Annotated in this window: 56 protein-coding genes; 49 read left to right on the top strand and 7 right to left on the bottom strand. The window is 27.6% G+C overall.

Going from position 1 to position 57,671, the window contains the following annotated elements; translation table 11 throughout:
* The coding region (locus tag G534_RS0102195) for a transposase (protein ID WP_027347661.1) at positions 1–261 on the bottom strand (261 nt) is incomplete at its 3' end.
* 119 nt (positions 262–380) lie between these two features.
* On the bottom strand, positions 381–848 hold the full coding sequence (locus G534_RS0102200; RefSeq protein ID WP_027347662.1) for a PTS sugar transporter subunit IIA: 468 nt from the start codon (positions 846–848) through the stop codon (positions 381–383).
* A 191-nt stretch (positions 849–1,039) separates the two neighbouring features.
* Between G534_RS0102200 and G534_RS0102205 the strand changes: the two genes are divergently transcribed.
* The 8 genes from G534_RS0102205 to G534_RS0102240 are packed head-to-tail and all read left to right on the top strand — an operon-like array spanning position 1,040 to position 8,200.
* Positions 1,040–1,285, top strand: coding sequence for an RNA-binding S4 domain-containing protein (locus tag G534_RS0102205; RefSeq protein ID WP_027347663.1), 246 nt, complete (start codon positions 1,040–1,042; stop codon positions 1,283–1,285).
* Positions 1,286–1,289: 4 nt separating this feature from the next.
* A complete protein-coding gene (locus G534_RS08340) occupies positions 1,290–1,685 on the top strand; it encodes an FtsB family cell division protein (protein ID WP_051177387.1) in 396 nt (131 codons plus the stop codon).
* A 30-nt stretch (positions 1,686–1,715) separates the two neighbouring features.
* On the top strand, positions 1,716–2,990 hold the full coding sequence (tilS, locus tag G534_RS0102215) for a tRNA lysidine(34) synthetase TilS (protein WP_027347664.1): 1,275 nt from the start codon (positions 1,716–1,718) through the stop codon (positions 2,988–2,990).
* Positions 2,983–4,911 carry an ATP-dependent zinc metalloprotease FtsH gene (ftsH, locus tag G534_RS0102220; RefSeq protein WP_027347665.1) on the top strand — a complete coding sequence of 643 codons (1,929 nt, stop codon included), beginning with the start codon at positions 2,983–2,985 and terminating at the stop codon, positions 4,909–4,911. The genes tilS and ftsH overlap by 8 nt, the downstream gene beginning before the upstream one ends.
* A 1-nt stretch (position 4,912) precedes the next feature.
* Positions 4,913–5,428: a DUF5673 domain-containing protein gene (locus G534_RS0102225; RefSeq protein WP_027347666.1), complete on the top strand. Its 516-nt coding sequence runs from the start codon at positions 4,913–4,915 to the stop codon at positions 5,426–5,428.
* Positions 5,429–5,476: 48 nt separating this feature from the next.
* Positions 5,477–6,055, top strand: a complete 579-nt coding sequence (locus tag G534_RS0102230; RefSeq protein ID WP_034595873.1) for an ECF transporter S component — start codon at positions 5,477–5,479, stop codon at positions 6,053–6,055.
* A complete protein-coding gene (locus G534_RS0102235) occupies positions 6,052–6,849 on the top strand; it encodes a type III pantothenate kinase (RefSeq protein ID WP_027347668.1) in 798 nt (265 codons plus the stop codon). The genes G534_RS0102230 and G534_RS0102235 overlap by 4 nt, the downstream gene beginning before the upstream one ends.
* Positions 6,836–8,200 carry an MATE family efflux transporter gene (locus G534_RS0102240; RefSeq protein WP_034595874.1) on the top strand — a complete coding sequence of 455 codons (1,365 nt, stop codon included), beginning with the start codon at positions 6,836–6,838 and terminating at the stop codon, positions 8,198–8,200. The genes G534_RS0102235 and G534_RS0102240 overlap by 14 nt, the downstream gene beginning before the upstream one ends.
* 72 nt (positions 8,201–8,272) lie before the next feature.
* On the opposite strand, the gene G534_RS08345 is transcribed toward G534_RS0102240, so the two are convergent.
* From G534_RS08345 to G534_RS0102255, 3 genes are all read right to left on the bottom strand, one after another.
* Positions 8,273–9,601 carry a sensor histidine kinase gene (locus tag G534_RS08345; RefSeq protein ID WP_051177388.1) on the bottom strand — a complete coding sequence of 443 codons (1,329 nt, stop codon included), beginning with the start codon at positions 9,599–9,601 and terminating at the stop codon, positions 8,273–8,275.
* Positions 9,591–10,283 (bottom strand): response regulator transcription factor, encoded by a 693-nt coding sequence (locus G534_RS0102250; RefSeq protein WP_027347670.1) that lies wholly within the window; start codon positions 10,281–10,283, stop codon positions 9,591–9,593. The genes G534_RS08345 and G534_RS0102250 overlap by 11 nt, the downstream gene beginning before the upstream one ends.
* A 108-nt stretch (positions 10,284–10,391) precedes the next feature.
* Positions 10,392–13,433 (bottom strand): transglycosylase domain-containing protein, encoded by a 3,042-nt coding sequence (locus tag G534_RS0102255; RefSeq protein ID WP_027347671.1) that lies wholly within the window; start codon positions 13,431–13,433, stop codon positions 10,392–10,394.
* Positions 13,434–13,545: 112 nt separating this feature from the next.
* Between G534_RS0102255 and hflX the strand changes: the two genes are divergently transcribed.
* The 37 genes from hflX (at position 13,546) to G534_RS0102440 (ending at position 52,272) form a co-directional block, all read left to right on the top strand.
* A complete protein-coding gene (gene hflX / locus G534_RS0102260) occupies positions 13,546–14,805 on the top strand; it encodes a GTPase HflX (protein ID WP_027347672.1) in 1,260 nt (419 codons plus the stop codon).
* Between the two features lie 24 nt (positions 14,806–14,829).
* Positions 14,830–15,477, top strand: coding sequence for a YigZ family protein (locus G534_RS0102265; RefSeq protein ID WP_027347673.1), 648 nt, complete (start codon positions 14,830–14,832; stop codon positions 15,475–15,477).
* Positions 15,478–15,487: 10 nt separating this feature from the next.
* The gene (locus G534_RS0102270) at positions 15,488–16,159 is read left to right on the top strand and encodes a TIGR01906 family membrane protein (protein WP_027347674.1); all 672 of its coding nucleotides are present in this window, start codon (positions 15,488–15,490) and stop codon (positions 16,157–16,159) included.
* Between the two features lie 10 nt (positions 16,160–16,169).
* Positions 16,170–16,949 (top strand): prolipoprotein diacylglyceryl transferase, encoded by a 780-nt coding sequence (gene lgt / locus G534_RS0102275; RefSeq protein ID WP_027347675.1) that lies wholly within the window; start codon positions 16,170–16,172, stop codon positions 16,947–16,949.
* A 287-nt stretch (positions 16,950–17,236) separates the two neighbouring features.
* Positions 17,237–17,668, top strand: a complete 432-nt coding sequence (mraZ, locus tag G534_RS0102280) for a division/cell wall cluster transcriptional repressor MraZ (RefSeq protein ID WP_027347676.1) — start codon at positions 17,237–17,239, stop codon at positions 17,666–17,668.
* A 21-nt stretch (positions 17,669–17,689) separates the two neighbouring features.
* Positions 17,690–18,625, top strand: coding sequence for a 16S rRNA (cytosine(1402)-N(4))-methyltransferase RsmH (gene rsmH, locus G534_RS0102285; protein ID WP_027347677.1), 936 nt, complete (start codon positions 17,690–17,692; stop codon positions 18,623–18,625).
* 8 nt (positions 18,626–18,633) lie between these two features.
* Positions 18,634–19,080, top strand: a complete 447-nt coding sequence (locus G534_RS0102290; protein WP_027347678.1) for a hypothetical protein — start codon at positions 18,634–18,636, stop codon at positions 19,078–19,080.
* A 9-nt stretch (positions 19,081–19,089) separates the two neighbouring features.
* On the top strand, positions 19,090–21,342 hold the full coding sequence (locus tag G534_RS0102295; protein WP_027347679.1) for a peptidoglycan D,D-transpeptidase FtsI family protein: 2,253 nt from the start codon (positions 19,090–19,092) through the stop codon (positions 21,340–21,342).
* A gap of 1 nt (position 21,343) precedes the next feature.
* On the top strand, positions 21,344–22,291 hold the full coding sequence (gene mraY, locus G534_RS0102300; RefSeq protein WP_027347680.1) for a phospho-N-acetylmuramoyl-pentapeptide-transferase: 948 nt from the start codon (positions 21,344–21,346) through the stop codon (positions 22,289–22,291).
* Positions 22,292–22,299: 8 nt separating this feature from the next.
* Positions 22,300–23,643, top strand: a complete 1,344-nt coding sequence (murD, locus tag G534_RS0102305) for a UDP-N-acetylmuramoyl-L-alanine--D-glutamate ligase (protein ID WP_027347681.1) — start codon at positions 22,300–22,302, stop codon at positions 23,641–23,643.
* Positions 23,618–24,814: an FtsW/RodA/SpoVE family cell cycle protein gene (locus G534_RS0102310; protein WP_027347682.1), complete on the top strand. Its 1,197-nt coding sequence runs from the start codon at positions 23,618–23,620 to the stop codon at positions 24,812–24,814. Before murD ends, G534_RS0102310 begins: the two co-directional genes overlap by 26 nt.
* Before the next feature lie 93 nt (positions 24,815–24,907).
* Positions 24,908–25,951, top strand: coding sequence for a cell division protein FtsZ (gene ftsZ, locus G534_RS07695; protein ID WP_034595876.1), 1,044 nt, complete (start codon positions 24,908–24,910; stop codon positions 25,949–25,951).
* Between the two features lie 18 nt (positions 25,952–25,969).
* The gene (nrdR, locus tag G534_RS0102320; protein WP_027347683.1) at positions 25,970–26,419 is read left to right on the top strand and encodes a transcriptional regulator NrdR; all 450 of its coding nucleotides are present in this window, start codon (positions 25,970–25,972) and stop codon (positions 26,417–26,419) included.
* A 57-nt stretch (positions 26,420–26,476) separates the two neighbouring features.
* Entirely contained in the window at positions 26,477–27,817 is a 1,341-nt protein-coding gene (locus tag G534_RS0102325; protein WP_034595877.1) for a replication-associated recombination protein A, read from the top strand.
* Positions 27,807–29,198, top strand: coding sequence for an asparagine--tRNA ligase (gene asnS / locus G534_RS0102330; RefSeq protein ID WP_027347685.1), 1,392 nt, complete (start codon positions 27,807–27,809; stop codon positions 29,196–29,198). The genes G534_RS0102325 and asnS overlap by 11 nt, the downstream gene beginning before the upstream one ends.
* Positions 29,199–29,209: 11 nt before the next feature.
* Positions 29,210–30,778 (top strand): glucosyltransferase domain-containing protein, encoded by a 1,569-nt coding sequence (locus tag G534_RS0102335; RefSeq protein ID WP_027347686.1) that lies wholly within the window; start codon positions 29,210–29,212, stop codon positions 30,776–30,778.
* A gap of 21 nt (positions 30,779–30,799) precedes the next feature.
* Complete coding sequence (locus G534_RS0102340; RefSeq protein WP_027347687.1) at positions 30,800–31,681, top strand: TraX family protein; 882 nt, start codon at positions 30,800–30,802, stop codon at positions 31,679–31,681.
* Between the two features lie 374 nt (positions 31,682–32,055).
* Complete coding sequence (locus G534_RS07700) at positions 32,056–33,171, top strand: DNA cytosine methyltransferase (protein WP_084510001.1); 1,116 nt, start codon at positions 32,056–32,058, stop codon at positions 33,169–33,171.
* A 12-nt stretch (positions 33,172–33,183) separates the two neighbouring features.
* Positions 33,184–34,032, top strand: coding sequence for an Eco47II family restriction endonuclease (locus tag G534_RS07705; RefSeq protein ID WP_034595878.1), 849 nt, complete (start codon positions 33,184–33,186; stop codon positions 34,030–34,032).
* A 107-nt stretch (positions 34,033–34,139) separates the two neighbouring features.
* Entirely contained in the window at positions 34,140–36,557 is a 2,418-nt protein-coding gene (leuS, locus tag G534_RS0102355) for a leucine--tRNA ligase (protein WP_027347688.1), read from the top strand.
* Positions 36,558–36,719: 162 nt separating this feature from the next.
* Positions 36,720–37,037: a hypothetical protein gene (locus G534_RS0102360; protein ID WP_027347689.1), complete on the top strand. Its 318-nt coding sequence runs from the start codon at positions 36,720–36,722 to the stop codon at positions 37,035–37,037.
* Between the two features lie 43 nt (positions 37,038–37,080).
* Complete coding sequence (locus tag G534_RS0102365; protein ID WP_027347690.1) at positions 37,081–39,597, top strand: ABC transporter permease subunit; 2,517 nt, start codon at positions 37,081–37,083, stop codon at positions 39,595–39,597.
* Between the two features lie 8 nt (positions 39,598–39,605).
* Positions 39,606–40,508 (top strand): ABC transporter ATP-binding protein, encoded by a 903-nt coding sequence (locus tag G534_RS07710; RefSeq protein ID WP_051177389.1) that lies wholly within the window; start codon positions 39,606–39,608, stop codon positions 40,506–40,508.
* A 130-nt stretch (positions 40,509–40,638) separates the two neighbouring features.
* The gene (locus G534_RS0102375; protein ID WP_027347691.1) at positions 40,639–40,824 is read left to right on the top strand and encodes a hypothetical protein; all 186 of its coding nucleotides are present in this window, start codon (positions 40,639–40,641) and stop codon (positions 40,822–40,824) included.
* Between the two features lie 280 nt (positions 40,825–41,104).
* Positions 41,105–41,491, top strand: coding sequence for an RrF2 family transcriptional regulator (locus G534_RS0102380; RefSeq protein WP_027347692.1), 387 nt, complete (start codon positions 41,105–41,107; stop codon positions 41,489–41,491).
* A 13-nt stretch (positions 41,492–41,504) separates the two neighbouring features.
* Positions 41,505–44,099 (top strand): alanine--tRNA ligase, encoded by a 2,595-nt coding sequence (gene alaS / locus G534_RS0102385; protein WP_027347693.1) that lies wholly within the window; start codon positions 41,505–41,507, stop codon positions 44,097–44,099.
* Between the two features lie 9 nt (positions 44,100–44,108).
* Positions 44,109–44,375, top strand: coding sequence for an IreB family regulatory phosphoprotein (locus tag G534_RS0102390; protein ID WP_027347694.1), 267 nt, complete (start codon positions 44,109–44,111; stop codon positions 44,373–44,375).
* Between the two features lie 48 nt (positions 44,376–44,423).
* On the top strand, positions 44,424–44,834 hold the full coding sequence (gene ruvX / locus G534_RS0102395; protein WP_027347695.1) for a Holliday junction resolvase RuvX: 411 nt from the start codon (positions 44,424–44,426) through the stop codon (positions 44,832–44,834).
* A 3-nt stretch (positions 44,835–44,837) separates the two neighbouring features.
* On the top strand, positions 44,838–45,104 hold the full coding sequence (locus G534_RS0102400; RefSeq protein ID WP_027347696.1) for a DUF1292 domain-containing protein: 267 nt from the start codon (positions 44,838–44,840) through the stop codon (positions 45,102–45,104).
* Positions 45,105–45,115: 11 nt separating this feature from the next.
* Entirely contained in the window at positions 45,116–46,801 is a 1,686-nt protein-coding gene (locus tag G534_RS0102405; protein ID WP_027347697.1) for a ribonuclease J, read from the top strand.
* Positions 46,802–46,818: 17 nt separating this feature from the next.
* Entirely contained in the window at positions 46,819–47,721 is a 903-nt protein-coding gene (locus G534_RS0102410; protein ID WP_027347698.1) for a YitT family protein, read from the top strand.
* Entirely contained in the window at positions 47,684–48,523 is an 840-nt protein-coding gene (locus tag G534_RS0102415) for a CvfB family protein (RefSeq protein WP_027347699.1), read from the top strand. Before G534_RS0102410 ends, G534_RS0102415 begins: the two co-directional genes overlap by 38 nt.
* 8 nt (positions 48,524–48,531) lie before the next feature.
* Positions 48,532–49,272, top strand: a complete 741-nt coding sequence (locus G534_RS0102420; protein WP_027347700.1) for a peptidylprolyl isomerase — start codon at positions 48,532–48,534, stop codon at positions 49,270–49,272.
* The gene (locus tag G534_RS0102425) at positions 49,272–50,714 is read left to right on the top strand and encodes an aminoacyl-histidine dipeptidase (protein ID WP_027347701.1); all 1,443 of its coding nucleotides are present in this window, start codon (positions 49,272–49,274) and stop codon (positions 50,712–50,714) included. The genes G534_RS0102420 and G534_RS0102425 overlap by 1 nt, the downstream gene beginning before the upstream one ends.
* Before the next feature lie 49 nt (positions 50,715–50,763).
* Positions 50,764–51,273, top strand: a complete 510-nt coding sequence (locus tag G534_RS08350; protein ID WP_051177390.1) for a DUF1292 domain-containing protein — start codon at positions 50,764–50,766, stop codon at positions 51,271–51,273.
* Between the two features lie 43 nt (positions 51,274–51,316).
* Entirely contained in the window at positions 51,317–51,733 is a 417-nt protein-coding gene (locus G534_RS0102435; RefSeq protein WP_027347702.1) for a P-loop NTPase family protein, read from the top strand.
* Positions 51,733–52,272 (top strand): DUF6648 family protein, encoded by a 540-nt coding sequence (locus G534_RS0102440; protein ID WP_027347703.1) that lies wholly within the window; start codon positions 51,733–51,735, stop codon positions 52,270–52,272. The genes G534_RS0102435 and G534_RS0102440 overlap by 1 nt, the downstream gene beginning before the upstream one ends.
* A gap of 45 nt (positions 52,273–52,317) precedes the next feature.
* Here G534_RS0102440 and G534_RS0102445 read toward each other — a convergent pair whose 3' ends face one another.
* Complete coding sequence (locus tag G534_RS0102445; protein ID WP_027347704.1) at positions 52,318–52,689, bottom strand: MltG/YceG/YrrL family protein; 372 nt, start codon at positions 52,687–52,689, stop codon at positions 52,318–52,320.
* 79 nt (positions 52,690–52,768) lie between these two features.
* Here G534_RS0102445 and G534_RS0102450 point away from each other — a divergent pair, with 79 nt between their 5' ends.
* The 4 genes from G534_RS0102450 to G534_RS0102465 are packed head-to-tail and all read left to right on the top strand — an operon-like array spanning position 52,769 to position 57,309.
* A complete protein-coding gene (locus G534_RS0102450) occupies positions 52,769–53,701 on the top strand; it encodes an RluA family pseudouridine synthase (protein WP_027347705.1) in 933 nt (310 codons plus the stop codon).
* Positions 53,701–54,396 carry a response regulator transcription factor gene (locus G534_RS0102455; protein ID WP_027347706.1) on the top strand — a complete coding sequence of 232 codons (696 nt, stop codon included), beginning with the start codon at positions 53,701–53,703 and terminating at the stop codon, positions 54,394–54,396. Before G534_RS0102450 ends, G534_RS0102455 begins: the two co-directional genes overlap by 1 nt.
* Positions 54,384–55,814, top strand: a complete 1,431-nt coding sequence (locus G534_RS0102460; RefSeq protein WP_034595879.1) for a sensor histidine kinase — start codon at positions 54,384–54,386, stop codon at positions 55,812–55,814. The genes G534_RS0102455 and G534_RS0102460 overlap by 13 nt, the downstream gene beginning before the upstream one ends.
* The gene (locus G534_RS0102465; RefSeq protein WP_027347708.1) at positions 55,801–57,309 is read left to right on the top strand and encodes a hypothetical protein; all 1,509 of its coding nucleotides are present in this window, start codon (positions 55,801–55,803) and stop codon (positions 57,307–57,309) included. The genes G534_RS0102460 and G534_RS0102465 overlap by 14 nt, the downstream gene beginning before the upstream one ends.
* 131 nt (positions 57,310–57,440) lie before the next feature.
* On the opposite strand, the gene rpmB is transcribed toward G534_RS0102465, so the two are convergent.
* Positions 57,441–57,653: a 50S ribosomal protein L28 gene (rpmB, locus tag G534_RS0102470; RefSeq protein ID WP_027347709.1), complete on the bottom strand. Its 213-nt coding sequence runs from the start codon at positions 57,651–57,653 to the stop codon at positions 57,441–57,443.
* Between the last annotated feature and the right edge of the window lie 18 nt (positions 57,654–57,671).

A 57,671-nucleotide genomic window follows, 5' to 3' on the forward strand; every position in this document is an offset into this window, starting at 1 on the left:
TGGTATATTAAGATCTATATTTCCATATGAAGATTTAACAGTCTTTTTACTTGATCCATTTCTAGTGTTTAGTGATAATGGAGCTTGTCCATATTCATAGTCTAGATGCTCATCAAGTTCAGATTTAAGCATTTGTTCTATTGCATCACCTAAAAGGTCTTTAAGTGCATTTTGTAAATCCTGAGCAGTTTCTGGTTGATATTCTTCTAGTAACATTTTAGTTATTTTATTTAGTCTTGTTTCTGGTCTTTTTCTTGGCATAAAAATTCCTCCTAATTAGTTTTTCTTTACCCTAATCAGGAGGTTTCTATACACAAAATTTTACACAGTCTCATAATAAAAGGAGCTGATATCAGCTCCTTTTATTATTTTTAGTCTAATTATTTCTTAACTGTCATTATTTCATCTTGACCAGCAACTACATTTCCGCTTTGTTTTTCAAAAGATTTGAATTCATCACTATTTGTTATAACAATAGCTGTATCAGTTTCAAAACCTTTTTCTTTAATGAAGTCAATATCAAATTCTACAAGCTTATCGCCTACACTAACTTTATCTCCTTCATTTACGAATGCAGTAAAACCTTCACCTTTTAATTCAACTGTATCCATACCAATATGAATTAATATTTCTAGTCCTTTTGATTCAATACCAATAGCATGTTTTGTATGAAATACTTGAACAATCTTTCCTTCTACTGGTGAAAGTAAAACTCCATCAGTTGGTTCTATTGCAACACCATCACCAAGGAATTTTTGTGCAAAAGTTATATCATTTACTTCAGTAATATCTTTTAATTTTCCTGTCAATGGTGCAATTAATTTATATTTCTTTCCAAATAAACTCATATGCCCTCCTAATAATTTATATTTATAGTTTATCACATTTATCGTATATTATAAACATTGTATTTAATAAAAAGTAATCTTGTTACTATAATTTAATTGTTTCATAGTGTAAGATATTTTTATTTGATTTAATATATAAATTAGAAATATTTATATATTAAATTATGTTATAATATTCTAATGGAGGGAGTATGAGAATAGATAAATTTTTAAAAAACTCTAGAATAATAAAAAGAAGAACAGTTGCTAAAATCGCATGTGAAAATGAAAGAGTTAAAATCAATTCAATTATTGCAAAGCCAGGGACTGAAGTTAAAATTGGAGATATTGTAGAAATACAATTTGGTGATAAAATTGTAAAATTTGAAGTATTATCTTTAAAAGAAAATACAAACAAAAGCAATGCAGACGAGTTGTTTAGGGTAGTTGAAGGTTAATTTTATGGACAACAAACAAGCGAAGAGAAGAATTGAAAAGAACAGACGAAAAAAAAGAACAAATAGAAGATTAAACATTCTATTTTTAGTTTCAACAATTATTACTGTTTTTTTAATGTTTACATTTATTGGACAAAGAATAAAAATTGCCAATTTAAATAAAGAATCAAAACTTTTAAAAGTAGAACAAGAAAATTTAGAAAAACAAATTGATGATTTAGTAAAAGAAATAAAAGAAGTAAATTCACTGGAATATATTGAAAAGAAAGCAAGACAAGAACTTGGAATGATTAAAAAAGATGAAAATATATATGTAAATCCTGATGATACAGATGAAGAAACAAAAGAAGAAACTTCTGATGAATCAGAGAAAGAGACAGATGAAGAATCTTCTAATTAAGTAGATAAAAATTGGTAATAGTGAGGAAATATGCTAATCAAAGAAAAACACTATGATATCTTAAAAAATAAAAAAGTATTGGTTGCAGTTTCAGGTGGCGTAGATTCTATGGTTTTAATCTATGATTTGATAAAATTAAAAAAAGTATTAAACATAGATATAGAAATAGCACACTTTGATCATTTGACAAGAGATGGTGAATCAACAAAAGATAAATTATTTGTTGAAAATTTTGCTAAAGCTAATAATTTAATATTTCATACAAAAGCATATTCAATGTATGAATATAAAGATAATCATGATGTTTCAATTGAAGAGGCAGGAAGATTACTTAGGATGGAATTATTTGAAAGTATAATTTCAGATAAATCCAACTATATTTTATTATTTGCTCATAATCTTGATGATAATGTTGAAACCGTAATAATGCGAATAATTAGAGGTACGGGACTAACAGGTCTTGAAGGTATAAAAGAATATGAGAAAAAAAGAAATTATGAAATATTAAGACCTTTATTAGATGTTACTAAGGAAGAAATAATTAATTATGCAGAAGAAAATAATATAGAATTCCGACAAGATCATACTAATTTTGAAAATATATATACTAGAAATAAAATTAGAAATGAGTTAATTCCTTTAATCAAGAGAGAATATAATAGTAATATTTATGATGCTATTTCTAAATTATCAAGTTTTTCAATATTAAATAATGAATTTGTAGAAGATAAGATTGATAATATTATTAATCAAATTTCTAAACAAGAAAATAATTATATAATCATGGATTCAAACAAGTTAAAACAATATAATGATTATGAAAAAACTATGATAATTAGAAATGTAATAGATAGACTACATAATAATTACAATTTTACTAATTCACATTATGATGAAATATTAAAAATTATAAAATCTGAAAAAGGTGTAGATTTAACAATAAATGGCATTGTTTTTTATAATTCTTTTAATAATTTTATTATAAGAAAAATAATGAAAAATGATTTAGATAAAGAGATTATTGTAAATAAAGATAGTAAAATAAAAGTTAATAATTATATTATAGATATTAAATCTGATAATAAAGAAGTGATTATTAGGAAGAGAAAAAATGGAGATAGAATTAAAGTAAAGAATTCAATTAAGAAAGTAAAAGATTTTCTCATAGATAATAAAGTTGATAAATATGAAAGAGATTATATTCCTATAGTTGAAATAGATAATGAAATTAAATTTATTGGGAATATATATAAATCTGGTTTTGATAATAAAGAAATAATAATTGAAAGGATAGCTAATGAATAAAAAAAGACAGAGTTTTATGCCATTATTATCGACTGTTTTGATGTTTGTGATAATAGTAAGCATATTTAGTAGAATATTTGATACCACAAATAATATTAGTGTTAATGAATTGCTAAAATTTTTAAGTTCGGACAATGTAACAGATGTTACAACCCAAGGTAATAAAGTAGAAATTATTACAAAAGATAAGCAAAGATATACCACTGTATTACCAGAAGAATTTCAAAGAAATTTTTATAAAGACTATTTAGAAAATAAAGTTGAAAATAATTCAATCAATTACAAAGGTATTGAACAAAGCGAAAGTAATTATATAATACAATTTTTACCGTCATTAATAATGCTTGCAGGTATGGGATTTATATTTTATATGCTTTTAGCAAAAGGTGCTAATACAAATAATCAAGCTATGAAATTTGGAAAAAGTAGAGCGAGCTTACATTTGGATAAAAACAATTCTATTACATTTAAGGATGTAGCAGGACTTAAAGAAGAAAAAGAAGAAATGACAGAGCTTGTAGATTTCTTGAAAAATCCTAAAAGATATGTTGAACAGGGAGCAAGAATCCCTAAAGGGGTATTATTAGTAGGGTCTCCTGGTACAGGTAAGACTTTTATTTCAAAAGCAGTAGCTGGAGAGGCGAAAGTACCTTTTTATAGCATATCAGGATCTGATTTTGTAGAGATGTTTGTAGGGGTTGGTGCTTCAAGAGTAAGGGATATGTTCCAAGAAGCTAAGAAGAATGCTCCATGTATTATTTTTATTGATGAAATAGATGCAGTGGGTCGAAAAAGAGGTTCAGGATTAGGTGGTGGACACGATGAAAGAGAACAAACGTTAAATCAACTATTGGTTGAAATGGACGGATTCTCAAAAAATGAAGGTGTAATTATAATTGCAGCAACTAATAGACCTGATATTCTAGATCCCGCATTATTAAGACCTGGTAGATTTGATAGAACAATTCAAATTTCAATGCCAGATGTTAGAGAAAGAGAAGAGATGCTTAAAGTGCATACAAAAAACAAAAAACTTTCTTCAGAAGTTAATTTGAATGCAATTGCAAGATCAACGGCAGGTTTTTCACCAGCTGAGATTGAAAATCTAACAAATGAAGCTGCATTACTAGCTGCAAGAAATAGACAAGATGAAATTACTCCAGATTTACTTGAAGAAGCTTCTATAAGAATAATGGCTGGTCCAGAAAAGAAATCAAGAGTTGTTATTCAAAGAGAAAGAGTATTGACAGCATATCATGAAGCTGGTCATGCTGTAACAGCTGAAATAATTAAAGGACTAGATCCGGTTCATATTATTACTATTATTCCTAGGGGAGATGCTGGAGGATTTACAGCGTACTTACCAGAGGAAGATAGATCATTTAGAACAAAGACAGAAATGACAAATAGATTAGTAGCTTTACTAGGTGGAAGAGCTGCTGAAGATATTGTACTTGGAGATATTTCAACAGGAGCTTCAAATGATATAGAAAGAGCTACAGGTATTGCAAGAGCTATGATTAAGACTTACGGTTTTAGTGATTCTCTAGGACCAGTGCAATATGATGATGGTTCAGGAAATGTATTTTTAGGTGGTGATAACTATTCAAAAGGTGATCATTATTCTGAACAAACTGCTATAATTATTGATAAAGAAGTTACAGATTTAATAAAAAATGCTTATGAAAAAGCAAAAGAAATCATAGTAAATAATAGAGATTTTCTTGAAGAATTAGCTCAGACTTTATTAAAAGAAGAGACTATTAGAAGAGAAAAATATCTTGAAATAGCTAAGAAATATACAGAGGTTGAAGATATATATTCTAAAGATGTTGAGAAATTAATTGATTTCAAAAACACTTCGATTGATGAAAAAAATGAAAAAATAGAAAATAAAAACGATGAGAATAAAGGAGAATAGTATGCCTATAATATTTGGAAATCAACAAACGCAAAAGACAAATAATCCAGTAGGTGGTTTATCTTTCTTTGTTATACTTTATTTAGCACTTGCAGGATATTTCCTATATAGAGCTTTTTCAACTATTAAAGCTAATAAAAACGCAAAAGGGGAAATCTATAAGGTAACAAAACAAAGTAGTATGATGATGAAAGTATTATTGGTTTTAATAGCTGGTCTTGGAATTTATAATATAATTGAAGGATTATTGCTAAATGGAGCTTTAATGTTACTTTTATCATTGTCATTAGGTATTGAATCTATGACAAAAAATGTTATAGCAAGCAATGGTTTTGTTGCAGATGCTAAATGGATAGAATGGGATCAATTAAAAAAATGGCAAATAGATAAAGAAAAAGGAGAAGTTACTGTTTTATATAAAAAAGGTATTGATGAAAAAACAGGATTTTTCAGAATAAAGAAAGAAGAAGCAAATTTAATACAAGATTTATTTAAAAAATATAAATTGAAAAAATAAAAAATAATAAATGACTGGTATCTTAAAAGAACTAGATCGAAGGAGATTATGAAAAATACAAAAGACATGACATTATTAGCTTTAATGTCAGCAATCATTATTGTTATGTTAGCTATTCCAGGACTTGGTTACATACCGCTACCATATATGAATGCAACATTAGTGCATATCCCAGTAATTATATTAGCGATTGTTAAAGGACCAAAGTTAGGAGCACTGATAGGTGGAGTATTTGGGGTTTCATCTTTGATAAATTCATTGATTAGACCTAATATCACATCATTTATATTTATTAATCCATTAGTTTCAGTATTACCAAGAATACTTATAGGATTAATAACAGGTTATATATCTAAACTTCTTAATAAAAAGAAATGGAAATATAATTTACAAAATATAATCCCAGCGGGAATTGGTTCAATGGTTAATACTATCGGTGTTTTAGGGATGATATATTTATTATATGCAAAAGATTATTTAGAAGTGACAGGAAAAGTTGGTAGTAATGCATTTTTAGTAATAGGATATATAGCAATTACTCAAGGTGTTGTAGAAATGATTATTTCTATAATTATTGCAACTCCAATAGCTAACTCTTTATTAAAATTAAACAAGGGAAATTTATGATTTTATTAATTGATATAGGAAATACGAATGTTGTTTTAGGAATCTATGACAAAAATAAAAAGATTAAATCATGGAGACTTGAAACTAGACAAACTAAAACTGATGATGAGTATGGTTCTCAAATCGAATCTATATTGGCTCATGAAAATATAAAAACTGAAGATATTAAAGATGTGGTAATTGCTTCTGTAGTGCCTACATTACAATATACATTTAAGGTGCTTTGTAAAAAATATTTAAATCGTACACCTATAGTTGTAGGGGAGAATACAAGAACAGGAGTTCCTATAAAACATGATAATCCTCGAGAAGTAGGATCTGATAGAATAGCAAACTCCGTAGCATTGGTTGAACATTATAAATTGCCTGCTATTTTAATAGATATGGGTACAGCAGTTACATTTGATGTAGTAAGTAAAAATGGAGAATATTTAGGTGGCGCTATTTCTCCAGGTCTTGGAATAGCTTCAGAAGCTTTGTTTGAAAGAACATCAAAATTACCAAGAATTGAAGTTAATAAACCTAAAAATGCTATAGGAAAATCAACTGTTGACGCAATGAAATCAGGATTGTTTTATGGATTTATAGGTTTAATAGATAATGTAATAGAACAAATATTGCTAGAGTTAAATGAAGATAAAGATAATGTTAGCATTATAGCTACTGGTGGTTATTCAGAAATGATAACAAAAAATTCAAAATATCTTCAATCAAATGATGAAGATATTACACTTGAAGGAATGAGAATTATATACGAAAAAACAATTGAGAGTAGAAAGAATGAAATCAATTAATAAAAAGCTTAATTTAACCGAAGGGAGCATTCTTAAGAATTTAATTCTATTGAGTGCTCCTTTAATGGCTACATCTTTTATTAATATGGCATACAATCTTACAGATACAGCTTGGTTAGGACGTCTTGGAACAGATGCTGTAGCAGCGACAGGATCTGTAGGATATTTTGTGTGGATGTCGGCTGCTGTTGCTGATATTGCAAGAGTTGGAACGTCTGTTTTTGTTGCTCAAGAATATGGAAGTGGACATACAAAAAGATTAAATGACACTATAAAAAATGGAATAGTCTTACTTTTTATACTGATTGGATTATTTACATCTATAATAATTGGATTCACAGATAATATCCTAAATTTTTATAGTTTAACAGATCATGTTCATAGTATGGCTAAATCATATTTAACAATATTTGCACTTGCTTTTATTATAAATGGTCTTAACATGATATTTTCCAATATTTATAATAGTATAGGGAATAGTTTTTATCCATTTGCAGCCAATGTTGTAGGTCTTGTGTTAAATATAATAATAGATCCAATCCTAATATTTGGATTAGGACCAATTAAGCCTTTTGGAGTAGCAGGTGCAGCATTAGCATCAGTATTTGCCCAAATTATTGTGCTAACAATATTTGCTATAGATATTATAAAAACTAAAAACGAAATTTATACTGGTATCATTCATGGAAAAATTTATTTAGAAAATATTTTTAGCAAATTTAAGAAAGGATTTCCGGTTGGATTTATGTCAGTTATACATGCATCTATTACAGGATTGCTGATGAAGTACATGTCATATTATGGCTCAGGTCCAATAGCAGCTTATTCAATAGGTTCAATGGTTGAATCTGTTACATGGAGAACAGCAGATGGTCTCCAGGTGGGTATTACAGCTTTTATAGGTCAAAACTTTGGAGCTAAATTATATAGTAGACTAAAAGATGTAATCAGGAAATCTATGGGATTAATTGTGTTAGTAGGGTTAATAGGTACATTTATTATAGGAGTCTTTAGATATCCTTTATTTAAATTATTTTTACCTGATGATCCTCAAACAATAGAGATGGGTGCTCAATACTTGTTGATATTATCTATGTCACAACTTGGAATGGCCTTTGAAATAGGGGCATCTGGAGTGTTTTATGGTATGGGGAAAACACATATTCAAGCAATCATATCAACAGTATTTAATATAGCGAGAATACCAATATCAATTCTATTAATGCCATATTTTGGATATCAAGGTATATGGATGGCTATAACAATCTCATCTATATTTAAAGGAATTTTTGCCTTTGTATTTTTAAGAATAGAATATAAAAATATAGATGAACAATTTGTAGAAGCATAGATTTAAAATTAATAATGAAAAAACGATAGATTAATCTATCGTTTTTTCATTAAATAATAATATTATATTTTATCAATTAGGTATTGTAATGATAAATTCAGTTCCTTTACCTAAGGAAGAATTTACGCTAATATTATAACCTAATAAATCAATATAAGTTTTAACTATTGATAATCCAAGACCATGTCCACTTATTTTAGTATTTCTTACATTATCAACTCTATAAAATCTTTCAAAAATATGTTCTAGATTTTCTTTTTCAATACCAATTCCATTATCCGCTATACTTATGACTTCTCTATTTTTAAAATGTCTTTGAGTTACAATTATTTTACCGTCACTATCTATAGCTTTTATTGAATTAGATATGATATTCGATATAATTTGTTTGAACTTATTTATATCCGTATCTATTTCTATTTCATCTATAAAATGAGTTTCTAACTCAATATTATTTTCATGCATTAAAGGTATAAAAGAGGTTGAAACAATATTTAATATTTCAGATAGATTCACTTTTTCGATTTCTAATTTAGTTATATTTTCGCTAGAATTAAAACTGCTTTCTAAATTATTTATCATAGAGGATAATCTTTGTGTTTCTGATATTAATAAATTTATTGTATCATCATCAGCTTCAATTACATTATCTTTTATTCCATCTAGATGAAGCATAAGATTTGTAAGAGGAGTTCTAAGCTCGTGAGCTATATCCTTTGCATAATCAAGCCTATATTCATCTTGTAAACTTAGAGAAGTAGCTAGATAAGAAATATCTGAGCTTAATTCATCTAGTTCATAAATGTCGAAGTTTTTTCTTTGAATATCATAATTCCTTGATCTAATTTTATTTGATTGGTTCTTAATATATGTTATAGGGTCTGTAATAGTTTTACTTATAAATAATATAGAAATTGAACCTAAAACCATTAAAACTATAAATATTAGTGTGAAATTTCTAATCATTTCTTTTCTAAATTCACGTATGGTTTCATCATATTCAAATATATTGTCAGGGTATTCTATTTCTAAATAGACTACTGGATTATTTTTATAATCGATTAAATTATATTTTGCCTTTAAAAAATTTAAATTCTTTTTTCTAGTTTCATTTTTTATACCATCATGCTCAAAAAGTAATTTATTGTTTGTATCATATACTTTTATGTGTACTTCTTCACTTTCAGCATATATTTGCAATATTGTAGGATTTAAACCATCGTTTAAATTTAATAATCTATTTAGATCTTCAGATAGAAGGTCAAACTTTTGTTTTCTCTCTATATTAGCAAATCTTTCGAATGAATTACTAAATATATATATTGAAGTTATTGCTGATACAGAAATTGTTATTATAAGAAGTACAATAAAGTATTTATTTAGCTTTGAACTAAGCTTCATCTACATCACCTGCTTTATATCCTAATCCATAAATAGTTCGAATATATTGTTGATTTTTTGGATTATCTTCAACTTTTTGTCTGATATTTTTAATGTGAGTATCTACCGCTCTATCAAATGCATCATAGTCAAATCCGAAAGAAATTTCTATAATTTCATTTCTAGTGAAAGTTTTCATTGGATTTGAATAAAGAGTTTGAATTATTAAAAGTTCATTTTTAGTAAAAGGAATTTCAACACCATCTTTTAACACTCTATTATTTTCTATATCGACTTTTAATCTTCCATCTTTCGATACTATTACATTAGAATTATTAGTTTTTGATCTTCTCAAAACAGCTTTAACTCTTTCGACTAATTCATTTCCAGAGAAAGGTTTTTTTATATAATCATCTGCACCAGATCTAAATCCTTGTAAAACATCATTTTCATTTACTTTAGCAGTTACAAGAATTACGGGTATTGAGGATGTTTCTCTTATCAATGTTAAGACTTGTTCTCCAGACAGCTTCGGAATCATTAAATCCAGTATTATAAGGTCAAAATTGTGTTTGTAAAACAAGTTTACGGCTTCATTTCCGTCATGAGCCATAGTGATTTGAAAACCGGATTTTTCAAGATAATTTTTTTCCATTGTTGCTATTCCTAATTCATCTTCAACGATAAGTATATGTTCTTTCATAAATCCTCCTTATAAAAAAAGCCCAAATGGGCTTTTTATATAATCTTAATATAATATTTAAATATTATATAGAGACATTTGATAATGTAGAATAAATTTTAGTCTACATTATGATTCTTTTTGAGTCTCTTTTTCTTTCTGAGTTTCTTTTTCCTTCTGAGTTTCTTTTTCCTTCTGAGTTTCTTTTTCTTTCTGAGTTTCTTTTTTAGGTTTCGGTTTTTTAGTATCTGTCGTTACTTTTCCATCTGGAGTAGTAGTTTGAGTTATTACGGTACCATCCTTTTTAGTTGTAACAACAATTACAGTTCCATCTACTTTTGTAGTTGTTTTAATTACAGTACCATCTGGCTGTGTTTCGGTTTTAGTTTCATCAGCAAATGGTAAATTAGAGTACTGAGTAGGAGCTTGATATTTCCAGTCAAGTGGTATTATATTGTTAAATGCACTTGGATTATAAGAAAATATTCTCTTCATAAATACTCTATTTTGAATTACTCTAGCATTTTTCGGTGCATTAACTGGTGCCAATTTATTATTTCTTGTGTCTATCGTTACTTCTATACTTGATTCAGACATCTTAGTAGGCTCAGTTCCTGATTTAAAGAATTCTGTGTACGCCATATTTCCACGAGGATCTCTATAAGTATATGGCGAAGGCAATAGACCGTCTAATTTACTTACCTCTTTAGTTGTAATACCAGCTGGTTTCTCAAATGTAGCAGGATCTTTATCTTCTATGAACTTAGACATATATGAATTCCAAACTCTAGAAGCTGTTGCAGAATTTCCAACCATACTTATTGAATTATTATCAAAACCTACCCATGTAGCAGCTGTATAATAAGGATTATATCCAACAAACCAAAAATCTCTTTGGTCATTTTGATTACCCGTTTTACCAGCAGTAAATATATCGCTTCTAGATACTGCTCCTAAATAATCTTGAGAAGCTATATCAGATAAAACATTACCAATTAACCAGTTAGTTTCTTCAGAAATTACTTTTATAGGTTTATGTTCATTTTTATATATGTCACCTAGAGAATCAGAGGTGATAGAAGTAATTATTGAAGATTTAATTCTTTCACCATTATTTGCAAAAGTTTGATATGCAGAAGCCATATCATAAACTGTAAGACCTTCAGACAATCCACCAATTGCCGTTGACAGAGTTTCATCATTATTTGCAAAGTTTTCTTTTTTTGTAATAAAATTATCGTTTTCTGGGTCTTCAGAATCAATAATTCCAAATCTTTCAAGATATTCCATTGATTTCTCAATGCCCATGTCATTAAATATCTTAATAGCAGGGGAGTTTAATGATCTGAAAAGAGCTTCTCTAGTAGTCACAATTCCATAATAATTCCCATCAAAGTTTTTTGGCCAAGCTTGATCTTCAATCATTGAAAAAGGTGTATCATCAACTGGAGAAGCTAAAGTTCTACCTTCTTCAATAGCAGGTGCATATACTGCAAGAGGTTTAAATGATGAAGCGGGAGATCTAGTGAACTGTGTTGCTCTATCTATAGTATCGTCTGGACTATTTCCTCTTTTTGACATGATAGCTACAACTTCAGCTGTTTTGGAATCTAAAACAACACTTGCTGATTGAGGTTGAACAGTTCCTTGGGTTTCTACAGTATAGAATGAATCATTTAAGACAAGATTATCATCTACAATACTATAGAAATCTTTAACGGTATTGAAAAATTCTCCACTTATGGTAAAACTTCCATCTGAATTTGATTTTGCATATTTACTTGGTAAATTAATAGAACCTATTCTATAAGTTACTAATTCATTATTATCGTTTATTGTGTAGTATGGAACAACATCTATGCGATTAGATTCCATAGAAAATCGAGATGATTTTACAGTTAAATCACCATTTTCTGAAATAGTATACCATCCATTTGGTAGAAATAGTTTATTTTCTTTTGTAAGAATATTTGATTTCTTATAATATAGTTTATTTCCATTTCTAGTAACTATGTCACCATAATCATCTAAAGTGATATTGGCAAGTATTGGGTCATTTGAATTTTCAAATAAATTTGCAAAATTATCATAAGCTTCTTCTAATTTCTTTTGTAAATCCCAATCAATAGTTGTATGAATTGAAAGTCCACCTGTGTATAATAAATTATTAGCTTCCTTTTCATCCAAGTTTTGTGATTTCATTATTTCTTTGATTGCTTGTTTTTTTATTAATCCAGAAATATGTGAAGGATAAGTAATATCAAGTTTATTTGAGGGAGCTACACTCGCCATTAAGTCAAAGTCTTTAGCTTCTTTATACTCATCTTCATTTATGTATCCAAGTTCGAACATTTTGTACAATGTACTATCAACTCTGCTTAAAATTGTATCATTAGCAACAGCTACATATTTTTCACCATATAGATTATAATCAGTTAAAACTTTTGCTCCTTCAGGAACATTAGCTGGTCTATATAAATCAAATAAAGCATATGAGGATGGTGCCTGTACAATTGAAGCAAGTGCAGCAGATTGTTTTAGATTTAGTTCTGAAACTGGTTTGCTAAAATAAGTTTCGGAAGCTGCTTGGACTCCATAAGCATGTTGTCCCATAAAAACTCTATTTAAATATCCTTCTAAAATTTCATCTTTGTCAATTTTAGTTTCAACTTGTAAAGCTAGATACATTTCAACTATTTTTCTTTCCCATGCTACATCATCAGTAAGGTAAACATTCTTAACAAGTTGTTGAGTAATGGTTGAACCACCTTGTGAAATACCACCTGAAGATATATTACTTAGAAAAGCTCTAGCAATACTAATAGGATCTACACCATGATGTTTATAAAATCTTTCGTCTTCAATACTTACAAAAGCTTGCTGTAAGTGCTTAGGAATATCTTTAATTTTTACAATTTCTCTATATTCATCATATGCAAGAGATTCTATTAACTTTCCATCTTTATCATAGATTTTCGAATTCTGATCTAGATTTAATAGTATATTATTTGGGTTGATTTCTGGAGAGCTTTCTGCAACCTTTATCATGGAGATACCTAGCATAGCTCCTAAAATGGTTGCCATTATACCACCTACCAGAACAAATAATAATAATACTTGAAGTATTCTACCTATTATTTTCAAAATAGGAGATGTTATTTTGTTTGTCATATGTACTCCTTATCTAATATTCCAAGTCACTATATTATACCATAATTATTTTTCAATTAAAATATACATAAAATAACAGTTTTGATATAATTGAAATTAGAAAAGAGGAGCAATGAGAAAAGAGAAGGTATTAGTAGTATTATTAAATATTAATAACGAATACTCTGATGATGAGATAAAATATCAGATTTTAGAACTTAGTGAATTAGTTCGAGCTTCGGGGGGAGAAGTTGTGTTTGAAGTTATTCAAAATGCTTCTAAAGTTAATCCCAAATATTTCATAGGTTCTGGTAAAGCTCAAGAAATTAAAGAAATATCTGATAATCATGAAGTAGATACTATTGTATTTAATCATGAACTAACAGGATCTCAAATAAAAAATTTAGAAAGTACAATTGAAAGAAAGATTGTAGATAGAACAGGATTAATATTAGATATATTTGCAACTAGAGCAAAGACAAAAGAATCAAAATTGCAAGTGAAATTAGCACAATTAGAATATAGATTACCAAGACTTGTTGGATTCAGAAATTATTTATCACGTGAAGGAGCAGGTATAGGGACAAGAGGTCCCGGGGAACAAAAACTGGAAATGGATAGACGTTCAATTCAGCGTGAAATAAGTTCGATAAAAAATAGATTGGAAACAGAATTTCAAATAAGAAATACTAAAAGAAAAAGAAGAATAAATTCTAATATAAAAGTTTGTTCTTTAATTGGATATTCTAATTCTGGTAAATCTACAATATTAAATGGAATATCAAATATATATGGCAGTAATAACAAGAGTGTGTATGCTGATGATTTACTATTTGCTACACTTGAAACGTCCACAAGAAATATATTACTTGATAATGGTAAAGATGTGATCATATCTGATACAGTAGGATTTGTATCGAATCTTCCAACAAAGCTTATTGAATCTTTTAAATCAACATTAGAGGAGATTAGTGATTCAGATTTATTAATTATTGTAATGGATATATCTAATGATAATTATGACTTACAGCTTGAGGCTACTACAGATATATTAAAAGACCTTAATATATCAGATAAGGATATATTATATGTTTTTAATAAAATGGATATGAATCCTGATTTTAGACATTATCATAATTTTGAAAATGAAATATATATTAGCGCTAAAAAATCAGACGATATAGTTAGATTGGTAAATTATATACAGTCATTATTATTTAAGGAATATGATTATTATAAAGTGAATATTCCATATAGTGAATATGACAATATAAAACATGCAATATCTTCTGAATTAAAAGATAAACAAGAATTTAATGAAATAGGCGTGACTACTTATTTATATATTCCACGAAAAGATGTAATAAAATATAGTAAGTATATGGTGGATTAAAAGAAAGTATATAGTGAGGTATCATTGAGAAAAGAATATAAAACGATATATGGTGAATTTGAAACAGAAATAGAGATAAATAAATCAAGATTTATAACAAATATTAAAAGAAGTAATTCTGAAGCAGAGTCTCTAGAATTTATTGAAGAAATAAACAAAAAATATAGGGATGCTACTCATAATTGTACAGCCTATATTAATGGTCCAACTAAATTAATACAAAGATATAATGATGATGGAGAACCTCAAGGAACAGCAGGAATACCGATGCTTGAAGTTCTTAAAAAGGAAGATTTAACCGATGTAGTTGTAGTTGTGACAAGATATTTTGGCGGAAAAAAACTAGGAGCATCAGGTTTGATTAGAGCTTATGGAAGAGGAGTTTCAGAGGCTATAAGTATAAGTGATATTGTATGGCTTAGAAATTTCTATGAAGTAAAGGTTGAATTTGATTATACATTCCTTGGAAAAATAGATAATTTTGTAAGTAAAGAAATGTATCATTTAAAAAATCGTGAATATCTAGAAAAAATTCATAATATTTTTTATATAAGACAAGATGACTTCTCTAAATTTAGAGATGAACTTTTAGAAATTACAAGCGATAATATAGAAATAGAAATTGCTAGAGAGTTACAAATTCAAGTAAAAGGTGATGAATTAATTTATTGATTGGAGAAATATGAAAAAAAATACAATAATAAAAAGGATTATACTCATTTATATAGCTTTATCAGCAGTGTTATTTTCTCTTACAATGTCTATAAATATAGTCACAAAAGATAAGAATTATTATTACAAATACTCTGAAAAAAATAATATAGCAGAGTATGCAGGAGTTGACTCTGATAAATTAAAAAAGATGTATTCTAATTTGATTGATTATATTTATAAAGGAGACCAAAATTTAATCAATACGGACTTTAATAAGAGAGAAGTTTCTCACATGGTAGACGTTAATAAATTATATAATATTAATATTATGGTTACATATGTAGCAACAATTTCTTTAATAGCATATATAGTATATTTAAGTTTTGCATATAAGAAGAAAAGAAGTATTTGTAGGGAGTTAAAATTTATAAGAAAAATATTTTTAACAATTTTATTTGCTATGATTATTTTGTCTATTATAATATCAATAGACTTTGATTCAGCTTTTATAAAATTTCATCATCTGTTCTTTAACAATGATTTATGGTTATTAGATCCAAGAACAGATATTATGATTAGAATGTTACCACAAGATTTTTTTATGAATATGGCTATTAGAATAGGACTATATTTTGTAAGGTTTTTAGCTTTAATTTATATAATATTAACAATTCTTATAAGAAATAATAAAGAAAAATAAAGGAGTTAATATGTTTGAATACAATGGAAGTAGAATAGCTTTTACTCTATTTGGTGTAGATGTTTATTGGTATGGACTACTTATAGTTACGGGTATGGTGCTTGCTGTCATACTTGCATCAAATGAATTAAAAAAGAGAGGACAAGACCCTGACATAGTATCAGATATTGCTTTATGGATATTGCCATCCGCTATAATAGGAGCAAGACTTTGGTATGTTATTTTTGAATTTGAAAGATATGACAATATTTTAGAAATGATAAATGTAAGAGATGGTGGACTTGCTATACATGGCGGGATTATATTTGGAGTCGTAGCAGCGCTTATTTATACAAGAATTAAAAAGATTAATTTTATGAAGCTTGCAGACCCTATAGTAATATTTTTACCACTAGCACAAGCTATAGGAAGATGGGGAAATTTTATTAATAATGAAGCACATGGTGGGCCAACAAATTTACCATGGGCTGTGATAATTGATGGTAAGCCTTATCATCCAACATTTTTCTATGAATCATTAGGGAATTTTATATTATTTGCATCACTTTGGTATATTTATAGAAAAAAGGATCCTAAGGCAGGCACAATTACAAGTATGTATTTAATATTTTATGGAATTTTAAGATTTTTTGTAGAAGGATTAAGAACAGATAGCTTATGGTGGGGTCCAATTAGAGTAGCTCAATTAGTTTCAATTGGTTTTATTGTATTAGGATTGGGTGTATTATATTTTTCAAGAAGAAATAAATTTGAAGGACCATTTATAAAAGATAATATTAATAAAATGTAATAATTAAAAGAAATAATTTAATTTGTAAATAATTAATAAATTATAAAATTTAATATAAAAAAAAAGACGATACACAACTTCTAGTTGTAATCGTCTTTTTTTTATTCATTTAATACTATATGAGAGAAAGGAGTATAATTTTTTATTTTATATTTAATATTTTAAATTTAAAACTCTTTCAAATTAAAGTAAAAATAATGCTTTTGTGCTTGTAATCTTCTATAAATTATACTAAAATAAAATCAAGTGGAGAGAAAGTGGTAAAAAGTGGTAGAAAGTGGTGGGTTATGTATATAGGAGAATATACACATTCAATTGATAACAAAGGAAGAGTAATAATGCCATCTCTATTTAGAGAAGAACTTGGCATGAGTTTTTACGTTACCAAGGGAATGGAAGGTTGTATATTTGTATATGACAAAGAATCATGGAAACTACTTGAAGAAAAAACTAAACAGTTACGACTTACCTCCAAGAAAGCAAGACAATTTGAAAGAATTTTCTATGCACCTGCAAGAGAATTAGAGTTTGATAAACAAGGAAGAATAGTAATACCACAGAATTTAAGAGAATATGCAGGAATAAACAAAGAAGCAACTATTATTGGAGTATCTTCTAGAATCGAAATATGGGATAAAGAAAGATATGAAGAATATATTAGCTCTCAAGAAATGGATTATGACAATATAATCGAAGATTTCGAAGAATTAGATATTTAGTAAATGAGAGAAGGATTTGATATGAATTTTAATCATGAACCAGTGCTATTAAAAGAGACTATAGAGGCACTTAACATAAAAGAAAATGGAATATATGTTGACTGCACGGTTGGTGGAGCAGGTCATTCAATTGAAATTCTTAAAAGGGTTGGACCGAATGGTAAATTAGTTGCGATTGATCAAGATGAAGAAGCATTACTAACAGCTACAAAAAGACTTAAAGATTATAAGGATCAAGTATTTTTTATTAAGTGCAATTATGCATATATCGGTCAAATTTTAGATTCATTGGATATAGACTTTGTGGATGGTGTATTGATGGATATAGGTGTATCTAGTTATCAACTTGATGAAGGGAAAAGAGGATTTTCATATCATCAAGATGCACCACTTGATATGAGAATGGATCAAAGCCAAGAATTAACAGCAAAAGATGTAGTAAATAAATATTCTAAAGAAGAATTAGAAACTATTTTTTGGAACTATGGTGAAGAAAAATGGGGCATGAGAATTGCAGAATTTATTGTAAAAGAGAGAGAAAAAAAAGATATTGAAACTACATTTGATTTAGTCGAAATAATTAAAATGGCAATACCTAAAAAGGTAAGATCCGAAGGAAAACATCCAGCTAAAAAGATATTTCAAGCTATTAGAATAGAAGTGAATAATGAACTTGATGTATTGGAAACGGGAATTTATTCATCAGTAGAAAGACTAAAACCTGGTGGAAGATTAGCTATTATAACTTTCCATTCACTCGAAGATAGAATTGTAAAAACTAATTTCAAGGAGCTTGCAAAAGGATGTACATGTCCACCTGATTTTCCTATATGTGTATGTAATAAAAAAGAAAAAATAAAAGTTATTACTAAAAAGCCAGTTGTAGCAAGTGAAGAAGAATTAGATAGAAATAATAGATCAAGATCAGCCAAATTAAGAGTAGCTGAGAAAATTTAGAGGAAATTATGGAAGAAATTAGATTAATAGAAACAAAATTAAATACTAGAGAAAATTCAAGAAAAAAAGTTAGTAGAAAATCAAAAGCTATCTATTATTCTAATTTAAAAAAGATTATAATTTCTATTAATGCTTGCATTACTTTAACATTAATTATATTATTGAGTGTAGGATATACAGATATGTTGAATATAAGTAGCAATAATCTTTTGATAGATTCTAGCAATTCAGATTTGCAAACAGAATTATCATCAATAAAAGAGATTGTAGAGAATAGTAATTCAAATAAAAAAATTGAAAAAATTGCTATGTCAAGACTTGGTATGATATATCCAACAGAGAAAAATTTTATAAAACTGGATAAAGAAATTAATGAGACGCAAGTTGGTTTTAATAGCGATGAAAATGAAAATAATAAATCCATTATTTCTGAAATAACTGACTTGTTTAGATAGTGGTGACAAATGAAAAATACAAAAAATCGAAAAATGCTAAAAACAAATGATAAAATTAGATTATTAATATTGTTTCTAGCATTTTTTACGTTTATATTTATATTTAGATTATTTAGACTTCAGGTAATAGATATTTATGATTATAAATCAAAAGGCGAAAATGTTTCAATGATTGGAGAAACGATAGAACCAAAAAGAGGAAATATTTTAGACAGAAATAATAATCCTCTAGCAATTACTCAAAATGTTGAAAGTCTTTATTTATTACCAGTTACATCAAAAGAGAAAAGTGAAGAAGCTGATAAAATACGATTAGATATAGAAAAATTTAACAAATTATCAGAAAAAGAACAACAATATTATACTAAGATATCTTCTATTCCAATATATGAAGATGAAGAGATAGAGAAGATTAGTAAAATATTAAATATAGAATCAAAAGAACTATTTGATATGGTTGAAAATGGGAGAGAGGGATATATATACAGATCCTTAAATAGAGCCCAAAAATCGCAAATAGAATTATTGAATTTAAATTATTTATTATTTATACCTCAAAATGATAGATATTATCCTAATGGAGAGATGTTATCAAATACACTAGGATTTATAGAAGAAGATGGTACAGCAAATTATGGGCTTGAAAAACAATATGATGAAATTCTTTCTGGAATTTCAGGTTATAAAGAATATTTTAAAGCTATACAGGGAACAGAAATTCCATATACAAAAAATCAATCATATGAACCTAAAGATGCTGGAAATATAGTAACTTCAATTGATATTAATCTTCAAAAAATAGTATACAATAGATTAAAAGAAGCTTTCTTTGATTTAACACCATATTCAATAACAGCAGTTTTATCAGATCCTAATACTGGTGAAATTTTAGCTATAGAAAATCTACCTACTTTTGATTCTAATTCACCTAGAGCATTTAATGAAGATATTGATAAAATAGTTTTAAATAGTTTAGAAAAAGAAAAAATTGGTGATTATTTAGTTTCAAGATGGAATAATGATGCTGTTTCAATGCAATATGAACCAGGTTCTGTATATAAAATAATTACATCTGCAATAGCATTAGAAGCAGACAATCCTCTAAAGAATAAGATATACAATGATGATGGATACTATAAAATTGGAGAAGATTCAATAATAAAATCTTGGAGATATTGGGATCCGTTTGGTCCACAAAATCTAAAAGAAGCGTTTAAAAATTCGTCAAATCCTGTATATGCGCAACTTGCAGAAGATATTACCAAAGAAAAATATATTGAGTATGCTCAAATGTTTAGACTTGGAATGTTATCGGGAATTGATTTACCAAATGAATCGGAGGGATTTTACCCTAAAGATACTTCTTTAAGCGATGTAGATTATGGAACTTTAAGTTTTGGATACTATGCAACAGTAAATCCGGTACAATTTATAGCAACCTTGAATTCTACTGTTAATGGTGGAAATTATTATAAACCTCATATAACTTCAAAGATTACAGATAAAAATGGTGAAGTTGTTTCTGAAATGAAAGATTGGTATAAAGGCAAAACAGTAGATGAATCTACTAGTAAAGAAATAAATGAGTATATGGAGTATACAGCAGAGGATTATGGTTTAAATACTGAAGAGTTAAAATTTGGAGCTAAAACAGGAACCGCATACAAAAATAAATTAGAAAATCCATTGAGGGATGAAAATAAAAACAATATAGATGCGAGAACTTCAATTTATGTAACTTACCCGGCTTCAAAGCCAAAATATTCACTTTTGGTTGTTGTAGATGAGCCGCTCAACAAAGATACTTCATCAACTACATCTTTTCCTGTTGCAAAAAAAATTATGTATGATGTAGTTAAATACGATCAAGAAAAAGCTAATATAGTTAATAATAATAAAGAATTAGTCAAAATACCGGATGTAACAAATAAAACTGTAAAAGAAGCGGTACGTATATTAGAAGAGACGAATTTAAGAGTTAACTTAGAAGGCGAATATGGTGAATACCATATAGTCGATTCTCAATACCCAGAAACAAATAATTCTATTGAAATAAATTCCGTAATAAAACTTAAGACGAATAATTCGATTTCAATGCCAAATCTAATAGGATTAAGTCTTGATGAGGCTACAAAAATTCTTGATGAAAATTATATTAAATATAAAACTCAAGGTGAGGGAAGTAAAGTAAGAAATCAAAGTGAAAAGCCAAATGATACCATAAATAAAGATGAAGAAATAACAATTAAATTAGGAGATTAGAATGAATATAGCATTAACGACTATTATATCCATATTGTTATCAACAGTGTCGATATATTTTTTCATACCTTTTCTTAAAGGTAGAAATTTTGGACAGCCAATAAGAGAAGAAGGAAATAAGGACCATTTAAAAAAGGCGGGAACACCGACTATGGGCGGTTTTGCGTTTACTATAGTTTTTATATTTGTAACACTTATTTTTGTAAAGTTTAATAAAAATATTTTGTTTGTACTATTGACAACTTTATTCTTTGGTTTGATTGGCTTTATTGATGATTTTGAGAAAATAGCAAAAGGAAGAAATCTTGGATTAAATGCAAAGCAAAAATTAATTTTACAATTTTTAATTGCTTTTATATTAATCACAATTCAATATTTTGTGTTAGATATTAATATGGGAGAATTATCCATTCCATTTTTCAATAATCCGTTAAATATAGGAATATTTGCTATTCCATTATTAATGTTTATTATGGTAGGTACTGTAAATGCAGCAAACTTGACAGATGGACTTGATGGTCTATTAGCCTCAGTTTCAATACCTGTTTTTTTAGCGATAGCAGTTATGTCAATAGGAATAAATCCAGAGATAACACAATCAGCATTAATATTTGTTGGAGTATTGATAGGATTTTTAATATTTAACTCAAATCCTGCTTTAATATTTATGGGAGATACAGGGTCTATGGCTATAGGTGGAGCAGTAGTGTCAATGGTTATAATATTAAATAAACCAATTTATTTAATATTTTTAGCAGGAGTTTACTTAATCGAAGCTTTATCTGTTATAATTCAAGTTGTTTTGTTTAAAAAAACAGGAAAAAGAGTTTTCTTGATGAGTCCTATTCACCATCATTTTGAACTTAAAGGTAATAAAGAAACTAAGATAGTCGCTGGTTTTCAAGCGGTTAGTGTGTTATTAGCGTTAATAACTATATATTTAGTATAGGAAGATAAATGGAAATAAAAGATAAAAAAATATTAGTATTTGGTTTAGGAATTTCAGGAAAATCAAGTGTAAAAGCCTTGTCAAATCTAGGAGCAAAAGTATTAATATTTGATGATAGAGAATATGAAGAACTAAGAGAAGATGTTTACTCAATAGATGAATACGAATTTGATATTATACAAGAAGATGTAGATATTCCATGGAGTGAATTGTACTGTGTATTAAAAAGTCCAGGAATAAAATTAGAAAATGGTCTTATACAAGAAGCTGTTTCTAGAGGAATTGAGGTAATCACTGATATAGAATTGGCATATAGATTATATGGAGGAGATAAATTTATTTCGATTACTGGAACCAATGGTAAAACTACAGTAACCTCAGCAATTGCTCATATATTAGAACAATCAGGAGAAAAAGTACGAGTAGTTGGTAATATAGGAGTTGGTTTATTATCTGAAATATATAATTATGGACTTGATTACACATATGTAGTTGAGGTATCTAGCTTTCAACTAGAAAGCATAAGAGATTTTAGATCTAAAATCTCTATTATTACAAATATCACTCCAGATCATTTAGATTGGCATGGAAATTTTGAAAATTATATAAATGCTAAGAAAAATATTTATAAAAATATAAAAGAAGATGATTATTTAATTCTAAATAAAGATGATGAGATTTTGAATAAAATTAATGTAAATGCTAATGTAAAATATTTTTCAATAAAAGAAAAATCTGATTGCTATTATGATGGAGAATATATTATTAATGCAGAAAACAAATTTGAAAGAGATATCATTAATTTAGTAGGAGATCACAATGTTTCAAATATATTAAGCGCAATACTTGCATGTAATTCATTTGGATTAAAATTCAATCAAATTTTAGAAGGTATTAAAACTTTTAAATCTATAGAACATAGGATTGAATTTGTATCTGAAATAGATGGGGTAAAATACTATAATGACTCAAAAGGAACGAATATTGATTCTACTAAAAAAGCACTTTCAGGATTTAAGAAAAATGTAATATTAATTGCTGGAGGTTATGATAAAAAGATAGAATTTGACGAATTATTTGAAGACACTTCAAATATAAAATACTTAATTTCGTTAGGAGAAACTGCACAAAAAATTAATGAAGCAGCAAAGAGAAATAAAGTTCTAAATTCTTTAATAGTTAAAGATTTAGATGAAGCAATGGAAAAAGCTTTTGATTTAGCTGAAAAAGGAGATGTAGTTTTATTATCTCCTGCTTGTGCAAGTTGGGGTATTTATAAAAATTATATAGAGAGAGGTAATCATTTTAAAAATATAGTATATGCATATGAAAAGAAAAAAGAAGAAAAATAGTTTAAGTTTCAATATTGACAGGTATTGGAATTATGAACAAAAAAAAGCAAAATTTAATATTTATCTTTTTATATCTATTATATTTATCGGAATATTAGGACTAGCCTTTTTATTATCTGCTTCATCTTATTTAACTATTAAATATAATATAAATAGGTATTATTATGTAATAAGACAAGGGATATTTTTGATGTTAGGGATAATCCTAATGTATTTAATTTCGAAAGTAAATTATAAAATATATAAAAAATACGCCTTCGTCATCTATGTAATAGGTATAATATTGCTAATACTAGTATATGTACCACCATTTTCTGTATCAGTAAATGGTGCCAGAAGAGCTATAAATCTTGGAATACGATTTATGCCATCTGATATAGCAAAATTTAGTACGATAGTTATGCTTTCGACTTTTCTTGCAAGAAATCAAAGAAATATGATGTATTTTAGTAAATCGGTAATTCCAACAGGGATTATAATAGGTATACCATTTGTACTTATTTTGTTTCAGACAGATTTATCAACATCTTTTGTACTAGCTTTATCACTTGCAATTATATATTTAGTGGGAGGATTTAAATCGAAACATTTACCTCCAATTCTAATTTTCGTGGTAATAGGCGTTTTTATACTATATAAGAATTTAGAGCAATATCAAATTAATAGATTTACTGCTTTTTTAAATCCTGAATTACATTATAACGATTTATCATGGCAAGTTCTAAATGGATTGTTTGCTGTATCAAGAGGTGGAGTGTTTGGTCAAGGATATGGTAAATCGATATATAAAAATGGATATCTTGCAACTGAAGTACATAATGATATGATATTTTCAGTAATAAGTGAAGAGTTTGGATTTATAGGTTCTGTAATAGTTATACTTTTAATAGTATCGATTACATATATGACTATAAAAGAAGCTTTAAAATCGAAAGACTTTTTTGCAAAATTACTGTGTTTAGGTATAGGCTTGATTTATGTGATACAATCTTTAGTAAATATAGCGGTATCACTAAGTTTAATACCAAATACTGGAATTACTCTTCCATTCATTTCTAATGGTGGGACATCCATAGTAGCATTTTGTATAATGTTTGGAGTAGTTCTAAACATTTCAAGATTTAACAATTATGAATTAGAAAAAGAAAAAAAGAATAATGTTTTGAAATAGTATAAAAATGTTTACAAATATGTTAAAGTATTGATATAATGATAAATAGATATTACTAAAGATTTGAGAATTGATAAAAATTTGGAGGTAGAAATGAGCAATTTCGATATGGAAGTTAATAATAATGGTTTAGCGAAAATTAAAGTTATAGGTGTTGGTGGTGGTGGAAACAATGCCATCAGAAGAATGAAAGAAAGTGGATTAAGTGGTGTTGAATTCATCGCAATTAATACAGATAAACAAATACTTGATTCCATGAATTCAGACCAAACTTTACAAATCGGACAAAAGCTTACTAAAGGTTTAGGTTCTGGTGGACATCCAGAAACTGGTGAAAAAGCTGCTGATGAAAGTAAACAAGAAATAGAAAATATACTTGAAGGTGCTGATATGGTATTTGTAACTGCTGGTATGGGTGGTGGTACTGGTACAGGAGCTGCTCCAGTTGTTGCACAATTAGCTAAAGACATGGGTATATTAACAGTTGCTGTTGTTACAAGACCATTTACATTTGAAGGTCGTACAAGACAAAATCAAGCAGAACAAGGTATTGAAAGATTAAAGAAAAATGTTGATACATTGATAGTAGTACCAAATGATAGATTATTACAAATTTCAGAAAAAAGAACATCTATGGTAGATGCGTTTAAGATGGCTGATAAAGTTCTATTAGACGGTATTAAAGGTATTTCAGATTTAATAGCTGTTCCAGCTTTAATTAACTTAGACTTTGCTGACGTTGAATCAGTGATGAAAGAACAAGGTGTAGCTCACATGGGTATAGGATATGCTACAGGTGAAAACAGAGCTACTGAAGCGGCTAAACAAGCGATTAAATCACCTTTATTAGAAACTTCAATAGATGGTGCTAAAGCTGTTCTAATAAATATTTCTGGTTCTGATTTAGGAATATTTGAAATTAATGAAGCTTCAGAATTAATTAGAGAACAAATTGATTCAGATGCAAACATCATATTTGGAGCTGGATTAGACGACTCATTGAAAGATGAAATTAAAATTACTGTAATAGGTACAGGATTTGATAATAGAAAAATAGTATCTTCAAATGATAAAGCAAAAAGAAGTGATTCCGATAAGAATGATGGGGGATTTGTAATTCCTGATTTCTTAAAATAATTAAGATAGGATGTATAGATGAAATGTCCATTTTGTCATTTTCATGATTCAAAGGTAATAGACACTAGACCTACAGATAGTAATGAATCGATAAGACGTAGACGTGAGTGTTTAAAATGTAAAAAAAGATTTACAACTTACGAAAGAGTCGAAGATCAAACTGTAGTAGTTATCAAAAAAGACGAAACTAGAGAAGCTTTCCAAAGAAGTAAAATTTTAAATAGTTTGATAAAATCTAGTGAAAAAAGACCGATTGAAATTGCAACTCTTGAAAAAACAGTTGAAGAAATAGAAACTGAGATTAATCATTTAAATCAAAAAGAGGTTACATCAGCATATATCGGTGAATTAGTAATGAATAAACTTAAAAATATTGATAAAATTGCTTATGTAAGATTTGCATCCGTATATCGTGAGTTTGATGATGTACAATCATTTGCAGATGAAATTGAAAACTTAAAAGATTAATTGAAAATGCCTTGTTTTAAATAAGGCATTTCTTTTTAAAATGAAAGAATAATATTAATGGATAATTTAGACTTTTTTGATATTAATAAAGAAGAACAATTAAATATTAACAAACCTCTAGCAGCAAGATTGAGACCAAAGAGATTAGATGAATTTGTAGGACAAAAACATTTAGTTGGAAAAGATAAGCCATTAAATAGAATGATAAAGGCAGATCGACTTTCATCTATGATATTTTATGGACCTCCAGGTACAGGAAAGACAACCTTAGCACATATTATTGCGAAGACAACAAAGATGGATTATCAAGAATTATCAGCTACATCATCAGGAGTTAAAGATATAAAAGCTGTTATTCAAAGAGCGGAAGAAAATCTTGCAATTTATTCGATACGAACATTATTATTTATCGATGAAATTCACAGATTTAATAAATCTCAACAAGATACACTTTTACCACATGTTGAATCGGGTCTTATAGTTCTAATTGGTGCAACTACAGAAAATCCATATTTTGAAGTTAATAAAGCCCTTATATCAAGATCTCAAGTAATTACACTAAATAAACTTGAATATAATGATTTAAAATTATTAATAAATAAGGCTCTATCTGATAAGGAAAAAGGATATGGAAATAAAGATATCAAAATTGATGATGAAGCTATCGATTATTTAATTCAGACAAGTAATGGTGATGCTAGAAGTTTATTAAATAGTTTAGAAATCGCTGTATTATCTACTGAAGAAAAAAATGGAAAAATAATACTTGACTTAGAAACTATGCAAAATTCTATTATTCGTAAAGCTGCAATATATGACAAAAATGCAGATGAGCATTATAATACTATTTCTGCATTTATAAAATCTATGCGAGGATCAAATCCTGATGCTGCTATATATTATCTTGCTAAGATGCTGCATGCAGGAGAAGATATAAAATTCATAGCAAGACGTATAATAATATTTGCATCTGAAGATATAGGGCTTGCAGATCCCAATGCTATAAATATTGCAAATTCAGCATTTCAATCTATTGATGTAGTGGGACTGCCTGAAGCGAGGATAATACTTGCAAATGCAGTGATATATATGTCACTTGCTCCAAAATCGAATTCAGCATATCTTGCTATAAATAATGCTATGAATTTTGTTGAAAATAACGAAAATTATGAGATACCAATGCATTTAAGAGATAGTCATACAGTAGGTTATGATAAAATTCCAAATAATTTAAGGTATAAATATCCTCATGATTATAATTACGGTTATACAAATCAGAGATATTTGCCTGAAGAAATTTCTAATGTGAAGTTCTATAATAGTAAAAATATTGGTTATGAAAAAAATATTAATGAAAGATTAGAAAAAATTAAGGAGAATGAAAAAGATGGAAATTAAACAATTATTCACAAGCTATAAAGATTATGTAGGAAAAGAAATTGAAATACATGGATGGATTAAAAAATCAAGAGAATCAAAGAATATAGGTTTCTTAGAAATTAATGATGGGACATTTTTTAGTAATGTTCAAGTAGTTGTAGAGTCTAGTGTGAATAATTTTAAGGAAGTATTTTCATTGGGAATATATTCAGCTGTTAAAGTTAAAGGGATTTTGGTAGAACCTGAATCAGCAAAGCAAGACTTTGAAATTCAAGCAAGTGAGATAGAGATTTTAAGTGAATCTGATAAAGACTATCCACTTCAAAATAAAAGACATACTTTTGAATTTTTAAGAACAATGCCATCACTTCGTATGAGAACTAATGCATTTAATGCAGTTTTTAGAGTTAGAAGTGAACTTGCTTATGCTATTCATAAGTTTTTTAATGAAAGAGGATTTGTATATATTCATACTCCAATAATTACAGCATCTGATGCTGAAGGTGCAGGTGAAATGTTCAGAGTAACTACATTTAATCCAGATAAAGAAACACCTAGAACAGAAGATGGTCATGTTGACTATACAAAAGATTTCTTTGGAGCAATGTCAAATCTAACTGTAAGTGGTCAATTAGAAGTTGAAGGATTTGCAATGGCATATTCAAAAGTCTATACATTTGGTCCAACATTTAGAGCGGAACACTCAAACACACCAAGACATGCGGCTGAATTTTGGATGATTGAACCTGAAATTGCATTTGCAACATTACCAGATGTAATGGATTTAGCTGAAGATATGGTGAAATATATTATTCGTCATGTACTGGATAAATTACCTGAAGAAATGAAACTTTTCGATTCTTTTGTTGAAAAGGGAATTATTGAAAAATTAAATAAATTAGTTGAATCAGACTTCAAGAGACTTACTTATACAGAAGCAATTGAAATACTTGAAAAAGCTGATAAAAAATTTGAATACCCAGTTTCATGGGGCCTAGATTTACAGACTGAACATGAGAGATATTTAACAGAGGAAGTATTCCATGGACCTGTATTTGTTACAGATTATCCAAAAGACATTAAATCATTCTATATGAAGTTAAATGATGATAAAAAGACTGTAGCAGCTATGGATATGCTTGTTCCAGGAGTAGGTGAATTAATCGGTGGTTCTGAAAGAGAAAATGATATTGAAAAATTATTAAAACAAATGGAAGATAAAAATATTAAATCTGAAGATTACAAATGGTATTCAGATTTAAGAAGATATGGCGGAGTGAGTCATGGTGGATACGGATTAGGATTTGAAAGAATGGTAATGTATATGACAGGTATGAAAAATATACGTGACGTATTACCATATCCACGTACAGTAAATTCAATGAAAATTGATAAATAATGGAGTAGATTTTGGAAAAGAATATTGAATATTATTTTAAGAAGTATAATACTCTAATAAAATGCATAATATTTACATTTATTATAGGAATGCTTTCGCATTCCTATATGTATTTTAACAATGCTATTTCAAACGATTCATTGAATGAGTTTATTACATGGGATAATGTAAGACAATTTAAAACAGAAACAGGAAGAGGTCTTGTAGTTTTTTATCTTCAATATATTCGAGGAATAATAACTGTTCCATATTTAGTTGGAATTCTTTCACTAGTATATATTTCAGTTTCACTTTATTTAATAAGTAAAATATTTGATATTAAATCAGATATTATACTATTTATGATATCAGCTATTATGGTTCTAAATATGACCGTAATAGCTCTTACAGCGACATATATACATGATTTAGATGCGGATATGCTATCTTTATTATTGGCTACATTATCGGTGTTTTTCCTTACAAAATACGATAGGGGATATATATTTGGAATGATACCTCTTGCACTTTCAATTGGGCTATATCAAGCATTTATATCATTTGCTATAATTCTCATCATATTCAAATGTATATTAGATTTAATCTATAAAGAAAATCGTAAAAAAGTTTTAGAATATGGTATAAAAGGCATATTAATGATTATAGGTGCTGGGTTATTTTATCTGCTTTTAGTTAAAATAATAGTTTCGCTTACAGGTATTAATATAGCAGAAGGACAATATAATTCCATTTCAAAAATCAAAAAGCTATCATTTCTAAATATTATTGTATTTACGATTAGAACTTGGATATTTACAATAGGGAAATTAGTGAATCCACCTACAATATTAAGCGGAAATGTTAATATAGCAGTTCATATATTACTACTATTGCTTATATTTTATTTCATAATCAAAAAGATTATTCAAAATAAAATTGATGCTAAAACAATCTTTATGGTTTTATTACTTGTAATCATTACACCTATTGGTATGAATATTAGTAGAGTCTTAATGAGAAATTTTTCTCATGATGTTATGCACTATAGTATATTTATGATATATTTGCTACCTTTACTATTTGTAGATAGAGAAATATTTAGAAAAGACTTTTTAGAAGTAAAGAATAAATCATATAGAATTGCAGTTTTATTAATAATGGTATTTGTAATGTTTGGTAATTTCAGATTTGCAAATACTGCCTATTTAATAAAAGATTTTGAACAAGATGCAAACATGTCTCTATTTACCAGAATAAACTATGATATGAATAATATAGATGGATATGTAGATGGAGAGACACCTGTTGCATTTGTTGGCAGACCTTTAGATCAAATAAGAAGAAATAGAGATTTTACGCTTAGAATTACAGGAATGTCAAGATCTTTCGTTCCTTATTATTCATACAATGACAGATATAAAGCGTATTTTAACTATGTACTAATGATGGATACTAAATTTGTATCAGAAGAGGAAATTGATTTATTAAGTGAAGATAGTAGAGTGATTAATATGTCGGTATATCCAAGCAAAGATAGTATTAAATTAATAGATGGAGTACTAGTAGTGAAACTTGGAAATGACTTAAATGATGATTATTAATAATTAAAATAAGGAGTTTTAATGACAGCTTCAATATTAAAATTAATAGCAATAATTTCAATGACAATCGATCACATTGGAGCATATCTATTTTATTCAGGAAGTGATATAGTTTCTCCGCAAGGTATAAATTTGATGCGTTCTATAGGAAGAATGGCACTTCCTATATTCGCGTATTTCTTAGTAGTTGGTTATTTTAAGACAAGAGATATTAAAAAATATATTTCAAGAATACATTTATTTGCGATAATTTCACAAATTCCATTTACACTTGCATTTTATTATGAAAACTATTATGTTTATGAAAGTGTAAATTTCATAGAATATGATTATAAATGGTTGCTTGCAATCATCCCTATGATAGCATTCTATTATGTTTTAATACTTGATAGAAAGTTTGATATATCATTAGTGTATGTATCGATAGCATGGTTAATTACCCCTATAAATACATCGGTAAATGGATATTTTCTACTAACTGGATATGAATTGAATATATTCTATGAACTAGGACTTGCATTAATATTGTTTGAATATTTTAATTTGTTGAAAACAAAATATAAAAATAATATTTTAATGTATATAATAATTGCAATTTCGGTTATACTTTCATATTACTATATTGGAGGAATAGCAAACTATGGATATAATGCGATCGCTTTGATGATAGCATTGTATTTGACAAAGGGAACAAAGTATTACCAATCATTTATAGTATTTCTATGGGGATATTATATGTATAGCTGGAATATGACAAATATTATATTTATAGTATTAACATGTATATTGCTTTTAACATATAATGGTAAAAAGGGATCAAATCTTAAATATCTATTTTACACATTCTATCCAATACACATTACAATACTTGCGTTGTTTAATATATTTGGGGTGTTACAATAGAAGATTTAGTTTAGTTAGATTTATAGAAGAGTTTTATTAGAACTTAGCTCATAGTCGAAATGCTTTATTGACTTTTGACTTAAAAAATATTAGAGTTATTATGCTGAAGACGACACAGAAATTACGCTAGAATCTTTGAAGCCTTCGACTTTCATTAAGTTTTGGTAAGTCAAGAATAAACCCTTCGGACAATGCATAATTGACTCAGACTATCCAGAGATTACTAGAGAAGATATATTATTATTTGAGTTGCATTTATAATACCATGTTTAACTAGAATAATTGGGGACAGGCGGTCTGTTGGATAGGAATATGTATAGCTTTAGATTGTAAAGTTGAAGATGTGATTGAAATAAGTGAGGAGGAAATAATTAATGTTAAGTAATCAAATTAGTTTTTTTCAAGATGTGAATAGGTTTGCTTATAAATTAGATTCTTTTTCATCGACTGATAATATTAAACCTAAAGTAAAATATAAGTCCATAGAGCTTTTTGCTGGAGCTGGTGGAATGGCATTAGGGATAGAACAAGCTGGATTCGAGAATATATTAAGTATAGAAATTGATAAAGATGCTTGCAAAACTTTAAGAGAAAATCGTCCTAATTGGAATGTTTTAGAAGGTGATATTAATGAAATTGCAAAAAAAGGAATATCTAATTATGTTAATTATCAAGGTGAAATTGATTTAATTGCCGGAGGTGTTCCATGTCAAGCATTTAGTTATGCTGGAAAAGGTAAAGGATTTGCAGATACAAGAGGAACATTATTTTATCCAATGTCAATAATTATTGAAGATGTAAAACCAAAAACATTTATATTAGAGAATGTAAAAGGGTTAACTACTCATGATAACGGAAGAACTTTAGAAACTATGATTGAGATTTTTGAAAACATAGGATATACAATTTTCTGGAATGTATTAAATTCATGGGACTATGATACAGCACAAAAACGTGAAAGATTAATAATGATAGGAATACGCAATGATTTGTATGAAAACCAAATCTTTGATTATAATTACCCTGAAAAACAAGAATACAAGCCAGTTTTAAAAGATATATTAAAAGATGTACCTGAGAGCATTGGTCGAAAATATAGTGATAAAAAATACAGTATTATGAAATTAGTACCTCAGGGAGGATGTTGGATAGATTTACCTGAAGATGTGGCAAAAGAATATATGAAAGGTTCGTATTATTTAGGTGGTGGTAAAAGAGGTGTAGCTAGAAGAATGAGTTGGGACGAACCATCTTTGACATTAACTACTGCACCAGATATGAAACAAACAGAGAGATGTCATCCAGATGAAACACGCCCTTTCACAGTAAGAGAATATGCAAGGATACAATCTTTTCCTGATTATTGGAAATTTTCAGGTGGGATGACATCACAATATAAACAAATAGGAAATGCTGTTCCAGTAAATTTAGCTAAATATGTGGGTTTAAGTTTAGTAAAATACTTAAATCAGTTCATTACTATAAACTAAAGGAGTATCAAATTGGAGTGTAATTTAAATTTTATTACTAAAGAAAATTTAGAAAAACATGTTGAAGAAACTATTCTAAAGTATAGAGGAAATCTAAAAAGTTGGACTAAAAATGACTTTAATAAAAATCTTATTGACCCTATAAAAATGCTTTTTGATAAAACTGTTAATGAATTTAGTTGGGAAGAAGTAATAGAAAATGAGATATTTAGACAAAGGGATAAATCTAATACAAATGCTATAGGTTATTTCCATCAAAATATATTTAAGTATTTTAATTCTTGTACAGTTCCTGAATATGTATGGGATGTTATATGGGAACCTGAAGAGGGAATAGTTGTTGGCGAAGATAAAAAGATCTATAAAAGAGCAAAAATTGAAATGAAAAACAAACATAATACTATGAACTCATCTTCTACTGTAGCAACATATGCAAAATGTATGGGAGAATTAATAGATGATCCTGATTGTGTTGTATTTTTAGTGGAAGCTATAGCTAAAAGAAGTCAAAATATTAATTGGATAGAAACATTTGATAGTAAAAGAATAAGTAATGATAGATTGCGAAGAGTTAGCATTGATAGATTTTATGAAATGGTTACAGGAGAAGAAGATGCCTTTTTCCAATTATGTATGGTATTACCTAACATAATATCTGAAGTTTTCAATAAAACAGAAAAACTAAAAAATACAGAAGATACTGTTATAAAAGAATTATATTATTTAGTTGGTGATAAATCCCAAACTGTTTCATTAGGTATAGCATTGATGATGTTAGGTTTTGAAACTTATAAGGGATTCGCTGATGAAAAAAACAGAATAGTATTGAGATATAACATTAATAATCCTCCAATAAAATAATATTAACCAAGTGATTATTTTGATCAAAACGAATATAATCTCCCCAAAATGTGATATTATATATATTATTATATAAAAAGAACTTAGATTAAGAGAATGGAGTTATTATGGTACAAAGATATAATCCGAATCATATCGAAGAAAAATGGCAAAAGATATGGGATGAAGAAAAAACATTTAAGACAACTATGGATAAAAGTAAGAAAAAGTTTTATGCTTTAGTTGAATTTCCTTATCCTTCAGGTCAAGGATTACATGTAGGTCATCCAAGAAGTTATACTGCACTCGATGTTGTTTCAAGAAAAAGAAGAATGCAAGATGAAGTTGTTTTGTATCCAATGGGATTTGATGCATTTGGATTACCTACGGAAAATTATGCGATTAAAAATAAAATACATCCAAGAATAGTTACAGAAAATAACATTGCAAATTTTACTAAACAATTAAAATCTCTAGGTTTTTCATTCGATTGGGATAGAGTGGTAGACACAACCGATCCAAACTATTATAAATGGACTCAATGGATCTTCATACAATTATTCAAACATGGACTTGCTTACAAGAAAGAATTTCCAATTAATTGGTGTCCTAGCTGTAAGGTTGGACTTTCAAATGAAGAAGTTGTAAATGGTAGATGCGAAAGATGTGGAACTCCAGTTGAACACAAAATTAGAAATCAATGGATGCTTAAAATCACTGAATATGCAGACAGATTGATTGATGATTTAGCTGAAGTTGACTATTTGGATCATATCAAACAACAACAAATTAATTGGATTGGAAGATCTTTCGGCGCAGAAATAGATTTTGCAATTAAAGATCATGACAAATCATTAAAAATATTTACCACAAGACCAGACACCATTTATGGTGCGACATATATGGTAATTGCTCCAGAACATCCAATTATTGAAGAATTGAAGATGGAAATAAAAAACATAGAAAAGATTGAAGAATATAAAGATTTTGCAAACAAGAAATCTGATTTTGAACGTTCAGAAATGAATAAGGATAAGACTGGTGTTGAACTTGAAGGTATTAAAGCAATTAATCCTATTTCAGGTGAAGAAATGCCTATTTGGGTTTCCGACTATGTAATGATTACTTATGGAACAGGTGCAATTATGGCAGTTCCAGCTCATGATGAAAGAGATTATGAATTTGCAAAGAAATTCAATTTACCAATAAGGGAAGTTGTTGCAGGCGGAAATATTGAAAAAGAAGCATTTACCAATACTGAAACAGGTACGCTTATTAATTCTGACCTTATAAATGGTCTTGAAGTTGAAGATGCAAAGAAAAAGATTATTGAGATAATTGAAGAAAAGGGTATAGGGCATGCTAAGAAAAACTTTAAGCTGAGAGACTGGGTATTCTCTAGACAAAGATATTGGGGAGAACCAATTCCAATGGTGTATTGTGAAGAACATGGTTGGAATCCAGTTGATGAAGAAGAGTTACCACTTAAACTTCCTGAAGTTGAAAATTATGAACCAACAGATGATGGTTCTAGCCCTCTTTCAACTATTGAATCATTTGTAAATACGACATGTCCAGTATGTGGTGGGCCAGCTCATAGAGAAACTGATACAATGCCACAATGGGCAGGATCATCATGGTACTATTTAAGATATATGGATCCGGATAATGATAAAGCTTTAGTTGGAAAAGACGAAGCAGAATTCTTCTCACCAGTTGACTGGTACAATGGAGGAAATGAACATACGACTTTACATTTATTGTATTCAAGATTTTGGCATAAATTCCTTTACGATTTAGGCGTAGTACCAACAAAAGAACCATATATGAAACGTACATCACATGGTATGATACTTGGTGAAAATGGCGAAAAAATGTCTAAATCAAGAGGGAATGTTGTAAATCCAGACGAAATAGTTGCAAACTATGGTGCAGATACGCTTCGTACTTATGAAATGTTTATTTCAGAATTTGATAAATCCGTTCCATGGTCAGATCAAGCATTAAGTGGTGTTAGAAAATATTTAGACAGAGTTTGGAGACTACAAGATATTTTAGTTGAAGGTAATGAGCATTCAAAAGATATGGAAGTATTGGTAAATCAAACAATTAAGAAAGTTTCAGATGATATTGAAGCTCTTAAATTCAATACAGCAATATCACAATTAATGATACTTCTAAATTCATTTACTGATAAAGGACAAATAAACAAGAAAGAATATGAAACTTATCTAATCCTACTTAATCCATTTGCACCACATATCACAGAAGAGTTGTGGGAAACACTTGGAAATAAGGTTCAACTTGCAAATCAAAACATTTGGCCAATATTTGATGAAACAAAACTTTTAGAAGATACAGTATTAATACCAGTACAAGTAAATGGAAAAGTAAGAGGGAAGATAACTGTCCCACGTGATACAGATAAAGATGAAATCATAAGACTTTCACAGGAAGAAGAAAATGTAAAACTATTCATTGAAGGAAAAGAAGTAGTAAAAGTTATATATGTTCCAGGAAAAATATTAAATATTGTTGTAAAATAGAATAAATAGAAGCAGTATATAAAAATTGTTAAGATTTTGTATACTGTTTTTTTGTTATTTAACAATTTTTACCAAAAATCTTTAATTTATATTTTTATTATGCTATAGTTAATATATATAAAAATATAATAAAATATATACTGTAGAGGAATAGGAGTAAAAATGAAAAAAATATTTAAATTATTTATTATATTATTATTGTTAGTAGGGCAAGTAGGAACAGTTAATGTTTTAGCAAAAGATGACGAAATAATAGTTAATCGTATAAAGGTACCAATTGCAATTTCAGCATATAGAGATAGAGTTGTACCACAAATAGGAACTCCTCAAAAAATATATGTTGAAGAATCAGATCAATATGGCAATTTATATGGTGGATATTTAAAATTCGAAAGAATATTAAATGCTTATAGTACTGGATATTTGCTTGTTAGATATTCAGGTACTTTAGATCTTATAGGAAAATCTAATCCAAGATAAAAATTAAACCTCTACAGTATATATTAAAATTTGAGGAGTATTTATGTTATTATTTGAGATTAAAAAAATATTTAAGTCGAGAATAGTATATATTATTATGGCTTTTTCGGTAGTAATATCTTTTTATTCATCTGTGATATTATCTTCTGACAGGATAAATAAAAGCCTAGAAGAGAATATTATGACTGGTTCTGAAGCATTGATTGTTCATGATGTTTTTTCTGATTTATATAGTCTATATCAAAAGGAAACATTGATGGAAAAAGATCCCTATGATATAAAAAAAGAACTTCAAAAAGCTGAAAAAGGAACAGAAGAGTATAAGGAACTATTGAATATTTATACAAAAATAAGATATGAATACTTTAAGCTAAAATACGACTTTATTCAAAAATATAAAGATATATATCCAGAATTATTAGAAATAAATAGTCAAGAAAAAATTAATAATATTGAATGGCAAATGTTCAAATATGGAAAATTATTAGAAAACAATGCTTCTGATTATTATTCAACTGCTGAATATTTTGGAGACAATTCTATACAACAAATTGTAAATTCTTCAAATATTTTATTTGGCATATTCCCAGTACTATTTTTTATTTTTTTATTCTCTAATTTCTTTTCTAAAGAAAGAGAAGATGAGACTTTGAACCTATTATATACTCAACCAAGTAAAAAAAATAAAATAATTATTTCTAAATACTTTGTAATACTTTTATCAAGTATTATTTACATAATATTTACTTTTATATTCTTTAATCTATTTTCACTTATTAAAGGCGTGCCAATAGGTGGGCTTAGAGATATTTATAGAGTAATAGATTCAACGAATCATTTAGCCTATATAGAAGGATATAGCTTAGTTTTACAAATAGTTCTTTATTATTTGATATTGATAAACTTTTGGTCATTTTTGGCTATGATATTATCTATAAGATATAAATCCACTAAATCTCTAGGGATATCCTTGAGTATATTTTCAATATTGTATTTGGCAATGAATTTACATTCCGAATTTAGAAATGTTTATAATCCTGTATATGCATTGAATATTAAAGATTTAATTTTAGGAAAGTTTGAATTAGTTACGAAAAATGGAATATCTAATTATATTCAAATTGATGCTAGTAAGATAACAAATCTAACTATTCATATCATCATAATTGCAATATTAGTCCTGATATCATTCAGACTTAAAGATGAAAGAAAGGCTGAAAGTAAATATTCAAAAGTAAATAAAATAAATAGTCTATTTGAATTTGAGACATTAAAAATATTAAAAGAGAAAACTCTACTTATATATTTATTTACATTTTGTATGATAATTGGTATTCAGGCTATTAGTTCTAATTTTTCATATAAAAATCTAAGAGATAATTTTGTAAACACAGAAATTCTTGATTTAAATGATAAAAAAACTTTAGATGAATATAATACTATGCTTGATAATTACAACGATGAAAAGTGGTTATTAGAGCATTATTTTGATGATCCAAATGGTAAAAAGATTGATGATATACCAGAAAAAGACCTGGAAAAGATTGAAGCTCAAAAGCAAATGTATGAATTTTACATTCAAAATGTAGATAAAAACATGGCAGACAGAAAATACAAAATTGAAAATTTTAAACAAAACAATTCAAAAGAATTTTATAGTATATTAAAAAATGAATTTCAAAATAATTGGGAGGTTTTTAGCTATAGTGATAAAATTATGGGAGGTAGATTATCAAACAAATCCTTAAAGTTTAATACCGATTTATTTGAACAATCTTCAAAGTATGAGACGGATGTATTTCCTATAATTTCATCATTTTTATCAATTGATGAAAATTATAAAACTTCACAAGCTAGAAATCTAGAATATAGAAATAGCGTAATACCATCTACATCAGCATTTACATTGCCATATAATTTACTTAAGACTCATTATTTAGATTTAGTATTGGCTTTGGTAATTTCAATGTCAGTATTTGTGGGATATACAATTGATAAAGGTGGAAAGAATAATCTCGAATTTATATTTGCAACTCCTATTTCAAAAAGAAAATATAATATGAATAAGAACTTTACACAGCTTGTGTTGGGACTAGTTCTCTTATTAATTCTAATTTTGTATATCACAGTTTTAGGGTTTATTTCAGAAGGATTTTCTGGATATAATTTCCCAGTAGCGATATATGATGAAATGGGATATAGCTTCATATATTTATCAAGCTATCTATTGAAAGTTGTGTTTGGAATTATAGCCGTTTTAATTTTTTTAGTTAGTTTGATGAATTTAATATCAATATTTGTTAAACATAGAAATATTTTATATTTACTAAGTATAATATTTGTAGTAGGAGGCTATACAATATCAGGCTTAATACCTGAATCAATTGGAAAATTATTGCCTTTTATTTATTTAAGAATTTCAACTTTAGCAGATCAATCACTTTATCTTTTAAGTGATATAAGTTTTGTCTCATATCAATTTGGATTAATTATACTAATTATATGGGCAATTATTAATCTGATTTTAAGTAATTTTATAATTAAATTTAAGAAAAACTAGGAGCAATTATGTGTATATTAAAAATAAAAGATTTAACTAAAAAATATGGTGATTTTGAAGTCCTAAAAGGGATTAATCTTGAAATTAACTCACCTGGAATTTATGCTCTAGTTGGTCCAAATGGAGCTGGAAAGACTACTTTGTTTAATATTATTTCAAATTTATTAAATAAATCATCGGGTGAAATTGAAGTTGTCGGTAAGAAGAATACAGATGAAAGCATCTTTTATGAAACTTCCTTCTTAAAAGATAATAATGTACTCTATGACTATTTAACAGGCTACGACCATCTGAACTTTATAAAATTAACACAAAAATTATCGAAGGATAGAGTTGAAGAGGTAGTAAAAAAACTTCAAATCGAAAGTTATATGAATAAGAAAGTTGGGGAATATTCATTAGGTATGAAACAGCATTTATTAATAGCTTTAGCAATGCTGAATAGACCAAAGCTTATGATATTAGATGAACCATTGAATGGACTTGACCCAACAGCTATTATTAAGGTTAGACATCTATTTAAGGAACTTGTAAATTCAGGAACTGCAATTCTTATATCATCACATACATTAAGTGAAATTGATAAATTAACAAATCATATTATGTTTCTAAAAGATGGAAAGATAGTTTCGGAAAGCTTGGATTATTCAAATGACAATATGTATTATTTGGAATTAGAAGATATTCCAAATTTAGGCTTAGAGAAAATTATTTTTGAAGATATTGAATGGACTATTGATGAAAATAGAATAAAAGTAAATCTTAAATCAAAATCTATCAACGATCTTCTAAAATTATTGATAGATAATGATATTAGAATAGTTGATATAGAGAAAGTTAAAAAGGGTTCTGAAGAAAAATATATTGAAATGTTTCCGGATGAAATGGATAAAATTAAGGGATATGTTTAGTCTGAAAAAGTGTATTGGAATTAAAATGTGTTTAATAATTTCTAAAACTTTAAAAGATAGAATTAAATAATATACTTATAACAGAATATCTGCTATAATATTAACATATAAATCCGTATATGAGGTGATTATGAAAAAACTAATTGAAAAATTAATTTCACCATTTATAATGGCGACTTTACTTGTAATTATACTTTTAATATTTAATGATCCCGATCCTAATAAATTTAAAGCTTTAGTATTTGCACTAGTTATAATTACTGCAGTAATTATTTACTTATATTTATATCTTGAAAAGAAGAGTGATAATAAATAAATTTTGAATCAGCAATATTTGTCTTGGTCAAATATTGTTGATTTTTTTTGTAGTGTCAGTGCTGTCCGGAATTTTTATTGAAGTAGTAAAAATGTCATGTAATAATAAAACGATTTTACAATTTTGAATTATCAGGATAATTTTTTTAATCATTAATAAAAGTATTAGATTTTTAACTATACCAAATCAACATCTCATTTAATTTTTAAGATTTCTTTACATTACTGCCCTTTATTTGATAAGATATATTAGAGTATTAATGTTTAAATAGGGGGCTATTATGAATTTAACTACTAAAAGTGAATATGGTCTTAGAGCATTATCCTATTTACGTGATAGATACAATGAAGGTCCAATTAATATAACTGAGATTAGTGCAAATCTTGATATAAGCAAAACGTACATAGAGCAGATATTTAGTAAGCTCAAAAAATCCAACATTGTAAAATCATATAGAGGAAAAGATGGTGGTTATATATTATCTAAAAAGCCATCAGAAATTATAGTTGGCGATGTGATTAGAGCCTTAGAAGGAAACATAAATTTGACTAATAAATGCGAAGTTGAAAATTGCGAAGTTGAAAATTGTGCATCAAGACATGTGTTTTCTGAAATAGATACTGCTGTATCCAATGTAATAGATAAAATATCATTGGATCAAATATAATGAAGAGGTTATGATGAAAAATTTGAATTTTAATCAATTAAGAAAAGAATATTTAGATTTTTTTGAATCTAAAGATCATATAAGACTAAAATCTTATTCTATGATACCAAATAAAGATAAATCACTATTATTAATTAATGCTGGTATGGCTCCTCTTAAAGAATATTTTATGGGGACAAAGAAATTTTCCAAGGATAGAGCAACATCATCACAAAGATGTCTACGTACTGGGGATTTAGATAATGTAGGTAAGACAGATAGACATGCTACATTTTTTGAAATGCTTGGAAATTTTTCTTTTGGAGATTATTTCAAAAAAGAAGCTATTACTTGGGCATGGGAATTTTTAACAGAAGTAATAGAATTAGATAAGGATAAGCTATCAGTTACAGTATATTTTGAAGATGATGAAGCCTATGAAATATGGAATAAGATAATAGGATTACCAGAAGATAAAATCCAAAGACTTGGTAAAGAAGATAATTTCTGGGAATTAGAAGAAGGTCCATGTGGTCCATGTTCAGAAATTATGTATGATAGAGGAGATAAATACGAAGGTGACGATAGATATTTAGAAATATGGAATTTAGTATTTACACAATTTAATAAAGATTCAAAAGGTGTTTATCATCCACTTGAACATCCAAATATAGATACTGGTATGGGGCTTGAAAGACTTGCACTTATACTTGAAAATGCAGACAATATATTTGAACTTAAAACATTTAGTCCACTAAAAAATAAGATTGAAGAACTTTCTGGTAAGAAGTATGGCGAATCAGAAAAAGTAAATCAATCATTTAGAGTTATCATGGATCATGCAAAAGCTATGACATTTTTAGTGTATGATGGAGTTATTCCTTCAAATGAAGGAAGAGGATATGTTCTTAGAAGACTTATAAGAAGAGCATATAGACATGGTAAACTTTTAGGTATTAATGGGAAGTTTCTTGAAAAAATGTCGCTACAAGTTATGGAAATCTACAAACCTGAATATGGTGAAATACTAGAAGATAGAGAAAGAGTACTTCATATTATTAGTCGTGAAGAAGATAAGTTCCAAGAAACTATTGATCAAGGATTGAATATATTAAATGAAATTATTGAAAGTTTGAAAAAATCAGACAAAAATATATTATCAGGTAAAGATGCATTTAAACTTTATGATACATTTGGATTCCCTCTTGATTTAACAGAAGAAATCATTAAAGAACATTCATTAAAAATTGATGAAGAAGAATTTAATAAAGCAATGTTAAATCAAAAAGAACAATCCAGAAAAGGTGGTAGTTTTAAAGGTGGATGGGAAGAAGAAGTACTTGATATTTCCGGATATGAACCAACTAAATTTATAGGATATACTGAACTAGAATCAAAATCTAAGATAATTGGAATTGAAGGATTAGATGAAGATATAATTTCATCTGGACAAAAAGCTGTAATTATACTTGACACTACACCTTTCTATGGTGAAGGTGGGGGTCAAATAGGTGATACAGGAGTATTTGAATCCGAAAAAGGATGGATGATAGTAACAGATACAAAGAAGACAGCAGATAATATTTTTTATCATTATATTGAAGTTAAAGATGGAGAGTTTTCTATTGGTGATGAAGTAATCGCTAAAGTAGATTCATTTAGAAGAAAAAATATTATGAGAAATCATTCTGCTACACATTTATTAAATAAAGCGCTAAAGACAGTTCTTGGTAATCATATTAATCAAGCGGGTTCGTTAGTTACCGATAGCAGACTTAGATTTGACTTTACACATTTTGAAGCGATCAGTCATGAAGATCTAATGAAGATAGAAAATTTAGTAAATAAAGCTATATTTGATTCATATAATATAAATACTATAGAAACTGAACTTGAAAAAGCTAATGAGATGGGTGCTATAGGATTATTTGAAGATAAATATAAAGATATAGTTCGTGTTGTAAATATGGGTGACTATTCTATTGAATTATGTGGTGGTACTCATGTTTCAAATACATCACAAATCATGATGTTTAAGATATTATCTGAATCTGGAATTGCAGCTGGTGTTAGACGTATAGAGGCTATTACAGCATTATCAGTATACGATTATATTAATGACTATCAAGAAAGAGAAGATATTATTGCATCTTTAATTAAATCTAAAAAAGACGATATAAAAACTAAAATTACAAGTATTTTAGAAGAAGAAAAAGAATTAAAAAATGAAATTGAAAAATTAAAATCTATCTATGAAAATGGTATAATTAAATCATTAGAAAATGAAATCTTCGAAGTATCTGGTGCAAATGTGTTGGTTGCTAAATTAAATAATATTGACAATCAATCATTAAAGAATATATCTGATAAATTACAAAATTCAAGAGATAATTTAGTAGTTTTATTAGCTTCATCAAATGGTAATAAATTAATATATCTTTCATCTGTTTCAAAAGATTTAATAAAAAGAAACATCAAAGCTGGTGAGATAGTTAAATTTATCGCTCAAAAAACAGGTGGAAATGGTGGTGGAAGACCAGATTTTGCTCAAGCTGGTGGAAAAGATGTAGAATTGTTAGAAGAAGCATTAATAGAAACAGAAAACTTTATTAAAGATAAATTAAAGTAGGAGGAAATTATGGCAAAAGATCTAGACCAAACTATGCAATTTAAAATGGATGGACCTGAAAAAGATAAAGTAGTTGATATTATGGAAAAAGTATATCATGCTCTAAAAGAAAAAGGTTACGATCCTTCAAATCAGATAATTGGATATATTATTTCAGGGGATCCAACTTATGTAACTAGCCATAATGATGCAAGAAAACTTATAAAACATTTGGATAGAAATGATTTATTAGAAAGTATTTTAAAATTTTATTTTGAAAAAAATGATATTAAATAAAACTAAGCCGGGCGCTTTTGTGCCCGTTTTATTTTGAATGGAGAACTAATGCAAAGATATATAGGTCTTGATGTAGGTACAAAAACCATAGGAGTAGCTGTATCTGATCCTACACTTTTGTTTGCCAATGGTTTAGTTACTATTAAAAGAACAAAAGTAAAAGAAGATATATATAAAATATTAAAAATAATAGAGGAACAAGAAGTAAGTCTAATAGTCGTTGGGATGCCTTACAATATGGATGGATCCGTAGGTCCAATGGCTCAAAGAGTAATGAGCTTTGTAGATTTACTAAAAAGGGAAACAGATGTAGATATAGTTTATGCTGATGAAAGGCTTACAACTATTTCTGCAGAGGAAGTTTTGATCAAACAAAAAGTTAGAAGAGAAAATAGAAAGGAGCATATCGATAAGATTGCAGCATCATTTATTCTACAGTCTTATTTAGATAGCAAGTAAATTATGGATAAATTTGAAAATGAGGATAAAATTTATATTGATCTTCATGATGATGATGATGTTATAAGATTACTCTTAATAGATTCATTTGGAATTGAAGATGAGGAATATGCATCATTACTTGATGAAGAAGAAGAAGTTTTATATATCGCTCAAGTTGAATTAAATGAAGAAGAGGCGATATTTACACTGATTGAAGATGAAGATGAACTTGAAGAAATTCTTTCTATATACTCTGAACTTTTAGATGAAGACGAAGAAGAAATATAGAAAGGAAAAATATGTCTAAATATTATAGGAATAGAAGAAGAAAGAAATCTAATATTAAAATTATTCCTTTAGGTGGTGTAGGTGAAATTGGGAAAAATATGACCGCCGTTGAGTATAATAATCAAATAGTTATTATAGATGCGGGAACTACATTTCCTGATGAATCAATGCCTGGAGTGGATATTGTAATACCAGATTTTACTTATTTAGAACAAAATAAAGAAAAAATAAAAGGATTATTTATTACACATGGTCATGAGGACCATATAGGGGCAGTCCCTTATTTACTTAAAAAAATTCATACAAGAGTTTATTCAACAAGACTTACTACAGGTCTTATAGAGGGTAAACTTGAAGAGCATGGAATTGATACACATATGTTGAAAACAGTATCTCAAGGTCAAACTATAAGAATAGGCGATTTTGATATTGAATTTATTGCGGTAAATCACTCAATTCCAGATTCTTGTGCTATAGCACTTCATACAGAGGCTGGAGTGGTATTATTTACTGGAGACTATAAAGTAGATTTCCAACCTATTGATGGTGTCCATATGGACTTACAAAGATTTGGGGAACTAGGTAAACAAGGTGTTCTAGCTATGCTTGGAGATAGTACCAACGTAGAAAGACCCGGTTATGCAATGAGTGAAGTTTCAATAAGAGAAACTTTCAAAAAAGTATTTGCAGAAGCACAAGGAAGAATTTGTGTAGCAACTTTTGCTTCAAATTTACACCGTGTTCAACAAGTATTTGACGCTACTGAATATCATGGGAAAAAGATGTTTATTTCTGGTAGATCTATGGTAAGAAATATAAAAATCGCCATCGAATTAGGATATTTAAGAGTTAAAAAAGATACTATACAAGATTTAAATAAAATAAATAAATTTAAGGATAATGAAATTGTTCTATTGACTACAGGAAGTCAGGGGGAACAAATGGCCGCTCTCACAAGAATGGCGAGAGAAGAACATAGAAGTTTAAAATTACAACGTGGAGATACTGTTATTATTTCTGCAACTCCAATACCAGGTAATGAAGAATCAACATCTACAGTTATAAATAATTTAACTAAACTAGGTGTTAATGTTGTTTATTCAATGCTAGCAGATGTTCATGTTTCAGGACACGCGTATAGAGAAGAGCTAAAATTGATGTTATCTTTAGTTAGACCAAAATATTTTATTCCTGTGCATGGTGAAATTAGACATCAAATGATGCACAAAGAACTTTATATGTCTATGGGTGCTAAAGAAGAGAATACTATAATTGCGGGCTTAGGAGATGTTATTGAACTTGATCATAGTGGATACAAGAAACGAGAAAAAGTAACTGCAGGAAAAGTACTGGTTGATGGATTAGGAATTGGAGATGTTGGTAATATCGTTCTAAGAGATAGAAAGAAATTAGCAGAAGATGGTTTAATAAATGTATCTTTAGTTTATGATACTAAGAAAAAACAAATTATTGGAAAACCAGAACTAATCTCAAGAGGATTTGTATATGTTAAAGATTCTAAAGACATCATGGATGGAGCATATAAAATATTAGAACAAATACAAAAAGAAATTAATAGCAAAAAGATTACTGATATAGCACAAATGAAATATCTAGTAATAGATAAATTAAGATCATATGTCTATACAGAATTAAAAAGAGATCCAATGATATTAATTTTAATTTCTGAAATATAATTTTTATTGGAGGTATTATGGATACTAAGAAAAAACTACACAATTTAAGACGAATCACCATGATATTATTAGGTACATTGATAATGTCGTTAGGCGGATATTTTTTCAATGTGCCAGCAAATATAGCTGCTGGTGGAGTAACAGGATTCTCGCAAGTTCTCGTTAGTTTAATTCCAAATTTAAACTTAGGTATTGTGATGGGATTCTTAAACCTAGTTATACTGGTGATAGGAGTATTATTCTTAGGTAAAGAGTTTGGTGCTTTTACTTTAATAGGAGCATTTTCATATTCGTTATATATGACTATATTTGATTTTTTGATAGTTATAGAAAAACCAATTCTTAAAGATAATATTGCTAATCTCTTGATAGGTGCTGTTTGTGTTGGTGTAGGATTGGCAATAGTATTTAGACAAAATGCCTCTACAGGTGGGACTGATGTTATTGCAAAAATTATTGAAAAGAAGACGTCAATAAATCTAAGTACTTCAATATTGATTGTAGATACATTTATCATTTTGTTTGCTACATCAGTTTATGGATTTGAAAAGGGTATATACTCATTTATGTCATTATATGTAACAACATATTGCGTAGATGTAACAATTGCAGGATTTAATTCTAAGATAAAAATGACAATTATATCTAAACAGTCTGAATTAATTAATAATTTTATATTTTCAGAAATACAAAGAGGTTCCACAATCTATACAGGTAGAGGTGGTTATACTATGGAAGAAAGAGATATACTTGTTACTATAGTTGATAAAAAACAATATATTAAAATAAGAAACTTTATAAATAGCATTGATGAAGATGCTTTTGTATATATAGCTAATATTAATGAAGTAATAGGTTATGGTTTTACAAGGGAGAAAGTTTATGCCGATATTGGGAAAAACACAGAAATTAGTAATTAAAAGAATTACTTCTGTAGGGGCATTTTTAAATGATACAATAGAATCAGATGATAATATGGATATTTTGTTACCTAAGAAATATCTTAAAAAGGATAAAGTAGTAGGAGATACTGTTGAAGTATTTGTATATAAAGATAATCAAAATAGACCTATTGCTACCACAAAAAAATCGAAAATTGAAATTGGTAGTCTAGCTATTTTACAAGTTATAGATACTACTAAAATTGGTGCTTTTCTTGATTGGGGATTAGATAAAGACTTATTATTACCATTTGAAGAACAAATAGGAACAATTAAGAAATACAGTTATCATTTAGTAGGTTTATATACAGACAAGTCAGATAGACTAACTGCTACTATGAAAGTTGATAATTTTTTTGATAAAGATATAAAATTAAAAGAAAATGATTGGGTAAATGGTGTAATTTATTCATATAATTCTGAGATAGGTGCATTTATTCTTGTGGAAGGTAAATATAATGGATTATTGCCTAATATAGAAATCGTTGGTATACCAAGAATAGGTGACAATATTAGACTTAGAGTTAAAAATATTAAAGAAGATGGAAAAATCGATTTAACTACAAATAATAGATCTTATATTGAATTGAATAAGGATGCAGAGCAAATTTTTTCTATTCTTAGAGATAACGGTGGTTTTTTAAGAGTAAATGATAAATCAGATCCTAAGATTATAAGAAAAGTATTTAATATGAGTAAAAGTCAATTTAAAAAATCTATTGGTAGATTATATAAACAACGAAAAATTATTTTTAAAGATAATGGAATAATGATTAAATAGGAGGACAAATGAAAGAAGTATATTATATAGTTAATGGAAAAGAAATCACTCAGAAAGAAGTACATGATTTTGTTCATTCAATGGGACAAGAAGGTATGAGATATCATAATGAAGAGGGATTTCAACAAATAGCAGATGAATTACTTAATCAAGAATTATTTAAGCTTGATGCTTTAGATAAAGGACTTGATAAAGAAGAAGATTATTTAAATGAAGTAGAATTTGCAAAAGAACAAATATTAAAACAATATGCTATCAGAAAATTATTAGATAGTGTTAAAGTAGATTCAGAAAAAGCAAAAGATTTTTATGAAAGCAATAAAGATCAATTCTCAGATATTTACAGATTTTCAGCATCACATATATTAGTAGATGATGAAGATTTAGCTAAAGAATTAAAAGCTAAAATTGATAAAGGCGAATCATTTGAAGATTTAGCTAAAGATAGTTCTAAATGTCCTTCTTCTCAAAGAGGTGGAGATTTAGGAGAATTCCAATCTGGACAAATGGTAAAAGAATTTGAAGAAGCTTTAATAGAAATGGAAAATGGAGAAATTTCTGATCCTGTAAAAACACAATTTGGTTATCATATAATTAAATTAAATGACAAAGAATTATTAAAAGAAAATAAATATGAAAACTTTAAAGATGAATTAGAAAGATCTTTATTAGGACAATTACAACAAGAAGCATATGTTGCTAAATCTGAAGAGTTAAAAAATAAATATAATGTAGAAAGAGGGGAATGATGGAGGAATTAAGCAATTCAAGCGCAAAACAAGTGTTTGATAATTTTATCAAAATATCTCAAATACCAAGATGTTCAAACGACGAAGAAAAAATATCAAAGTATGTATATAATTTTGGTTTAAATTTAGGATATGAATCAACACGAGATGAATATGGTAATGTTATAATCATAAAACCTGCGTCAGAGGGTTATGAAGATCATGATACAGTAATATTACAATCACATTTAGATATGGTTTGTGAAAAGACTGAAGATTCAAATCATGATTTTACATGTGATCCAATTGATTTATATGTAGAAGGAGATATTTTAAAAGCTAGAGATACAACTTTAGGTGCAGATGACGGTGCTGGAGTTGCTCTTATGCTTGCGATACTTGAAGATAAAAGCTTACAACATCCAAAATTAGAATGTTTATTTACAACAACTGAAGAAACTGGAATGGACGGAGCCTTAGGTTTATCTGAAAATGTACTTACAGGAAAAAATCTAATTAATCTAGACAATGAAGAAGACTGGATAATTATAGTTGGTTGTGCTGGTGGAGTTCGTGCTGAAGCATTTAAAGAATTTGAAAGAGTAGAAAAAGACAATTTAATTAATTTTAAAATTAAGGTATCTGGATTACAGGGTGGACACTCAGGATCTATGATTCATGAAGCGAGAGCAAATGCAATCAAATTAGTAGATTCATTATTATTAAAAATAAAAAATAAAGTAAACTTTTCATTGCATACATTTGATGGAGGATCAAAACATAATGCTATTCCATCAAGTTCATTTGCGATTATAGGTATAGATAATAATGATGTGGAAGAATTTAAAAATGCATATGAAGAATATTCAAAAGAGATAAAAGATTCTAATTTAAAAAGAGAATTAGATTTAGTGTTTGATTTAGAAGAAATAGATGCCGATAATTTATATATTGCAGAAGATGCTTCTCAAAAAATATTAAAATTAGTACAAATTTTCCCACATGGTGTAAACACTATGGACAAGGAATTAGGAATAGTTAAATCTTCAAATAACTTAGCGATAATTAGAACATCAGATAACTCATTTAATTTAGAGACATCAATTAGAAGTTCTGATTCAGAAGATTTGGATTATTTATGTGATGAAGTTAAGAAATTAGGTGAAAATGATGGATTTAAGGTATCATTTTCAGAAGGGTATCCGATGTGGAAACCAAATTTTGATAATGAATTATTAAATATAGCAAAAGATACTTATAAAGATCTTAGAAATGAAGATGTAGAAGTACTAGTAATACATGCTGGTCTTGAAACTGGAATATTTTCTGAAAAATATCCAGATATCAATATGATTAGTATGGGGCCAACAATTACAGGAGCACATACACCTGCAGAAAGTATTTCAATTAAGTCTACAGAGTTTAGCTTTGAATATTTGAAAACGTTGTTAAAAAATTTGTAAAATTCTTCTGAACCGTGTATATTTAAATAAAGAAGAATTGGAGGCCAATATGACAAAAAAATATGAAGATAATGAATTTGATTATGAAGAATCTGATTTAGACGATGTTCTATATGAAGATGATTTACTTGAATTATCTATTTATGATGATCTAGATGACATGGATTATGATGAAGAAGATGAATTGGACGAAGATTATAACTTTTATGATGACGATTTCAAAGAAGTGATTTTAACACTTGATGATGATACAGAATTAAAATGTGTAGTAGTTGCTCAATTTGATGTTAATGGGCAAGATTATATTGCTCTTATGCCTGTTGAGGATGATTCATATCAAGAAATACTTTTATATAGAGCTGAATATGGAGAAGATGAGGAATTCGAAGTATCTTTAATTGAAGATCAAGACGAATTTGATTTAGTTTCCGAAGCTTATTATGAAAATGTAGACTTTGATTTTGATGAATATTTAGAATATCAGGAACACCATGATCATGATCATGACCATGACCATCATCACCATCATCATGATGACTATGATGAATATGAAGATTAATTTTAACTAAACATAAAATAATATTTAAAGGAAGGTGTAAGAAATGGTTACTTTAATTTTAGGTAAATCAGGTAGCGGTAAAACTAGATTACTTATCGAAGATGCAAACAAAGAAAAAGCAAGAGGAAATGGGAATATAGTATTTATCGATACAGATGATAAACATATATTTACATTAGACTACACAGTAAGATTAATAAATGCGAAAAATTTTGCTATAGATAGTATAGAATCACTATATGGATTTGTTGCTGGTATAGTTTCAAGAGATTATGATATTGAAAAAGTATATTTAGATGGACTTTATCATTTAGTAGAATTTGATAACGAAGGAATCCAAAAACTAGTATCAAGATTTAATGAATTATCAAAAAATAGTAATGTAGAGATATTATTAGGACTTGATCAAGAAGAATCTGACTTACCAGAAGGAATAGAAGCTGAAATAAAGGTGCTATAGTGTACGTTTCAGAAAAAGACAAATTAGTTCGATTTATTGAACTTAGAAATAAATATATAGATTTATTGGATAATAAGTTGATTAGTAAATCGGAATTTAACTATATGAATAATGAAATATTTTCAAAAATAAATCTAAGACCATTTTCGGTCTTAGATTCTTTTGAGAAGGCACTATATAATTACAATTATTATAATTCTAAGGCTAAAATATGTTTAGAAGAATATAATAGATGTAAAACAAGTGGTAATGAAAAAAAAGCAAAACTGGCAAATAATAATAAACTAAACAATTATAATCTTAAAGATCAAGCTATTGTAGCTATGATTGAATTAGAAAATTCAAATAATATAATGGCATATGATATATTTGTCAATTCTAAAAATTTAGATTCTCAGATTTTTGAAATTTACTTTACAAAAAGAGAAAGAATCATTTTACATACATTAAATAAAGACATAAAAAACATGTTAATAAAATTGAATTGTTTTGATGATATAAAAAGAGAATCGCTTATATCATCATATGTAAATAATTAAAGGTTCTATTACATAAAAGAAAAATCTTAAATGTAATAGAACCTTTTATTGATTAATAAGTGTTGATTTTATCTTATCAAAACTTTCACCTTTTAGAAATTCATATGTTCCAGATTTGATAGTTACATTTTCTGTAGTTTCAAAACTTTTAATAAATTCATCTTTATTTTCTATAATTTTATATTCAGATAATAAATCTGCTAGTTGTTCAACGTTTAGTCCAGAAGGTATAGTTACACTTATTGATACCTCTTCTTCTGATTTACTCTCTTCCGTTGTTTCAACTGCTGCTTGTACTTCTTCAACATTTACTAAATAGTCTAGATTTGTATATAAAACAAAACCTATACCTACTACAACGAGTAAAGCAAATATGATATCTGAGAAATTATAGAAAAAATCTTTAATATATTTCATAAAACTCCTTCCGTAAATCAAATATGCAAGTTCTATATTATTTATGTTACAATAATAGCATAAAGAAGGAAAAAATCAAATGAAAAAAATAATTATTGATATTAATGATAGTGAGCAGAGCCTAATTAAATTTTTAAATAAATATTTAAATAAAGCTCCAAATTCACTACTTTATAAATGGATTAGAACAAAAAAAATTAAAGTAAATAAAAAAAGATCAGAGCCTAGTTTAATTTTACATAAAGGAGATGTCATAAATTTTTATATTTATGATGAAGAATTAGAAAAATGGCAAGAAAGCACTAAAAACTTTAAGTCGAAAATAGACATAGATATTGTATATGAAAATGATGATATTATAGTTTTTGATAAACCACAAAATGTATTAGTACATGCAGCTTCAAAAGAGGATTATGGGAAAAATGTAGTCGATTTTATGATTGATACATTGATTGCTAGAAAAGAATATATTCCAAGACTTGAAAAAACTTTTAGACCAGCTCTTATAAATAGAATTGATAGAAATACTATGGGATTAGTTGTTGGAGCTAAAAACAGAAATGCATTGTTAAAATTAAATGAACAAAAAGATTTAATTCATAAATATTATTTAGCAATAGTTGAAGGTAAAATAGATAAGAAAATTAAAATTGAAAATAAATTAGTTAAAGATGATAATAACTTTGTGAAAGTTGATGACGAAGGTAAAGAATCAATAACAATTATTAATCCAATAAAATATAACGATAAATATTCATTAGTAGAGATAGAATTAATTACAGGAAGAACACACCAAATTAGAGCTTCATTAAAAGATATTGGTCATCCCATAATTGGAGATAGAAGATATGGGAATTTAAAATCTAATTTATATAAGGACCAACAATTAGTTGCATATAAAATTGAATTTAATAAGAAAATAAATTTAGAAAGTATTAAAGGATTGGTTATAGAGAGTAGATATAAACAAAAAATTGAAAATTTATTTAATAGATTGCAGGAGGATATTTAATGAATGAAAAAGTATTACTAGTTGAGGATGAAGTTGCTATAAGAAAATTTACTAAGATAAATGTAGAAAAAGCTGGTTTTGAAGTTCTTGAAGCTGGAACAGGAGAAGATGGAGTTAAAATTGCTCTTGAAGAAAATCCACATGTTGTAATTCTTGATGTAATGCTTCCAGGTATGAATGGGTTTGAAGTATGTGATATTTTGAGAAATGAAATACCAGATGTAGGAATAATAATGCTTACTGCAAAAACACAAGATGTTGACAGAATATTAGGGCTAGAAAAAGGTGCAGATGACTATATGGTTAAGCCATTTAATCCGCAAGAATTAGTTTTAAGAATTCAATCATTAATAAGAAGAATTAAATTAACTAATGGTAATGATGATAATAAGTCTCAGGTTTTAAAATATGGACCTTTTGAATTGGATTCTTATTCAAAGAGATTTACAAAAGATAAAAAAGATATTGATTTAACACCAACCGAATTATCTCTTATTAAAATATTTTTAGAAAATGTTAATAAAGCATTTACTAGAGAAGAATTAATGAAACAAGCTTGGGGCGAAGAAAATAAAGCAGATACAAAAATTATTGATGTAAATATACGTAGGATTAGATCAAAGATAGAAGATAATGCAGGAAGTCCTAAATATTTACACACTGTATGGGGTGTAGGTTATAGATGGGGAAATTAATTGAAAAAATAAAGATACAAAGAAAATCATTAAAATTTTCATTAATATTATATTATCTACTAATCTTTATTGGATTTGTGGTGTTTTATTTGATATTTACATATTTTTCTTTGAGATCATATTATTATGATAATTTAGAAAATTTAATGTTATCACAATCCAAGTTTTCTGTAGAGATATATGAGTCATCTATTTCTAGATATTCTATTTCAGAAGTGGTATTTAATGAAAGATTTGAATTCTTAAATAATATAGATGGACAGGTTCAATTATTAAATAATTCTGGAGAATTATTTTATGATAGTACAGGTTCATCAAATGTTGGTGAAATAATTATAAAATCTGAAAATATGTTAAATCCGGATGGAGAGCATAAGTTTGAAAATGATATAAGAAATAGAAAACTTTCTCTAAATTATCCTATCAAAGTTAACAATAATCAGATAGGGGTTCTTCGTACTATAAGTGATACAAGAGTAGTACGAAAAGATATAGCAAGACAAATGAGAGTTTTTATACTTCTAGGGGTGTTTTCATTAATTGCATGGATGTTATTACTTTATTATTTTGCTGATAAATTATTAAAACCTATAAATAAGTTAACGAGTTTAGCATCTAAACTTTCAGATGGACAATATAATCAAAAGTCCAATATGGAATACTCTGGAGAGATAGGTGAACTTGCAAAAACTATGGATGAATTGAGTGAAAATATTATTAAAAAAGAAGAGATAAAGACTGATTTTATTTCTTCAGTTTCTCATGAGTTAAGGACTCCTCTAACTTCGATTAAAGGATGGGCATTGACAATACAAGATAATGATATTGATCCAGAAACTAGAAAAGAAGGTATTATGATTATAGAACAAGAAGCAGATAGACTTTCTGAAATGGTTGAGGATTTATTAGATTTTTCTAGATATACATCACCTAGCTTCAATTTAACAAAGACAGAATTTGATATAGTACCGGTAGTCAAAAACATTGTAAATCAAATGAGTCCAAGATCAAAAGAAAAGAAAATTTCTTTAATTTTTGATACAAATGTTGATAGTGCGGTAATTGTTGGTGATAATAATAGATTAAAGCAAGTATTAATTAATTTAATTGACAATGCTATAAAGTTTACATTAGAAGATGGGTCTGTAATTGTAAGTATAAATAAAAATGAAGAACTTGATGAAATTGATTTTGAAGTAGTAGATACAGGCATAGGTATTAGTGAAGATGATATAGAGCTTGTAACTACTAAGTTTTATAAAGGAACTTCAAAAGGTTCTAATACAGGATTAGGCTTATCAATTGCTGAAGAAATTATTATTAAGCATGGAGGAAAATTAGAAATACAAAGTAAATTGGGAGAAGGTACAGCTATAAGATTCAATATTCCTATTGGAGGTAGTGATGAAAAAAATTAAAATATTATTATTACTATCTATATGTTTAATTTTGGTTTCTTGTGTTAATGATAATTCTAAGGAAGAAATAGATTCATCAAATAATATTTCAATCCCTGATAATGATCTGGATATAGAAGGAATATGGAAATTTACAAAGGACTATAATATTTCTGAATTATCTGATGAAAAATTAAATATGAATGAAATATTTATATCAAGAAAAGTTTCAAAATTTGAAACAGCATTTATATTGAATCCTAGTATATCTTCAAGATATGTAAACCTTACTTCTTATTTGACAAATAAGGTTGCTAAATTACCTGAAGATTTTAATGAAAAATTAGAAATTTCTGAAGATATGGTTAAAGTTTATAAAATATCTGATAATCTATCTTCTTCATTTGAATTTGTAGATATAGGAAAAGGAAGATTATTAACTATATATCTAAGAAAAATAATTATATTTGAGAAAAATTCTGAATTAACAGAAAATGAAATTGAAAATAAATATAAAGAATTGAGTGAATTAAGACAAAATTCAACAGACGTTGCTAATAATGAATTTGGTCTAGCAATATCATTTAGAGTTCGTGATAATAGTGTAAAAGAGTATATTAAATATGATTATTATACTTACTTTTTCAAAAAGACTAAAGATGATGTATTTCCTAAAATACTAAAAGTTAGAGACATTGTAATTCCTAAAACGACTGGGCTATGGACGATAAATCAAAGTATTGTTGAAGATGAGACTAATATGATTACGAATTATAGATTAAGCGCAAATCAAACTTTTATAGAAGATGATTTGAAAGTTAATAATATACAGGATAATTTTTTAAGAGTAATAGACTATGTAAACCAAGGTTTTATTGCAGTAACAAATTATGTTGATACAGGAAAATCATTAGCTGAAAGTTATAGTATTTATAATATCCATGAACTGGCAAGTAATAAACCTTTGAATGCTAATGAAATTGCTGGAAATGACGGGAACAGGATATATCAGACTGCATTTAAAGAAGTTAGTAATCAAATTATTTCTAATGAATTAATAAATATAACTGCTCTCAGTCCAAATACAAGAAATATTGGTATAGAAAGAGAAAAAATGTCATGGAAATTTATATCTAATTTAGACGTAGAAATTAATTCAGCTACAGGAGCTAGATTTACCAAGCAATTTGATTTAAACTTTTCTCCAATTATAAATATTGCTCAAATTCCAGCTAATAATATTACATGGAGAGATATCATATCAAGAAAACCAGGAGCAATAGACGCTACAGTTGCTCCAAATTCAACATATGTATTAGTACAAAATGTAAACTCTATTGAAATATTTCCTATAATATATAATTTTATAGGTAATAAGGCTTTATTTGCTATACAAAATGTTGATGATTATGAAATGGTGAGTGTAAATTGGATACAAAACGAAAATATAGATGGTTATTATGAGGAATATAATAAATTAGATAAATTAAATAATTATATAATCATTCCTAATTAAACCTTATACAATTATATATAAAATATATGTAGAACCTAGATACTTTCAATTTAGGTTCTATTTTAATATTATAATTAAAAGCCACAAAAAAAGTGTATCAGAAACTAAATAATTCTAACACACTCTTTTAACTATTCTTGTGATCTATTGCTGTAATTTGGTCTTTCAACTAAACCTGATTTTAATGCAGATGTAGAAACCCAAATTCTTTGAACTTTTCCATCTACAACAGCTTTAACTCTTTTAAGATTTGGCTTAAAAGCTCTCTTAATTTTTTTGTTTGAGAAAGTAACTACATTACCAGATTTTTTCTTTTTACCTGTAATTGCACATTGTTTACCCATATATCCACCTCCTATAAT

The sequence above is a fragment of the Helcococcus sueciensis DSM 17243 genome (assembly GCF_000423145.1).
Lineage (GTDB): Bacteria > Bacillota > Clostridia > Tissierellales > Peptoniphilaceae > Helcococcus > Helcococcus sueciensis.

Excerpts from the sequence above, each read along its gene's own strand:
- G534_RS0102250 (WP_027347670.1), bottom strand. The coding sequence starts at position 10,283 with ATGAAAGAACATATACTTATCGTTGAAGATGAATTAGGAATAGCAACA.
- rsmH (WP_027347677.1), top strand. The coding sequence starts at position 17,690 with ATGAATTTTAATCATGAACCAGTGCTATTAAAAGAGACTATAGAGGCA.
- G534_RS0102270 (WP_027347674.1), top strand. The coding sequence starts at position 15,488 with ATGAAAAAAAATACAATAATAAAAAGGATTATACTCATTTATATAGCT.
- G534_RS0102240 (WP_034595874.1), top strand. The coding sequence starts at position 6,836 with ATGAAATCAATTAATAAAAAGCTTAATTTAACCGAAGGGAGCATTCTT.
- G534_RS0102310 (WP_027347682.1), top strand. The coding sequence starts at position 23,618 with ATGAAAAGAAAAAAGAAGAAAAATAGTTTAAGTTTCAATATTGACAGG.
- G534_RS0102445 (WP_027347704.1), bottom strand. The coding sequence starts at position 52,689 with ATGAAATATATTAAAGATTTTTTCTATAATTTCTCAGATATCATATTT.
- G534_RS07700 (WP_084510001.1), top strand. The coding sequence starts at position 32,056 with ATGTTAAGTAATCAAATTAGTTTTTTTCAAGATGTGAATAGGTTTGCT.
- G534_RS0102295 (WP_027347679.1), top strand. The coding sequence starts at position 19,090 with ATGAAAAATACAAAAAATCGAAAAATGCTAAAAACAAATGATAAAATT.
- G534_RS08350 (WP_051177390.1), top strand. The coding sequence starts at position 50,764 with ATGACAAAAAAATATGAAGATAATGAATTTGATTATGAAGAATCTGAT.
- hflX (WP_027347672.1), top strand. The coding sequence starts at position 13,546 with ATGAGAAAAGAGAAGGTATTAGTAGTATTATTAAATATTAATAACGAA.
- G534_RS07710 (WP_051177389.1), top strand. The coding sequence starts at position 39,606 with ATGTGTATATTAAAAATAAAAGATTTAACTAAAAAATATGGTGATTTT.
- ftsH (WP_027347665.1), top strand. The coding sequence starts at position 2,983 with ATGAATAAAAAAAGACAGAGTTTTATGCCATTATTATCGACTGTTTTG.
- G534_RS0102340 (WP_027347687.1), top strand. The coding sequence starts at position 30,800 with ATGACAGCTTCAATATTAAAATTAATAGCAATAATTTCAATGACAATC.
- mraY (WP_027347680.1), top strand. The coding sequence starts at position 21,344 with ATGAATATAGCATTAACGACTATTATATCCATATTGTTATCAACAGTG.
- G534_RS0102435 (WP_027347702.1), top strand. The coding sequence starts at position 51,317 with ATGGTTACTTTAATTTTAGGTAAATCAGGTAGCGGTAAAACTAGATTA.
- G534_RS0102465 (WP_027347708.1), top strand. The coding sequence starts at position 55,801 with ATGAAAAAAATTAAAATATTATTATTACTATCTATATGTTTAATTTTG.
- leuS (WP_027347688.1), top strand. The coding sequence starts at position 34,140 with ATGGTACAAAGATATAATCCGAATCATATCGAAGAAAAATGGCAAAAG.
- G534_RS0102255 (WP_027347671.1), bottom strand. The coding sequence starts at position 13,433 with ATGACAAACAAAATAACATCTCCTATTTTGAAAATAATAGGTAGAATA.
- G534_RS0102230 (WP_034595873.1), top strand. The coding sequence starts at position 5,477 with ATGAAAAATACAAAAGACATGACATTATTAGCTTTAATGTCAGCAATC.
- G534_RS0102205 (WP_027347663.1), top strand. The coding sequence starts at position 1,040 with ATGAGAATAGATAAATTTTTAAAAAACTCTAGAATAATAAAAAGAAGA.
- G534_RS0102380 (WP_027347692.1), top strand. The coding sequence starts at position 41,105 with ATGAATTTAACTACTAAAAGTGAATATGGTCTTAGAGCATTATCCTAT.
- tilS (WP_027347664.1), top strand. The coding sequence starts at position 1,716 with ATGCTAATCAAAGAAAAACACTATGATATCTTAAAAAATAAAAAAGTA.
- G534_RS0102235 (WP_027347668.1), top strand. The coding sequence starts at position 6,052 with ATGATTTTATTAATTGATATAGGAAATACGAATGTTGTTTTAGGAATC.
- mraZ (WP_027347676.1), top strand. The coding sequence starts at position 17,237 with ATGTATATAGGAGAATATACACATTCAATTGATAACAAAGGAAGAGTA.
- G534_RS0102325 (WP_034595877.1), top strand. The coding sequence starts at position 26,477 with ATGGATAATTTAGACTTTTTTGATATTAATAAAGAAGAACAATTAAAT.
- G534_RS0102290 (WP_027347678.1), top strand. The coding sequence starts at position 18,634 with ATGGAAGAAATTAGATTAATAGAAACAAAATTAAATACTAGAGAAAAT.
- lgt (WP_027347675.1), top strand. The coding sequence starts at position 16,170 with ATGTTTGAATACAATGGAAGTAGAATAGCTTTTACTCTATTTGGTGTA.
- rpmB (WP_027347709.1), bottom strand. The coding sequence starts at position 57,653 with ATGGGTAAACAATGTGCAATTACAGGTAAAAAGAAAAAATCTGGTAAT.
- G534_RS0102200 (WP_027347662.1), bottom strand. The coding sequence starts at position 848 with ATGAGTTTATTTGGAAAGAAATATAAATTAATTGCACCATTGACAGGA.
- asnS (WP_027347685.1), top strand. The coding sequence starts at position 27,807 with ATGGAAATTAAACAATTATTCACAAGCTATAAAGATTATGTAGGAAAA.
- G534_RS08345 (WP_051177388.1), bottom strand. The coding sequence starts at position 9,601 with ATGAAGCTTAGTTCAAAGCTAAATAAATACTTTATTGTACTTCTTATA.
- G534_RS0102410 (WP_027347698.1), top strand. The coding sequence starts at position 46,819 with ATGGATACTAAGAAAAAACTACACAATTTAAGACGAATCACCATGATA.
- G534_RS0102460 (WP_034595879.1), top strand. The coding sequence starts at position 54,384 with ATGGGGAAATTAATTGAAAAAATAAAGATACAAAGAAAATCATTAAAA.
- G534_RS0102365 (WP_027347690.1), top strand. The coding sequence starts at position 37,081 with ATGTTATTATTTGAGATTAAAAAAATATTTAAGTCGAGAATAGTATAT.
- G534_RS0102360 (WP_027347689.1), top strand. The coding sequence starts at position 36,720 with ATGAAAAAAATATTTAAATTATTTATTATATTATTATTGTTAGTAGGG.
- G534_RS0102405 (WP_027347697.1), top strand. The coding sequence starts at position 45,116 with ATGTCTAAATATTATAGGAATAGAAGAAGAAAGAAATCTAATATTAAA.
- ruvX (WP_027347695.1), top strand. The coding sequence starts at position 44,424 with ATGCAAAGATATATAGGTCTTGATGTAGGTACAAAAACCATAGGAGTA.
- ftsZ (WP_034595876.1), top strand. The coding sequence starts at position 24,908 with ATGAGCAATTTCGATATGGAAGTTAATAATAATGGTTTAGCGAAAATT.
- G534_RS0102450 (WP_027347705.1), top strand. The coding sequence starts at position 52,769 with ATGAAAAAAATAATTATTGATATTAATGATAGTGAGCAGAGCCTAATT.
- alaS (WP_027347693.1), top strand. The coding sequence starts at position 41,505 with ATGAAAAATTTGAATTTTAATCAATTAAGAAAAGAATATTTAGATTTT.
- nrdR (WP_027347683.1), top strand. The coding sequence starts at position 25,970 with ATGAAATGTCCATTTTGTCATTTTCATGATTCAAAGGTAATAGACACT.
- G534_RS0102415 (WP_027347699.1), top strand. The coding sequence starts at position 47,684 with ATGCCGATATTGGGAAAAACACAGAAATTAGTAATTAAAAGAATTACT.
- G534_RS0102225 (WP_027347666.1), top strand. The coding sequence starts at position 4,913 with ATGCCTATAATATTTGGAAATCAACAAACGCAAAAGACAAATAATCCA.
- G534_RS0102455 (WP_027347706.1), top strand. The coding sequence starts at position 53,701 with ATGAATGAAAAAGTATTACTAGTTGAGGATGAAGTTGCTATAAGAAAA.
- G534_RS0102420 (WP_027347700.1), top strand. The coding sequence starts at position 48,532 with ATGAAAGAAGTATATTATATAGTTAATGGAAAAGAAATCACTCAGAAA.
- G534_RS0102390 (WP_027347694.1), top strand. The coding sequence starts at position 44,109 with ATGGCAAAAGATCTAGACCAAACTATGCAATTTAAAATGGATGGACCT.
- murD (WP_027347681.1), top strand. The coding sequence starts at position 22,300 with ATGGAAATAAAAGATAAAAAAATATTAGTATTTGGTTTAGGAATTTCA.
- G534_RS0102400 (WP_027347696.1), top strand. The coding sequence starts at position 44,838 with ATGGATAAATTTGAAAATGAGGATAAAATTTATATTGATCTTCATGAT.
- G534_RS0102375 (WP_027347691.1), top strand. The coding sequence starts at position 40,639 with ATGAAAAAACTAATTGAAAAATTAATTTCACCATTTATAATGGCGACT.
- G534_RS08340 (WP_051177387.1), top strand. The coding sequence starts at position 1,290 with ATGGACAACAAACAAGCGAAGAGAAGAATTGAAAAGAACAGACGAAAA.
- G534_RS0102425 (WP_027347701.1), top strand. The coding sequence starts at position 49,272 with ATGGAGGAATTAAGCAATTCAAGCGCAAAACAAGTGTTTGATAATTTT.